General features: G+C 65.3%; 49 protein-coding genes and 1 pseudogene. 25 read left to right on the forward strand and 25 right to left on the reverse strand.

Going from position 1 to position 57,671, the window contains the following annotated elements:
- The coding region (locus tag AB0L58_RS20015) for an EamA family transporter (protein WP_364388673.1) at positions 1-965 on the reverse strand (965 nt) is incomplete at its 3' end.
- Between the two features lie 388 nt (positions 966-1,353).
- On the opposite strand from AB0L58_RS20015, the gene AB0L58_RS20020 reads away from it, so the two are divergent.
- The gene (locus AB0L58_RS20020) at positions 1,354-2,250 is read left to right on the forward strand and encodes a LysR family transcriptional regulator (RefSeq protein WP_364388860.1); all 897 of its coding nucleotides are present in this window, start codon (positions 1,354-1,356) and stop codon (positions 2,248-2,250) included.
- Between the two features lie 295 nt (positions 2,251-2,545).
- Here the strand turns inward: AB0L58_RS20020 and AB0L58_RS20025 are convergent, their stop codons facing one another.
- Together AB0L58_RS20025 and leuA are read right to left on the reverse strand one after the other, a co-directional pair.
- A complete protein-coding gene (locus tag AB0L58_RS20025) occupies positions 2,546-4,267 on the reverse strand; it encodes an AAA family ATPase (RefSeq protein WP_364388675.1) in 1,722 nt (573 codons plus the stop codon).
- An 897-nt stretch (positions 4,268-5,164) separates the two neighbouring features.
- On the reverse strand, positions 5,165-6,958 hold the full coding sequence (gene leuA, locus AB0L58_RS20030; protein ID WP_364388677.1) for a 2-isopropylmalate synthase: 1,794 nt from the start codon (positions 6,956-6,958) through the stop codon (positions 5,165-5,167).
- A gap of 230 nt (positions 6,959-7,188) precedes the next feature.
- Here leuA and AB0L58_RS20035 point away from each other — a divergent pair, with 230 nt between their 5' ends.
- The 5 genes from AB0L58_RS20035 (at position 7,189) to AB0L58_RS20055 (ending at position 12,608) form a co-directional block, all read left to right on the forward strand.
- Complete coding sequence (locus AB0L58_RS20035) at positions 7,189-7,956, forward strand: sulfite exporter TauE/SafE family protein (protein ID WP_364388679.1); 768 nt, start codon at positions 7,189-7,191, stop codon at positions 7,954-7,956.
- Positions 7,957-8,028: 72 nt separating this feature from the next.
- The gene (locus tag AB0L58_RS20040) at positions 8,029-8,211 is read left to right on the forward strand and encodes a DUF1272 domain-containing protein (protein WP_364388681.1); all 183 of its coding nucleotides are present in this window, start codon (positions 8,029-8,031) and stop codon (positions 8,209-8,211) included.
- Positions 8,212-8,339: 128 nt separating this feature from the next.
- Positions 8,340-9,914 carry an alpha/beta hydrolase gene (locus AB0L58_RS20045; RefSeq protein WP_364388683.1) on the forward strand — a complete coding sequence of 525 codons (1,575 nt, stop codon included), beginning with the start codon at positions 8,340-8,342 and terminating at the stop codon, positions 9,912-9,914.
- A gap of 206 nt (positions 9,915-10,120) precedes the next feature.
- The gene (locus AB0L58_RS20050; RefSeq protein ID WP_364388862.1) at positions 10,121-11,701 is read left to right on the forward strand and encodes a GMC oxidoreductase; all 1,581 of its coding nucleotides are present in this window, start codon (positions 10,121-10,123) and stop codon (positions 11,699-11,701) included.
- Between the two features lie 58 nt (positions 11,702-11,759).
- On the forward strand, positions 11,760-12,608 hold the full coding sequence (locus tag AB0L58_RS20055) for an ion transporter (RefSeq protein ID WP_364388685.1): 849 nt from the start codon (positions 11,760-11,762) through the stop codon (positions 12,606-12,608).
- On the opposite strand, the gene AB0L58_RS20060 is transcribed toward AB0L58_RS20055, so the two are convergent.
- The 4 genes from AB0L58_RS20060 to AB0L58_RS20075 form a co-directional block, all read right to left on the reverse strand.
- Positions 12,586-13,797 carry a low temperature requirement protein A gene (locus AB0L58_RS20060; protein WP_364388687.1) on the reverse strand — a complete coding sequence of 404 codons (1,212 nt, stop codon included), beginning with the start codon at positions 13,795-13,797 and terminating at the stop codon, positions 12,586-12,588. The genes AB0L58_RS20055 and AB0L58_RS20060 overlap by 23 nt on opposite strands.
- Before the next feature lie 37 nt (positions 13,798-13,834).
- The gene (locus AB0L58_RS20065) at positions 13,835-14,293 is read right to left on the reverse strand and encodes an SRPBCC family protein (protein WP_364388689.1); all 459 of its coding nucleotides are present in this window, start codon (positions 14,291-14,293) and stop codon (positions 13,835-13,837) included.
- A 319-nt stretch (positions 14,294-14,612) separates the two neighbouring features.
- Positions 14,613-14,801, reverse strand: a complete 189-nt coding sequence (locus tag AB0L58_RS20070) for a DUF1918 domain-containing protein (RefSeq protein ID WP_364388692.1) — start codon at positions 14,799-14,801, stop codon at positions 14,613-14,615.
- A complete protein-coding gene (locus AB0L58_RS20075; RefSeq protein ID WP_364388694.1) occupies positions 14,798-15,451 on the reverse strand; it encodes a TetR family transcriptional regulator in 654 nt (217 codons plus the stop codon). Before AB0L58_RS20075 ends, AB0L58_RS20070 begins: the two co-directional genes overlap by 4 nt.
- Positions 15,452-15,509: 58 nt before the next feature.
- Here AB0L58_RS20075 and AB0L58_RS20080 point away from each other — a divergent pair, with 58 nt between their 5' ends.
- Positions 15,510-16,085 (forward strand): dihydrofolate reductase family protein, encoded by a 576-nt coding sequence (locus AB0L58_RS20080; protein WP_364388696.1) that lies wholly within the window; start codon positions 15,510-15,512, stop codon positions 16,083-16,085.
- 36 nt (positions 16,086-16,121) lie between these two features.
- Positions 16,122-16,394: pseudogene (locus tag AB0L58_RS20085) on the forward strand (dihydrofolate reductase family protein); the annotation flags it as partial.
- On the opposite strand, the gene AB0L58_RS20090 reads toward AB0L58_RS20085, so the two are convergent.
- Together AB0L58_RS20090 and AB0L58_RS20095 are read right to left on the reverse strand one after the other, a co-directional pair.
- Positions 16,342-16,749: a secondary thiamine-phosphate synthase enzyme YjbQ gene (locus tag AB0L58_RS20090; RefSeq protein WP_364388698.1), complete on the reverse strand. Its 408-nt coding sequence runs from the start codon at positions 16,747-16,749 to the stop codon at positions 16,342-16,344. The pseudogene AB0L58_RS20085 and the gene AB0L58_RS20090 overlap by 53 nt on opposite strands.
- Positions 16,750-16,765: 16 nt before the next feature.
- Positions 16,766-17,233, reverse strand: a complete 468-nt coding sequence (locus tag AB0L58_RS20095) for a MarR family transcriptional regulator (protein ID WP_364388700.1) — start codon at positions 17,231-17,233, stop codon at positions 16,766-16,768.
- Positions 17,234-17,329: 96 nt separating this feature from the next.
- On the opposite strand from AB0L58_RS20095, the gene AB0L58_RS20100 reads away from it, so the two are divergent.
- The 3 genes from AB0L58_RS20100 to AB0L58_RS20110 all read left to right on the forward strand — a co-directional run bounded on the left by AB0L58_RS20100 (position 17,330) and on the right by AB0L58_RS20110 (position 20,178).
- Positions 17,330-17,791, forward strand: coding sequence for an SgcJ/EcaC family oxidoreductase (locus AB0L58_RS20100; protein WP_364388702.1), 462 nt, complete (start codon positions 17,330-17,332; stop codon positions 17,789-17,791).
- An 84-nt stretch (positions 17,792-17,875) separates the two neighbouring features.
- Positions 17,876-19,141 carry an aspartate kinase gene (locus AB0L58_RS20105; RefSeq protein ID WP_364388704.1) on the forward strand — a complete coding sequence of 422 codons (1,266 nt, stop codon included), beginning with the start codon at positions 17,876-17,878 and terminating at the stop codon, positions 19,139-19,141.
- A gap of 2 nt (positions 19,142-19,143) precedes the next feature.
- Positions 19,144-20,178, forward strand: a complete 1,035-nt coding sequence (locus AB0L58_RS20110) for an aspartate-semialdehyde dehydrogenase (protein ID WP_364388706.1) — start codon at positions 19,144-19,146, stop codon at positions 20,176-20,178.
- A gap of 58 nt (positions 20,179-20,236) precedes the next feature.
- On the opposite strand, the gene AB0L58_RS20115 is transcribed toward AB0L58_RS20110, so the two are convergent.
- Positions 20,237-20,977, reverse strand: coding sequence for a helix-turn-helix domain-containing protein (locus AB0L58_RS20115; protein ID WP_364388708.1), 741 nt, complete (start codon positions 20,975-20,977; stop codon positions 20,237-20,239).
- Between the two features lie 63 nt (positions 20,978-21,040).
- Between AB0L58_RS20115 and AB0L58_RS20120 the strand changes: the two genes are divergently transcribed.
- Positions 21,041-21,997: an alpha/beta hydrolase gene (locus AB0L58_RS20120; protein WP_364388710.1), complete on the forward strand. Its 957-nt coding sequence runs from the start codon at positions 21,041-21,043 to the stop codon at positions 21,995-21,997.
- A gap of 384 nt (positions 21,998-22,381) precedes the next feature.
- Here AB0L58_RS20120 and AB0L58_RS20125 read toward each other — a convergent pair whose 3' ends face one another.
- Entirely contained in the window at positions 22,382-22,945 is a 564-nt protein-coding gene (locus tag AB0L58_RS20125) for a helix-turn-helix domain-containing protein (protein WP_364388713.1), read from the reverse strand.
- A 95-nt stretch (positions 22,946-23,040) separates the two neighbouring features.
- On the opposite strand from AB0L58_RS20125, the gene AB0L58_RS20130 reads away from it, so the two are divergent.
- Both AB0L58_RS20130 and AB0L58_RS20135 read left to right on the forward strand, forming a co-directional pair.
- Positions 23,041-23,460, forward strand: coding sequence for an SgcJ/EcaC family oxidoreductase (locus AB0L58_RS20130; RefSeq protein ID WP_364388715.1), 420 nt, complete (start codon positions 23,041-23,043; stop codon positions 23,458-23,460).
- 64 nt (positions 23,461-23,524) lie between these two features.
- Positions 23,525-24,439, forward strand: a complete 915-nt coding sequence (locus AB0L58_RS20135; RefSeq protein WP_364388718.1) for an aminotransferase class IV — start codon at positions 23,525-23,527, stop codon at positions 24,437-24,439.
- Positions 24,440-24,530: 91 nt separating this feature from the next.
- Here AB0L58_RS20135 and AB0L58_RS20140 read toward each other — a convergent pair whose 3' ends face one another.
- The 5 genes from AB0L58_RS20140 to AB0L58_RS20160 form a co-directional block, all read right to left on the reverse strand.
- On the reverse strand, positions 24,531-25,880 hold the full coding sequence (locus AB0L58_RS20140) for a serine hydrolase (RefSeq protein WP_364388721.1): 1,350 nt from the start codon (positions 25,878-25,880) through the stop codon (positions 24,531-24,533).
- A gap of 490 nt (positions 25,881-26,370) precedes the next feature.
- On the reverse strand, positions 26,371-28,017 hold the full coding sequence (locus tag AB0L58_RS20145; protein WP_364388723.1) for an NAD(P)/FAD-dependent oxidoreductase: 1,647 nt from the start codon (positions 28,015-28,017) through the stop codon (positions 26,371-26,373).
- A gap of 587 nt (positions 28,018-28,604) precedes the next feature.
- The gene (locus tag AB0L58_RS20150; RefSeq protein WP_364388726.1) at positions 28,605-29,675 is read right to left on the reverse strand and encodes a cytochrome P450; all 1,071 of its coding nucleotides are present in this window, start codon (positions 29,673-29,675) and stop codon (positions 28,605-28,607) included.
- A gap of 1,535 nt (positions 29,676-31,210) precedes the next feature.
- Positions 31,211-34,480 carry a protein kinase gene (locus AB0L58_RS20155; RefSeq protein ID WP_364388728.1) on the reverse strand — a complete coding sequence of 1,090 codons (3,270 nt, stop codon included), beginning with the start codon at positions 34,478-34,480 and terminating at the stop codon, positions 31,211-31,213.
- 305 nt (positions 34,481-34,785) lie between these two features.
- Positions 34,786-35,418 (reverse strand): TetR/AcrR family transcriptional regulator, encoded by a 633-nt coding sequence (locus AB0L58_RS20160; protein WP_364388730.1) that lies wholly within the window; start codon positions 35,416-35,418, stop codon positions 34,786-34,788.
- A gap of 238 nt (positions 35,419-35,656) precedes the next feature.
- On the opposite strand from AB0L58_RS20160, the gene AB0L58_RS20165 reads away from it, so the two are divergent.
- Complete coding sequence (locus AB0L58_RS20165) at positions 35,657-37,798, forward strand: acetate--CoA ligase family protein (RefSeq protein WP_364388732.1); 2,142 nt, start codon at positions 35,657-35,659, stop codon at positions 37,796-37,798.
- A 6-nt stretch (positions 37,799-37,804) separates the two neighbouring features.
- Positions 37,805-40,174 (forward strand): acetyl-CoA acetyltransferase, encoded by a 2,370-nt coding sequence (locus tag AB0L58_RS20170; RefSeq protein ID WP_364388734.1) that lies wholly within the window; start codon positions 37,805-37,807, stop codon positions 40,172-40,174.
- Between the two features lie 414 nt (positions 40,175-40,588).
- Here AB0L58_RS20170 and AB0L58_RS20175 read toward each other — a convergent pair whose 3' ends face one another.
- Positions 40,589-41,131: a helix-turn-helix domain-containing protein gene (locus AB0L58_RS20175; protein ID WP_364388736.1), complete on the reverse strand. Its 543-nt coding sequence runs from the start codon at positions 41,129-41,131 to the stop codon at positions 40,589-40,591.
- 64 nt (positions 41,132-41,195) lie between these two features.
- Here AB0L58_RS20175 and AB0L58_RS20180 point away from each other — a divergent pair, with 64 nt between their 5' ends.
- Both AB0L58_RS20180 and AB0L58_RS20185 read left to right on the forward strand, forming a co-directional pair.
- Positions 41,196-42,026 (forward strand): alpha/beta hydrolase, encoded by an 831-nt coding sequence (locus tag AB0L58_RS20180; RefSeq protein ID WP_364388739.1) that lies wholly within the window; start codon positions 41,196-41,198, stop codon positions 42,024-42,026.
- 71 nt (positions 42,027-42,097) lie between these two features.
- Entirely contained in the window at positions 42,098-42,472 is a 375-nt protein-coding gene (locus tag AB0L58_RS20185; protein ID WP_364388741.1) for a carotenoid oxygenase family protein, read from the forward strand.
- A 358-nt stretch (positions 42,473-42,830) separates the two neighbouring features.
- Here the strand turns inward: AB0L58_RS20185 and AB0L58_RS20190 are convergent, their stop codons facing one another.
- The gene (locus AB0L58_RS20190; RefSeq protein WP_364388743.1) at positions 42,831-43,337 is read right to left on the reverse strand and encodes a translationally-controlled tumor protein; all 507 of its coding nucleotides are present in this window, start codon (positions 43,335-43,337) and stop codon (positions 42,831-42,833) included.
- 597 nt (positions 43,338-43,934) lie between these two features.
- On the opposite strand from AB0L58_RS20190, the gene AB0L58_RS20195 reads away from it, so the two are divergent.
- Positions 43,935-44,276: a radical SAM protein gene (locus AB0L58_RS20195; protein WP_364388864.1), complete on the forward strand. Its 342-nt coding sequence runs from the start codon at positions 43,935-43,937 to the stop codon at positions 44,274-44,276.
- Between the two features lie 549 nt (positions 44,277-44,825).
- Here AB0L58_RS20195 and AB0L58_RS20200 read toward each other — a convergent pair.
- The 4 genes from AB0L58_RS20200 to AB0L58_RS20215 form a co-directional block, all read right to left on the reverse strand.
- The gene (locus AB0L58_RS20200) at positions 44,826-45,437 is read right to left on the reverse strand and encodes a helix-turn-helix domain-containing protein (protein WP_364388745.1); all 612 of its coding nucleotides are present in this window, start codon (positions 45,435-45,437) and stop codon (positions 44,826-44,828) included.
- Between the two features lie 319 nt (positions 45,438-45,756).
- Positions 45,757-46,989: a cytochrome P450 gene (locus AB0L58_RS20205; RefSeq protein ID WP_364388747.1), complete on the reverse strand. Its 1,233-nt coding sequence runs from the start codon at positions 46,987-46,989 to the stop codon at positions 45,757-45,759.
- Positions 46,986-47,228, reverse strand: coding sequence for a ferredoxin (locus tag AB0L58_RS20210; protein WP_364388749.1), 243 nt, complete (start codon positions 47,226-47,228; stop codon positions 46,986-46,988). The genes AB0L58_RS20205 and AB0L58_RS20210 overlap by 4 nt, the downstream gene beginning before the upstream one ends.
- 1 nt (position 47,229) lies before the next feature.
- Positions 47,230-48,096 carry an SDR family oxidoreductase gene (locus AB0L58_RS20215; RefSeq protein ID WP_364388751.1) on the reverse strand — a complete coding sequence of 289 codons (867 nt, stop codon included), beginning with the start codon at positions 48,094-48,096 and terminating at the stop codon, positions 47,230-47,232.
- Between the two features lie 342 nt (positions 48,097-48,438).
- Between AB0L58_RS20215 and AB0L58_RS20220 the strand changes: the two genes are divergently transcribed.
- The 5 genes from AB0L58_RS20220 to AB0L58_RS20240 all read left to right on the forward strand — a co-directional run bounded on the left by AB0L58_RS20220 (position 48,439) and on the right by AB0L58_RS20240 (position 53,724).
- Positions 48,439-49,998 carry an aldehyde dehydrogenase family protein gene (locus AB0L58_RS20220; RefSeq protein WP_364388866.1) on the forward strand — a complete coding sequence of 520 codons (1,560 nt, stop codon included), beginning with the start codon at positions 48,439-48,441 and terminating at the stop codon, positions 49,996-49,998.
- A 486-nt stretch (positions 49,999-50,484) separates the two neighbouring features.
- Positions 50,485-51,249, forward strand: coding sequence for a crotonase/enoyl-CoA hydratase family protein (locus tag AB0L58_RS20225; RefSeq protein WP_364388753.1), 765 nt, complete (start codon positions 50,485-50,487; stop codon positions 51,247-51,249).
- A gap of 37 nt (positions 51,250-51,286) precedes the next feature.
- Positions 51,287-52,258 (forward strand): nitronate monooxygenase family protein, encoded by a 972-nt coding sequence (locus AB0L58_RS20230; protein WP_364388755.1) that lies wholly within the window; start codon positions 51,287-51,289, stop codon positions 52,256-52,258.
- Positions 52,259-52,278: 20 nt separating this feature from the next.
- Positions 52,279-53,040: a 3-hydroxyacyl-CoA dehydrogenase gene (locus AB0L58_RS20235; protein WP_364388758.1), complete on the forward strand. Its 762-nt coding sequence runs from the start codon at positions 52,279-52,281 to the stop codon at positions 53,038-53,040.
- 45 nt (positions 53,041-53,085) lie between these two features.
- Positions 53,086-53,724, forward strand: a complete 639-nt coding sequence (locus AB0L58_RS20240) for a TetR/AcrR family transcriptional regulator (RefSeq protein ID WP_364388760.1) — start codon at positions 53,086-53,088, stop codon at positions 53,722-53,724.
- A gap of 45 nt (positions 53,725-53,769) precedes the next feature.
- Here the strand turns inward: AB0L58_RS20240 and AB0L58_RS20245 are convergent, their stop codons facing one another.
- From AB0L58_RS20245 to AB0L58_RS20255, 3 genes are read right to left on the reverse strand one after another with little or no spacing between them, the layout of a single operon-like run.
- Positions 53,770-54,948, reverse strand: coding sequence for an acetyl-CoA C-acyltransferase (locus tag AB0L58_RS20245; RefSeq protein WP_364388762.1), 1,179 nt, complete (start codon positions 54,946-54,948; stop codon positions 53,770-53,772).
- Between the two features lie 20 nt (positions 54,949-54,968).
- A complete protein-coding gene (locus AB0L58_RS20250) occupies positions 54,969-55,124 on the reverse strand; it encodes a hypothetical protein (protein WP_364388764.1) in 156 nt (51 codons plus the stop codon).
- A complete protein-coding gene (locus AB0L58_RS20255; RefSeq protein WP_364388766.1) occupies positions 55,121-55,705 on the reverse strand; it encodes an SDR family oxidoreductase in 585 nt (194 codons plus the stop codon). The genes AB0L58_RS20250 and AB0L58_RS20255 overlap by 4 nt, the downstream gene beginning before the upstream one ends.
- A gap of 235 nt (positions 55,706-55,940) precedes the next feature.
- Between AB0L58_RS20255 and AB0L58_RS20260 the strand changes: the two genes are divergently transcribed.
- On the forward strand, positions 55,941-57,620 hold the full coding sequence (locus tag AB0L58_RS20260) for an FAD-dependent oxidoreductase (RefSeq protein WP_364388768.1): 1,680 nt from the start codon (positions 55,941-55,943) through the stop codon (positions 57,618-57,620).
- Positions 57,621-57,671 lie beyond the last annotated feature (51 nt).

Consider the following 57,671-nt stretch of genomic DNA (forward strand, 5'->3'; position numbering starts at 1 on the left):
ACCTCTACCAATCCGGGTTGCCTGCTTCGGGCTGGATCCGGCGCTGCGGGCAGGGGCGAAACCGGGCCCGCCGCTGGGGTATTCGCATCGCGGCGACCCACCTTCGTTGCCGCGAACGCACCGGCGATCACGATCGCGCCACCGAGCAGCGACAGCGGCGTCGGGTCCTCGCCGAAAGCTGCCCAGGCGGCGAGGATGCCGACCACCGGGACCAGCAGGGACATGGGGGCGACCGTGCTGGCCGGGTACCGGCTCATCAGGTAGGTCCACAGGCCGGAGCCCGCGATGGTGCCGAGCACGACGATGTAAGCGAGGCCGAGCAGTGCGTGCCAGCCGCCGGGGGAGGTGACGTCGGTCAATGCCCGCAGGCCGGTCGTCGGTCCTTCGATGAATGCGGACAGCGCGAACATCGGGATCGGCGGCACAACCGTCATCCACAGCGTCAGATGCAGTGGGTTCGGGTCGCCGGACGCCGTGGCCAAGCGCGAGCCGATATTTCCGAAGGCCCAGCCCAGACCACCCGCCAGCGTCAGCAGCACCGGCAACAGCGGCGCGTGCTGCGCGCGATCGAGCCCGATCACCACGATGCCCGCCACGGCGACGGCAATGCCGAACAACTGCGTCACCCGCAGCCGCTCTCGCAGGAACAGCGCACCCAGAACCACCGTGAACGGTGCGGACGATTGCAGCACCAGCGAAGACAACCCGGTCGGCATGCCCGCGCGCATAGCGGTGAACAGAAACGCGAATTGCAGAATCCCGAACCCGATCCCGTACAGCAGCAACCAGCGCAACGGCACCTCCGGCCGCGGTACGAACATCAGCACCGGCACCGCAATCACCGCGAACCGCAGCGCGGCGAAAAAGAACGGCGGAAAGTGGTCCAGTCCCACTCGAATCGCAATGAAATTCAGTCCCCACAGCACGACAACAGCAAGCCCGAGCAAACGATCACGATTGGTCACGCCCCTTATCGTCGGCAACGAAACCAATAAGAACAATCGAATAAATATGCACTATCCATGTAGCATCACTTAATGATCCCTCGCTCCCAGTGGTCGGTGGAAGGCCAGCGGACCCGGAGCCGCCCCAGCGTCAGCATCGACTGCGGCAACACGATTGATTGGGACAGCGCAGAGCGAAGCGGCGCAAGCCGACGTGATGTGGGGCCAAGCGGTGGATGGCGGTGCAGTGGAGGGCGAAGTGATGGAAGGTGAAGCGGCTCGAGTCGACGTGGCGCGGGGCAAAACGACGGAGACCGGAGCGGTGCCGGCTGACGCCGCGGAGAGCAAGGCGGCGCGAGGTGAAGCAGCCCGAGCCGACGCCACGGCGGACGTGCGGGTTGGGCCGCCGATGGCGGTTGAGCGGTTGCGGGTGCTGCGGGAATTCGCGGATCGGGGGACTGTCGCGGCTGTGGCCGAGGCGCTTTCGTTGACTCCTTCGGCGGTGTCGCAGCAGCTCAAGGTGCTTGCCAGGGAGGCGGGCGTCGCGCTGCTCGAGCCCGATGGGCGGCGGGTTCGGCTCACCGATGCGGGGCAGGCGCTGGTTGTGCGCGCCGATGAGGTGCTTGCCGCGATGGACCGCGCGGTGGCCGAGATGGCGCACTATCGCGGGTCCGCGCGCGGCCGCGTCCGGGTCGCGCTGTTCCCGTCCGGTGCGGCATTGCTGCTGCCACGGGTGCTGCCCGCGCTGGCCGACAGTGGTGTCGAGGTCGTCGCCCGTGACGAGGACCTGCCGCCGAGTGAAGTACCGCGCCTGCTCGCCGACTACGACATCGTCCTCACCCACCGCGACGAGCGCGCACCCGGTATCGCGGGCCCTCGCGTGCGCACCTCGGTCATCATGCGCGAACCCACCGATGTCGTTGTCGCACCGAGCCATCCGCTCGCGACTCGCACCGAGGTGGCCCCGGCCGAACTCGCCGAGGAGACCTGGCTCAGCGTGCGCGGCGGCTTCCCCGTCGACGACGTGCTGCGCTCCATCGCGACCATGACCGGCGTCCAACCCCGTATTGCCCAGCGCCTCAACGACTTCCGCGTCATCGAAACCCTCGTCGCCGCCAACTACGGCGTCGCCCTCATGCCCCGCTGGGCCGTGGCCCACCCGAACCTCGCCGTCCTCCGCCTTTCCGGCGTCCGTGCCGCCCGCCTCTACGAACTGGCCACCCGCCCCCACGCCGCAACCCGCCCCGCGATAGCCACCGTCCTCCAAGCCTTCCACACCGCCGCCGCCCAAATCACCGCCGAATAGCTCCTGCGAATGTCGTGCTCGTGCGGCGGCAGAAATCGCTGGCACAGACCGTGTAGCACCGTCGCAAAAGTTGCAATCTATGTGACAGTGTCACACGCTGTGTGCCAGCTGAATTCTCCTGATGTGGGACGCCAGGGTGACCCTGAATCGCTGGGGCAGACTTTGGGGCACAGTCAGAACGCATGTGCTGGGCCCACACGGTGTGTGCCAGCTGAATTCTCGTGATACGGCGGCAGGTCATCGGGTGGACCGTCGCTGCCCCGGGCAACTTGCCCGGGGCAGCGGGTTCGAGAGGCTAGTGGTGCCGGGGCAGCCCGGGGCGGTATTGCTGGTGGCCGATATAGCCGAAATCGTCCGCGACCATCGCGGCCAGTTCCAGCAGTGCGCGGCGGGTCGGCTTGCTCACCAGTTCCAGGTCGATTTCCGCGCCCTCGGCGAGATGGTCGTCGAAGGGCACGACCTGGACCGCGCGGGTGCGGTCGAGGAAGAGCTTGCGTAGCTGGTCCAGGTCGACGGTGGAGGCGCCGCGGCGAGATGCGTTGACCACCACCACGGTTCGCTCGACCAACTTGCCGTAGCCGTGGTGGTCCAGCCAGTCCAGGGTGGCCGAGGCGCTGCGGGCGCCGTCGATGGCGGGTGAGGTCACCAGCACCAGTGAGCTGGCCATATCGAGCACACCAGCCATGGCCGAGTGCATCAGACCGGTGCCGCAGTCGGTGAGGATGATGTTGTAGAACGACTGCAGGATGCTGATGGCCTGGCGGTAGTCGGCCTCGCTGAAGGCCTCGGAAACCGCCGGATCCTGTTCACTGGCAAGCACTTCGAGTCGGCTGGGTGCCTGGGAGGTATGCGCCCGGACGTCGGAATACCTGGTGATGTGGCGGTCCTCGAGCAGATTGCGCACAGTGGAGCGGGTCTGCCGCGGCACTCGGTGCGCCAGGGTCCCCAGGTCGGGATTGGCGTCGATCGCGATGACCCGGTCACCACGCTGCGAGGAGAACGTCGAGCCGAGCCCGACCGTGGTGGTGGTCTTGCCGACGCCGCCCTTCAGCGAGAGGATCGCGATCCGATAGTCCCCGCGCACCGGCTGATTCACCCGGTCGACGAGATCGCGGTAGACGACATCCGCCGCGGACTCACCCGGATTGATCATGCCGCCGGAGGCCTTGTGCACCGCGCGCCGCCAGCCACTGCGCGGCGCCTTGCTGGCCCGCTTGAGCAGGTTCAGGTCATTGACCGAATGTCCCGGCTGGCCGGGCTGCGGCACATGCTGCGGCTGGAACGGCTGCTGTGTATTCGGCGGGCCGCCTTGCCAACCCGGCGGCGGTCCCTGCTCGGTATATGGCATCAGGCCGGTGCCCGGTCCCTGCTCGCCGTATGGCATCACACCGGTGCCCGGTCCCTGCTCGCCGTATGGCATCACACCGGTGCCCGGTCCCTGCTCGCCGTATGGCATCACACCGGTGCCCGGTCCCTGCTCGGCGTACGGCAGCTGCCCAGTGGGCGGTTGCTGGCTCATGGGCGGCTGCTGATACATGGGCTGCTGCACCGGCGGTGGCGGCGCCCAACTGTAGATCGGCCCGCTCTGTGGCTCGGCCTGACTTTCCGTCGGCACCCGCCGAACCAGCCCGTCGGGCCCGATCTCCTGCCGGTAATCGCCATAGTTGGGCTCGGGCTGCACCGGATGGCTACCGCTCTGACCGGGATTCGGCTGATACGGCTGCGCGAGTTGACCGGTGCTGTACGGCCCCGGCGCACCGGGCGGCGCGAAAACCTCGGGCGCTCCGTACTGTTGCGGCGGCACCCCGGCTTGTGGATAGGTGACGGTCTGATCCGTTGGGCCGCCCGAGTATCCGGTGAACTGCCCCGGCTCCGACAATGCGGGCTCATCGGGCTGCTCGGCCTGGTCGGTGACCTCGTGCTCATCGGTCGCGGGCTCGGATCCCGCATCGACAGCTGCGGATTCGGCCGCTTCATCCGGCGTCGAGGAGTCGGTGGTGACCTCGGCCGTATCCACCGAATGACTCTGCAGCCAGGGCGGAGAAGTCGGGTTGTGGTCGTTAGTTGTCACAGTTCCCCCATCTGCTCGGGAATTCGAGCAGAGAGCTCGGCGCTTGAATGCGAATCAACGCTAGCACGGGGCACTTGGCCCCGCGCCGTGGTATACACGGCCGCCGCGTCGAATGACACACCGCGACCAGCCGCTGCTTGCAGCTAACTCGAAAGCACTGTCCAACAGCAAGATCGAGAGCCGGGCACCCCGGTCGGCAACAGAATTCCCACCGATGGGTGTCCGATCCCACCGTACTCCGGGGTCCGAGCGGAGGAATCCGGATCGATCGGACCGACCTCCGGGGCCGGACCAGTGCGCCCGATCGATTGTCGAACCACAGCACGCAGCGACGCCGTCGTAATGGACGGCACCCCAACCAGGGCGCCGCTTCGGCGGCCGGGTCCGGCACGCTGGCGCGGCCGGTTCCTGCGCGGTCGTCACCGATCCCGAGCAGCCCGTCTCGAAGATGCACGAGCTCGCCTACACCTCGTCGAAAGCGGCATTGAACATGATTACCGTGCGGTACGCCAAGGCCCTCCCGAAGATCCCCGGGGAGAAGTCGCCAACCACACCCGCGCCGCCAGGCTATGAACAATCACGCCGGTCAGGCGACGGTCACCGAGGGCACCGACTCGATCGTCGAACTCGCGATGATCGACGCGCACGGGCCAATCGGGATTTTCGTCGACCGCCGCGGACCTGTGGCCTGGCGACCACCTCGTAACTACGAGGCTGTCGATGCCAGGTCCATGAGGGAATTCGGTCCGAGCCTTACGACTCGAGGCCCGGACCGAATTCGGAAAGTGGTTGCGCCGCTGACATCCTCGGCGTCGCCGTCCAGCAGCGCCGTGCGATCCCGCCTCAGTGCGCCCGGTTCACCGCCGAAACAACAGCCCGCAGCGACGCGGTCGTAATGGACGTGGCGATACCCACACCCCAGACCACCTTGTCGCCGATCGCGCACTCCACATACGCCGCGGCCTGTGCGTCGTCACCCGCGGACATCGCGTGTTCGGAGTAATCCAGCACCCGCACATCGAATCCGACCGTCGCGATCGCGTCGACGAATGCGGCGAGCGGTCCATTGCCCGCGCCGGTGATCTCCTGCTCGACGCCGTCGACCTTCACCACCGCGGTGATCGCGTCCACGCCCCCGTCGGTTTCCGAGGCGGTCACCTTCTGCCGCATCCGCTCCAGCGGCTGGATCGGGCTCAGGTACTCCTCGGCGAAGACATCCCACATCTCCTTGGGCGAAACCTCGCCGCCCTCACCGTCGGTGATCTTCTGGATCGCCTGGGAGAACTCGATCTGCAGCCGGCGCGGCAGCACCAGCCCGTGATCGGTTTTCATGATGTAGGCGACGCCGCCCTTACCGGACTGCGAGTTGACCCGGATGACAGCCTCGTAGGTGCGGCCCACATCCTTCGGGTCGATCGGCAGGTACGGCACCTCCCAGACGATGTCGTCGACATCGGAGTCGGCCGCGTCGGCCGCCGCCTTCATCGCGTCCAGACCCTTGTTGATCGCGTCCTGATGCGAACCGGAGAACGCGGTGTACACCAGATCGCCGCCGTAGGGGTGGCGCTCGTGCACCGGCAGCTGGTTGCAGTATTCGACGGTCCGGCGGATCTCGTCGATATCGGAGAAGTTGATCTGCGGATCCACCCCGCGGGAGAACAGGTTCATCCCCAGCGTCACCAGGCAGACATTGCCGGTGCGCTCACCGTTGCCGAACAGGCAGCCTTCGATGCGATCCGCACCGGCCTGGTAGCCCAGCTCGGCGGCGGCCACCGCGGTGCCCCGGTCGTTATGCGGATGCAGCGACAGCACGATCGAATCGCGGCGGGCCAGATTGCGGCTCATCCACTCGATCGAGTCGGCATACACATTCGGTGTCGCCATCTCGACGGTCGCGGGCAGGTTGATGATCATCGGCTTGTCGGGAGTGGGCGCGATGATCTCGGTGACCGCGTCGCACACCTCCTTGGCGTAGGACAGCTCGGTGCCGGTGTAGGACTCCGGGCTGTACTCGTAGCGCCAGTTGGTGTCCGGATAGTTCTTCTCGATCTCCAGGCACAGCTTCGCGGCATCGGTCGCGATCTTCTTCACCGCCGCCTGGTCCGCGCGGAACACCACACGCCGCTGCAGGACCGAGGTCGAGTTGTAGAAGTGGACGATCACATTGGCCGCACCGGCACACGCCTCGAAGGTGCGCTCGATCAGTTCGGCGCGACACTGGGTCAGCACCTGGATGGTGACGTCGTCGGGAATCGCCCCGTCCTCGATGATCTCGCGGACGAAGTCGAAATCGGTCTGGCTGGCCGAGGGGAAGCCGACCTCGATCTCCTTGTAACCCATTCGCACCAGCAGGTCGAACATGCGGCGCTTGCGGGCGGGGCTCATCGGGTCGATCAGGGCCTGGTTGCCGTCGCGCAGGTCGACGGCGCACCAGCCGGGGGCGCGGTCGATGATCTTGTTCGGCCAGGTGCGGTCGGGCAGCGTGATCGACTCGACCTCCTCGGCGAAGGGCCGGTAGCGGAAGGTCGGCATGGAGGAGTTCTTCTGCCGGTTCCAGGCGGGCTGGTCGGCCGGGGCGGGCTTGCTCGGGGCCGTGATGGCGCGCGAGCCGGATACGAAGGCGTCAGCGGGGGACATGCGATTTTCTCCAGGGTGTGGTGGATCCCAGTTATCGGGTCGACCGGCACGGCAGAACCCCGCGACGGGAGGCCAGTCCGATCAGACCCCGTCGCGGCGGCCGAGAAGAAGTGCCCGCTGCATGATGTCGGCGAGTTTACCGTGCCCCGTTGCCCCGCCGAAAGCCCGGTCCCGATCGTCCGGTCATCCGACCTGACGATTAGCGTTCCGACCGGCTGGAGGTACTTCATATGACTTGGCTGGAACAACTGGCGGTCTTCGGCGCGGGCATCGCGGCGGGCGGCATCAACACCATCGTGGGATCGGGCACCCTGATCACCTTCCCGGTGCTGCTCGCTTTCGGGATTCCGCCCGTCACGGCGAATGTGTCGAACACCATCGGCCTGGTCCCCGGCGGCGTCAGCGGTGCCTACGGCTACCGGCGCGAACTCGAGGGGCAGCGGGCCAGATTGGTCCGGCTCGGCAGCGCGTCCCTGCTCGGCGGCACCACCGGCGCGATCCTGCTGCTCGTCCTGCCCGCCGCGGCGTTCAAGGCGATCGTGCCGGTGCTGATCCTCGCGGCGTTGATCCTGGTCGTGGTCCAGCCGCGGTTGGCGCGCTGGGTGAAGCAGCGCCGCGCGGCCGATACCGGTCCGGCGCCCGAACACGGTGGCCTGATCCTGTACGTCGCGATATTTCTGTGCGGCATCTACGGCGGTTACTTCGGCGCGGCCCAGGGCGTGTTGTTGATCGGGCTGCTGGGGGTGTTCGTGCACGAGGACATCCAGCGGCTCAACGGGGTCAAGAATGTGCTCGGCCTGCTGGTGAACGCGGTTTCCGCGGTGGTGTTCACGGTGATCGCCGATGTCGACTGGCGGGTCGCCGCGCTGATCGCCGTCGGTTCGATCATCGGCGGCCAACTCGGCGCGAAGATGGGCAGGCGGATGCCGCCCACCGCATTGCGTGTGGTGATCGTCGTGGTGGGCAGCATTGCCGTGGTCCGGCTGCTGATGTCTTAGGCCGGCCGGCCGGCCGCGTCGGCGCAATAGCCTGTGTGACCGGCAGTTGTCGTGGACCGATGGAGGAGGAGCATGGCGCTCGAGATGCGGACGGTATGCGAGCGCTGCGATGTGGCCATCGCGCTCGACGGCCTCGCGCATATCTGCAGCTACGAATGCACCTTCTGCGATAAGTGCACGACGGCGATGAATGCGGTCTGCCCGAACTGCGGCGGCGAGCTGACGCGTCGCCCGCGGCGAACCAGCCCGGTCTAGTGCGGGTCTCGCAAGCGCGTCGGGTGGATCCCCGACCGCCCGGCGCTGGGCGATCACGGTTGTGGCGGAGCGGGATTGGTCCCAAAGGAGGACGACGTGGACCGGGTCCGCAACGCAGGATGATCGGTATGCGCGGGTGGAAGATCGTCGGGTTGGCACTGATCGTCTTGGTGCCGTCATTGGTCGCGTGCACCCGGCAGAGCGAGGCCGTGTCGCAGATCGCCGAACTCGTCGCGCAGGCCGATGCGGCGCCGACCCCGAAGCTCGATTGGGTGCGGTGCGCCGAACCGGAGTTGAGCAAGTATGAGTGTGCAACGGCTGCGGTCCCGATCGACTACACGCAGCCGAACGGTGCGATGCTGTCGCTGGCCGTCCTCAAACAGCCTGCCGCCGATCAGGATCGGCGCATCGGCACCCTGTTCACCGCGGTCGGCGGGCCGGGCGGTTCGGGTTTCACATGGGCCGGTCACGGTGAGCTGTTCTCCGGCGAGCTGGCCCGCCGATTCGATGTGATCACTTTCGATCAGCGTGGCGTCGGCCGCAGCGGGCAGGTGCGCTGCTTCCCGAATGCCGAAGAGCAGCACCGGTTCTGGTCCGGATTCTTACTCCCGCCGACCGATGCCGAACAGGAAGGCATCGCCGCGCGGAATGCCCGTGAGCTGGCCGCCGCGTGCGCCGCGAACAGTCCGGAGCTCCTGCCGCATCTCAGCACCGTCGATGCCGCCCGTGACCTTGATCTGCTGCGTCGCGGGGTCGGCGAGGCGACGATGACCTACGAGGGCGGGTCCTACGCGAGTTATCTGGGCGCGGTCTATGGCGCGCTCTTCGGCGACCGGGTCCGCGCACTGCAGCTCGGCTCGATGATCGACCCGGACGCCTATACCAACGATACTTACGCCCAGGTCGTCGACTCCGCGGCGGGCACCGAGGAGGTGCTCACGGAATTCCTGCGGCTGTGTGCCGAAGCGGGACAGCCACGCTGCGCGTTCGCGGGCCCGGCCAAGACCGATGCCGCCGCGCTGCGCACCCGCAACGATGCCGTGCTCGACCGGCTGCGTCAGGGGCCGATCGAGGTCGGACAGGGTGAGCGCGCCCGCGCGGTGGCCCTGACCGAGATGCTGCCCGTCCACGCCACCCTGCTCTACGACCCGAAGAAGGGCTGGCCCGCGCTTGCCGAGCTGCTCACCGAACTCGAGCGCGGACCGGCGGGCAATCCCGATGTCGTACAACAGATTCTGACCGCGGGCGGTTTCACCGACGACTTCCTCGAAGCCTTCACCGCGATCAGCTGCGCGGACAACAACTTCGGTCACGAATCCGAGCAATGGCCAACGATGGCAACCGAACTCGCGAACACCGCACCGCATTACGGCGCCATGTGGCTGTATCTGCGCCAGGCCTGCGGGGCCTGGCCCGCGGCGACCGCGGGCTATCCGCAGCGCATTACCGGTCCGTGGATTCTGCGCTCGGATAAGCCAGCCTTGCTGTTCAACAACCGATTCGATCCGGTCACCCCGCTGACGGCCGCCCGCCGTGCCCAGCAGGAAATGGTCAATGCCAGACTGGTCGTCATAGATAGCGGCTATGGCCACTCGGTGGTCGGCGACTGCGCGGGCCGCCTCCAGGAGCACTATCTCGTCGACCTGCAACTCCCCGCGCCCGGTGCGACCTGTAAGCCGGATCGGGCACCTTTCGCGGACTGAACGGGCTGCGGGTTCCTCCGGTTTCGCGGTGCTCGGGCTTGCTCGACAGCCGCTGTCGCCGACCGCGAGCCCCCGTGGTCGACCAAGATCATTCCCAGCACTGTTCAGCGCACCGGAATCCCGGTAGTCTGCGCTCGGCCATGCGTGATGAGGGAGGTGGCCGGGTGCACAGACGTGCCTTTTTCAAGGCAGCAGGTACGGCCGCGATGTTGGGTGTCGCGAGTGCTGCAGTGGGTACGGGACCATCTGGTGCCGTAGATCCCATGTGGGACAACCTTTTCCGCATGTGGGTGCCGGAAATCTTTGCGCCACTTCCCGATCCGCCCGAGCATTCGCCCGCGATCGTGATCGGCTCCGGTTTCGGTGCGGCGGTCACCGCACTGCGTCTGGCGCAGGCCGGCATCGCCAATACCGTGTTGGAGCGCGGTTCGCGCTGGCCGAACGATCCGTGGCGGGAGATCTTCACCGGTGACGATCTGCCCGACGGCCGCGGCTTCTGGCATCGCACCAACTTCACGGGCGTCACCAAGGTGCCGACGCATTTCGCCAGCTTCGGCGGGGTGCTCGATTGCACCCAGTACCCGGGCATCGACGTATGGCGGGCGGCCGCGGTCGGTGGCGGCTCGGTGATCTTCTCCGGTGCGATGATCGCGCCTGAGCGCCGCTTCTTCGACCATGTCTTCGGCGGCACGGTCGACTACGGCGAAATGGAGCGTGTCTACTACCCGCGCGTGCGGGAGATGTTGCGGCTCAGCCCGATTCCGGCCGACCTCTATGCCGCGTCGCCGTTCGCGCATTCCCGGGCCTGGGACGAACAGGTGCGCAAGGCGGGCTACCAACCGGTGGCCAACGACTCGATCTTCAACTGGGATATCGTGCGCGGCGAAATCGCGGGTACCACAAGGCCTTCCGCGACGGTCGCACGCAGTAACCTGGGCAACTCCAACGGCGCGAAATTCGACCTCGGCCAGAACTATCTGCGCTATGCCGAGGACACCGGCAAGTCCGCGATCTATCCTGGCCACCGCGTCGATGCCATCGCCCAGGAATCCGGCGGCCGCTACTCGGTCACCGTCACCAAGCTCGCGCCGACCGGCGAGGTGATCGGCACCCGCACCCTCACCTGCGACCGCCTCTTCCTGGGCGCCGGATCCATCGGCACCTCGGAGCTCCTGGTCCGGGCGCAGGCCACCGGCGCACTGCCCAACCTCAACGAGCACGTCGGTGACGGCTGGGGCACCAATGGTGATGTGGTGCTCGCCCGCGGCGCGAGCGAGTTGGCCGGTTACGGTCAGGGCGTGCCGAGTGTGAGCCGGATCCTCGACGAATCCGCGGTGCCGCTCACTCTCGAAAGTTGGTATATCCCAGGCATTCCGTTCGAGACGGGCGCGCTCGCCTCACTCGGCATGGTGCTCGATCCGGCGCGCTCGCGCTTCGGCTACGACCGTGCCCGCAATGCCGTCGGACTGTCCTGGTCGACCAGGAACCGCGACGATATCGTGGCCGCCGCCCGCGACGTCGATCACCGGATCGCCGAGCGTGCCGGTGCCCTGGTCGAATACGGCGCGCTCGGCTACGACGCCAACGCCGTATTCACCGCGCACCCGCTGGGCGGTGCGGTGCTCGGCCGGGCCACCGACGGCAACGGCCGCGTCCACGGTCACCCCGGCCTCTATGTGATGGACGGTGCGGCCATTCCGGGCAGCACCGGCACGGTCAACCCCTCACTCACCATCACCGCACTGGCCGAACGCAATATCGAGGCGATCATCCGCGCTGGGAAGTAATCCGGGCCGCAGGCGTATTACCCTCGGCGGGATCGTTCGGCGTCGAAGGGATCCTTACGTGGCAACTCCAACCAGGCCGACCACGCCCGGCCTCGGCGACGGGCCGAAGCTGGATTTTCCACATAAGCCGCCTGCGCTGTGGTCGGACCTGGTGATGCTGGCGCTGGCGGTCGTCTCGGTCGTGCTGGTCACCTGGGTCAGCTTCTTCGATGTCTCCGCGCACACCTACCGCGTGATCGTGGCGCTCGATTATTCGGTCTGCGCGATATTCGCCGTCGAGTTCCTCTGGCGCTGGCGCCGCGCGGGCTGGCCGTGGACGTTCCCGTTCATCTATTGGTACGAAGTGCTCGGCATGGTCCCGGTGACCAGCCCGTTCTTCCGCGGGTTCCGGTTACTGCGGATCGTGGTGATCGCCGTGCGCGTCGGCCGGGTCGCCGATCGGGCACTCGGTGATCGGGTGACCGCGGCGGTGGTGAACCGGTTCGTGACGACCATCGTCGAGGTCATCAAGCGCCCCATGACCATCGCCATCCTGGACGAGGTCGCGCATGTGCTGCGCACCGGCCACTACACCCGCAATATCGCGGCGGCGCTGGAGGAGAACCGCGCCGAAATGGACGAGATGATCCTCGAACTCATCAAGAACGATCCGCAGGCCGGCCGGGTCCGCTACATCCCGTTCCACGACGAGATCATCCGGCTCATCGCCGACACCACATTTCGCATCGTCTTCCAGGTGCTGGCCGATCCGCGCACCGATGAACTGGTCTCGGACATGATCCGCGAGAACGTGGATCAGATCCGCGACGCGGTACACAACGGGGTGCGCGTGCCGCCGTCCAACTACGGCCCGACGCCGCACGAACAGACCGTGCGCTTCCACCTCAATCGTGTGCCGCGTGCCTGATCTCATCGCGCGGCTGCGCGTAACGCATCGTCTCCCAGAAGATCAGCAGCACGAGTACACCGCAGAGCAGCGCCAGCGCGGCCAGCGCGGGCAGCGTGCAGGCCGCCGGAATCAGCGCCAGCAGCACCACGGCGGCCACCAGCCGCGGCACCGTGACGCTTCTGGTCGCATATTGTTTGAACCCGACCAGGGCGATCAGATACAGCACCACACCGCCGTAGAGCGCGAACAGCGGTATCCCCGACAGCGCGTCGGTCAGGTTGTGCGCCGATGCGTCGCCGACGTAGTAGAGCACCTTCTTCAGTCCGAGCGAGAGTCCGATGATCCCGGCGATCATCGGGAAATGCCAGAAGGTGTAGGAGTTTCGGGCGATCTTGATCTGCCGCTCGCCCTCGGCTTGCCGTAGTTCGTGCTCCACCGCCAGTGCCGCCACATCGAAATACGCCCACCACAGCAGACCTGAAACCGCCAGTCCGAGTAGCGATCCGACGGTGATCGGCCACGAAATGGGCAGTCCGGCAACGCCGATACCGATCGATACGATCGATTCACCAAGTGCCACAATGACGATCAGCCCGTAGCGTTCGGAGAAATGGCTGGCCGAATTCACCCGCCAGTCCTCGCCTGCCAGCAGGGTCCACCCCATATCGCCACCGATCGCGGCGATCCACAGCACGATCTGCGCCGTCCCGGATGTCGTCGCGGCGATGATGAGCAGGGTGGTCCCGATGGTGATGGAACCGAGACTCCAGCGCAGCACCTGGTTGCGCAGTTGTGAATCCTCGGCGCTGGCAAGCATGAACATGCCCAGATGCACCAGGCGCACAATCAGATACGCGATCGCGAAGACCAGCGGGCCGAACCACCCGCCCGGCGCATCTTCGAATGCCTCGGGAATGGTGAGGGCCGCGAGGAAGCCGCCGCCCATCGCGACGAACATGGCAACGCGCGCGATGCCCTCGTCCGCGCGCACCACATTGCCGAGCCAGGAGTAAGCGATCCACAGCCACCACATCACGGCGAGTACCAGCAGCGCGCGCAGCATGTTCTTGGCGCTGGTGTCGTGTGCTACCAGGCCGGTGACCATGGTGAACGCGAAGACGAGCACCAGGTCGAAGAACAACTCGAGCTGAGTTACCGACGCATCTTCGGCCGTTGGCAGCAGGCGTGCCCGTTTGGAACCGATCATGGTTCACATAGTGGCATCCGAATGCGACAGGTGCGTTCTACACGGCCTGATAATTCTCGTTCTCGGTGAAGCCCTCGGCGAACTCGATGAAGTTCTGCGCCATGGTTTCGTTCAAGCGCCGCATGGTCCGGCGTACCAGCATGCCCGGGATCGGCAGCGGAATATAGATGTCCTGGTGATACCAGACATCGGTGCCGTCCTCGCCCGCGGTGACCTCGAACCAGCCACCGCCCTTGACTCCGCGCGTGCTGTCGGTGACCTCCCAGGACGACCGGATGTCGGTCCATTCGTACTCGAGCACTTGGAGATCCGAGCTGCCCATCAGCTCCGTTTTGACGAATACCCGGCGCGGGCGCAGCTCGTCATCGCGGCTGGCGACCCGAGCGTCGGTGTAGGCCGTCGACCACTGCGGCAGCATCTCGACGGCGGCTAGCGCATCCATAACCTGCTCGGGATCGGCGTCGACGACGAAACGGATATCGGTCTTTGTACGCATTCCATACCTCCGCCCCCGCCCAACTACCTCGGCAAATTGTGCCCAGCGACACATTCGCAAGTCAACCGAGCGGGTAGTGCCCGAGGCCACTCGGCCGCATATCTCAGGGTGATCACGGTCGATTATGAACGGCGAGAACAAGTTACGCTTCGGTAATCGATCGAACCGCGATATCGCCGGATCCAGTGGACTTGTCGTCGAAGATGTTGGGCGGAGTGCGGCCGTTCCATGAAATACAACAGGTTGCCGAACTCGGCCGGAGTCCGGTTGCGCAGGAGGTAGCGGGCCCGCGGCCAGCGGGCCCGCGGCTCACCTCGACTCAGTGCGGCGTTGGTTCGATGATCGCGTCCGGGCCCGGGTAGACGAGCGACTCGTGCCCGTCATCGAATCGCACCATATACGGCGGTGCGCCCTGGGGTCCGCGGACTTCGACGATTTCGCCGTGGCGATCACCCTCTCCCACCACGTGGCCGTGCACGAGGAGCCGGTCTCCAACATTCGCCATCATTGCCCCATTATCGAATGACGGTGACGCGCGTCACAAGGGTTCCCGGTACCGCTCGGCGTTTCACTCGAAGCCGACGACCGATCGACCGCGGCATCGATCAGTTCCTGACTCTGTGCCGCGGTGAAGATACCCGGCAGCGTGAGTCGGTCCACGATCAGCCAATTCAGGGCCAGGTACCGCAGAATCACCGAATTTTCGTCACCGGGTGGTTCGGCTTCCAGATGGTTGCGCACGTTGAAATCGAGATCCGCGCAGACGGCCTCGGTCATGACCGCGCGCAGCTCCGGTCGTCGCGTCGCCTCCAGGCGCAGCTCGAGCATGGCCAGGTAGCCGGTGCGGAATGCCTCGATGCGTCCGACCGTCTCCCGCATCGGTTCGGTGCTGTACGCCAGCGTCTTCGCGCACTTCGCCAGGTCGGCCATGGTTGCCGCACTCGGCGCCGAGCGTTCGTAGAACCACCCGCCCGCTTGGGTCAGCAGGTCGTCACGGTCGGCGAAGTAGTTCGACGCCGTACCCGCGGGCACACCGGCCTTCTTGTCCACCGCGCGAAAAGTGAGCCCGCGCGCTCCTTGCTGTGCCAATACCTCGATCGTGGCGTCGAGCAGCGCGTGCCGCCGCTCCGGATTCGTCCGCACTTGACACCACTCCATCCGTAGTACTATCTTCAGATTACTCCAGACAGAGTACAACGAGCATGGTGGTATAAATATGCGAAAGCTCGTCTACTACGTGGCCGTGTCGCTGGACGGCTACATCGCGGGCCCGGCGGGGGAGTTCGATTTCTATCCACTCGATGCCGAGATGGCCGCCTGGATCACGGGCCGGTACCCCGACTTCGTGCCGAGCCACATGCGGCCGCACGCCGGGATGGCGGTGGATGAACCGAGCCAGCGGTTCGACACTGTGCTGATGGGCCGCGCGAGCTATGAGCCAGCGCTGTCCGAGGGCGTCACCAGCCCGTACGCGCATCTGCGGCAGTACGTCATTTCGAGCACCCTCGGGCCGATCGATGATCCCCTGGTGGAGGTGGTCGCGGGTGACCCGGTCGGGCTGGTGCGACGGCTGAAAGCCGAAGCGGGCGGCGATATCTGGCTGTGCGGCGGCGGCAGGCTGGCCGGGACGCTGCTCGACGAAATCGACGAGATGATCGTCAAGAGCTACCCGGTCGTCGCGGGCGGCGGCATCTCCGCCTTCTCGGGTGCGTTCAACCCGACCCGGTTCACCCCGACCGAGCGCCGGGAGTTCGGCAACGGCACCCAGGTCACCTGGTTCTCCCGGGCCTGACGCTCCAGCGGCACGAAAGAGATCGATCGGATCGCTGACCCGACTGTCGAACTGGTCGACCGCGATCCAGTCGGTCAGGTGCGACGGCTGAAGCAGGAGGACGGCATGGATATCTGGCTGGCCGGTGGTGGGAACCTCGCCGCACAACCGCTCGGCGAGATCGATGAGCTCGTCATCAAGAGTTATCCGGTGGTGGCCGGGGCCGGAACCCTGGCTTTCGCCGGCGAATTCGACCCGCCCTCGTTCGCTCGGCCGACTAGCCGCGCAGAAACGACAGGCGCACTTGTCGATCCGGATTGTCGATATTGAGATCGACCAGCGCGATCGACTGCCAGGTGCCCAGGGTCAGCGCACCGCCGATGACCGGCACGGTGGCATAGGGCGGGATCAGTGCGGGCATCACGTGGGACCGGCCGTGTCCGCGGGAGCCGTGTGCATGCTGCCAGCGATCGTCGGCGGGCAGCAGATCGCGCAGTGCCGCGAGCAGATCGTCATCGCTGCGCGCCCCGAGTTCCATAATCGCGATCCCGGCCGTGGCATGCGGCACGAAGATGTGCAGCAGTCCGTCCGCACCCGCCTCGCGCGCGAACGACGCGCACTGCGGGGTGATGTCGCACACGACTTCGGATCGTCCTGTGGTCACCTCGAGCACCGTGCTCTTCATGGGCTACATCGTCCTCTCAATCGGTGTCGTCCGCCCGCAGCAGCGCCGTCACCCGCGCCGATGTCTCGTGTAGCCGGTTGAACACATCCAGCACCAACTCCAGTTGCTCGACCGAATATCCCGCCATGGCCGCCTCGAACTCGCGTGCCATCACCTCGTAGTGCGGCGCGATCTCATCGATCCGTTCCTGGACCACACTGATATTGACCCGCCGCCGGTCCTGTGCGTCATGTTCACGCCGCACATAACCCGCTTTCAGCAGCCGGTCGATCATGCGCGTGATGGCGCCGGTGGTCAGGCCGGTGCGCGTGGCCAGTTCCCCGGCGGTGGCCGGACCGCCGAGGCGGAGCAGGTTCAAGCAGCGCAGATCGGTCACATGCAGGCCGAGTCGGTCCGCGACGGCCTGATGCATCATCACGCCGTCATTGGCGCTGCGCTGGGCCGCAATGCTCAGCGCGGTCGACAGATCCACACGATTCGACACCTTGACACCCTTGTCTGACTCGGTCACTATCTTACTCAGTCAACTATTTACTCGCTCAGTTATTGAGCGAATCAAATCTTACCGGGGAGAATCACCATGACCACCGATCAGCACGCCGATGCGGCCGCCATCCGTGACTTGCTCGATCGCCAGGCCGCTGCCTGGGCCGCCGGTGATGCCGAGGCGTACGCGCAGGTCTTCACGCCGGACGCGGATTACGTCACGTGGCTCGGTACCCACTACAAGGGGCGCGCGGCCATTACCGCCTGCCATGTGCCGCTGTTCGAGAAATACCTGAAGGGCACGCGCCTGGACGGCGCGATCACCCAGCTGCAATTCCTGACGCCCGATGTCGCCGTCATCCACGGCAGAGGCGCGGTGCTCAAGGGCAGGCAGCGCCGTAACCGGCGCAACACCAAAGTGCAGACGACAGTGGTGGTTCGGCACCATGGTGAATGGTTGGTGGCCGCCTTCCAGAACACCAAACACCACTGGTTGCTGGAATCGGTTTCGGCCAAGTTCGATTCGCGCACGGCCCCTTCGATACTCGCTGGCTGAGGAGGTAGGGACAAATCCGCTGGACCTCGGCCGGTACGCTGGGGTGCTGTTAGCAGCTGATTGTCGATCTTGGAGGACCCTGTCGTGGCTCTCGTTGTTCAGAAGTACGGAGGATCCTCGGTGGCCACCGCCGAGCGTATCCGGCGCGTCGCTGAACGGATCGTCGAGACGAAGAAGCAGGGCCACGATGTGGTGGTCGTCTGCTCGGCTATGGGCGATACGACCGACGAATTACTCGATCTGGCGCAACAGGTGGCGCCCGCGCCGCCCGCTCGGGAAATGGACATGCTGCTCACCTCGGGTGAGCGCATCTCCAATGCGCTGGTCGCCATGGCCATTCATTCGCTCGGCGCCGAGGCTCGCTCGTTCACCGGCTCGCAGGCCGGTGTGATCACCACCGGATCGCACGGTAACGCCAAAATCATCGACGTCACCCCGGGCCGGGTGCGCGCCGCGCTGGACGAAGGTCTGGTCGTGCTGGTCGCCGGATTCCAGGGCGTCAGCCAGGACAGCCGTGACGTCACCACGCTGGGCCGCGGCGGTTCCGATACCACCGCGGTCGCGCTGGCCGCGGCCCTGGATGCCGACGTCTGCGAGATCTACACCGATGTGGACGGCGTGTTCACCGCCGACCCGCGGATCGTGCCCGATGCGCAGCAGCTCGAACAGGTCTCCTACGAGGAGATGCTCGAGCTCGCGGCCTGCGGCGCGAAGGTACTCATGCTGCGCTGCGTGGAATACGCGCGCCGCTACAACGTTCCGGTGCATGTGCGCTCGTCGTATACCGACAAGCCCGGCACTTACGTCTACGGATCGATGGAGGACATCCCCTTGGAGCAAGCAATCCTCACGGGCGTCGCGCACGACCGCAGCGAGGCCAAGGTGACCGTGGTCGCCCTGCCGGACGAACCTGGCTACGCCGCCAAGGTTTTCCGCGCGATCGCCGACGCGGAGATCAATATCGATATGGTCCTGCAGAACATTTCCAAGGTCGAAACCGGTAAGACCGATATCACCTTCACCCTGCCCAAGACCGAGGGCGCGCGTGCGGTGGAGATGCTGACCAAGCGTCAGGACGAGATCGGCTTCTCGCAGGTGCTCTACGACGACCACATCGGCAAGGTCTCCCTCGTCGGCGCGGGCATGAAGAGCCACCCCGGCGTCACCGCCACCTTCTGTGAGGCGCTGGCGAATGCGGGCGTGAATATCGACCTGATCTCCACCTCCGAGATCCGGATCTCGGTGCTGGTCAAGGACACCGAACTGGACGAGGCCGTGCAGGTGCTGCACAAGGCCTTCGATCTGGGCGGCGACGAGGTCGCCGTCGTCCACGCGGGAACAGGGCGATAAGCATGGGTGTACGGGTAGGAGTCGTCGGCGCGACCGGACAGGTCGGCGCCGTCATGCGAAAACTGCTGGAAGAGCGCAACTTCCCGGTCGATGAGGTGCGTTTCTTCGCCTCGGCCCGCTCGGCGGGCAAGACCCTGCCGTGGCGCGGCGGCGAAATCGTGGTCGAGGACACCGAGACCGCCGATCCCACCGGTCTGGATATCGCGCTGTTCTCCGCGGGTGCCACCATGTCGCGCGTGCAGGCCCCGCGTTTCGCGGCGGCCGGCGTCACCGTGATCGATAACTCGTCGGCCTGGCGTAAGGATCCCGAGGTCCCGCTGGTCGTCAGCGAGGTGAATCCGGAACAGACCCGCAATCTGGTCAAGGGCATCATCGCCAATCCGAACTGCACGACCATGGCCGCCATGCCGGTGCTCAAGCCGCTGCACGATGTGGCGGGATTGCGGCGCCTGGTCATTTCGAGCTATCAGGCCGTTTCCGGTAGCGGCCTGGCCGGTGTCGAGGAGCTGGTCTCCCAGGTCCGCGCCGTGGTCGACGATGCCGAAAAGCTGGTGCACGATGGCGGTGCGGTGCAGTTCCCGGCCCCGAACAAGTACGTCGCGCCGATTGCCTTCGATGTGATCCCGCTCGCCGGTGCGCTGGTCGACGACGGTTCCTTCGAAACCGACGAAGATCAGAAGCTGCGCAATGAGAGCCGCAAGATCCTCGGCCTGCCCGACCTGCTGGTCAGCGGCACCTGCGTGCGCGTCCCGGTCTTCACCGGCCACTCGCTGTCGGTGAATGCCGAATTCGCCGAACCGATTTCGGTCGAGCGCGCCAAGGAGATCCTCGCCAAGGCGCCCGGCGTCCAGCTCACCGACGTGCCGACACCGTTGGCCGCAGCGGGCAAGGACGACTCCCTCGTCGGCCGCATCCGCCAGGATCCGGGCGTTCCGGAAGGCCGCGGCCTCGCGCTGTTCATCTCCGGCGACAACCTCCGAAAAGGTGCCGCCCTCAACACCATTCAAATCGCCGAAGTCCTGCTGGCGCAGCGCTGACGTCGACCGAACGGGCCGTTGGCGATCGCGAGATCCCAACGGCCCGTTCGCTTGTCGATCATCGGATATCGAATGTCACCGACGCCCTGAGCACTTTGGTCAGCGACAGCCCGAATGTGCGCCGGAAGGTCTCGCTCAGGTGTGACGGTGAGGCGAATCCGGCATCGGCGGCGCAGCGGGTGAGATCGTGCCCGGCGGCCAGGCTCGCGAAGACCATGCGCAGCCGGGCCCATTGCCGGTACCGGCGGAATGTGGTGCCGGTGTGTGCGGCGAAGGTTCGCAGGAAATGGGTTTCCGACATGCCGGCGGCGTCGGCCGCGTATTCGGCGCGGATGTGCGCGGTCGGGTCGTCGCGAATATCGCACACGATCGCATCGATGCGAGGGTCGATGGCGGACAACGGTTTCGGTTCCGACATCAGGTGCTCGACACCGGTGACACCGGCGCGGGCGGCGGCGATGAAGACGGCCTCGTCGTCCGGGGCGAGGGCACGTGGCCCGTCGGCGCTGCGCATAGCGGCGATCACCGCGCTACCGGGTTCGGCGAACAGCAACGCGATTCGTCCCTGCGAGACGATCCGGTGCCGCACCCGGGCCGGTACGTAGATACTGCTGGTGCTGATCGTCTCGTCCCGCGTGGTGTCCACGGCGAACGGTCCGTCCAAGGCCAGACCCAGGCAGGCGATCGAGGTGGCGTGCAGTCCGACGCCCAGATCCGGGCCTATATATCCGGCATGCCGAGCCCGCATCCACAGCACGGGCGTACCAGCGCAGGTTTGTGAAAGCGCGGGCCCGGTCATGTCCGTCAGGCTAATCGGTGCCCGGCGCAGGTGCCGGTGCGAGCGTCACGACAGGGAGATGACATGGCAACCGAGGCCCCGCGACCGAGCTTCCAGACCAGAGCTGTCACCGCGCTGCTGGCGGTGGGCGGCCAGAAGAAGCTGCTCGGCAGGCCGGAACAGCTCCGAGCGGCGATGGAAAAACGCGACCGACGCGCCAAAGAGGTGCGGCCCCCGGCGTTCCTGCGCAAGGGGGCGACCGTCACCCGGGATGATCTCGACGGTTGGCCCGTATTCCGGATAACGCCGAGCGCCGGCCCCACCGACGTCACCGTGGTTTTCCTGCACGGCGGCGGATTCTTCCGCGAAATCGTGCGCCCGCACTGGAGTTTCGTCCGTGAACTCGGCGCTGCCATCCCGGCGCAGGTCGTGGTCCCGATCTATCCGCTGATCCCGCATGGCAGCGCTGCGGATATGGTGTCCACCACCGCCGCGATACTCGCCCGCACGATCGAGCAGCGCGGCTCCGGCAAGACAGTGGTGATGGGCAATTCGGCCGGTGGCTCCCTGGCACTGGCGGCGGCGCACGTGCTGCGCGATCAGGGTGGGCCGCAGCTGTCGCGGATAGTGCTGATCTCCGCATGGCTCGACGCCACCCTGTCCGACCCGGCACTGGCCGAGCTCGAACAGGTCGATCCATTGCATCAGCGGCCGGGAATGGCCGAGATCGCCCGGCTCTATGCCGGTAATCTCGACATCCACGACCCTCGTGTCAGCCCCCTGTTCGGTGCGGTCGACGGCCTGCCGCCGCTGACCGTCTTCTGTGGCACCCACGAAATGGTCCTGCCCGACGCCCGAACCCTGACCCGTCGCGCCGAAGCCGCGGGGGTGCCGGTCGACTACCACGAGGGCCCTGGCCTGCCGCACAACTACGCGCTCATGCCCACTCCCGAAGGTCGCGCGGCGCGCAAGATCATTGTCGACGCCTGCCGCGCACCGCTTTTGTCCGCCGCCACCGGCGACCGCGAATCCGGCCGGTAGCCATACGGGCAGTTCACCGTCGGGGCCGTGCACGACGAGTACGAGCACATCCGAGATGGCGACCAGGAGGTCGGCCAGGCGGCGGCGTCCTGCTCACCACGCGCCGGGCCCGTTGCCGGTCGCAACATTCGCACTCCTCGGTGTGGTGAACATTCCGCGCCAGGTTCGTGCGCCCTGACCGGACTGGTTTGTCCCTCACGGTATTTCGGATCAGGGGGTGAGGTAGCGGCGCTCGCACGGAAGGCGCGGCAAAGCGCTGGTGTCGCCCAGGTCGATCGATACGGCGTTCATCCTGAATGAATACACGCAAACTGTGAACGCGAGGTCTGGCAGAGCAAGCGCCGATGCTGTGTTGGACTACGGTGCGGTCACCACTGCGGGCGGCTAGTGGGCGCGCAGTCCGTCGAATACGATCGCGAAGGTTCGGCGGCGTTGTTCGGCAGTGGTATTGGTGCTGTTGGCGGCCAGGAAGGTGCCCTTCACGACGCGCATCAGGTCGTCGATATCGATATCACGTCGTACCGCGCCGGATTGTTGTGCGTGGGTGAGTAATTCGGCGATGGCGACCCGCAGATCGTGGGAAGGTTTGCGGTATTCGGGGGAGTCGGCGCCGACGGCTTCGGCGAGGTCGCGCTTGACCGTGCCCTCGGTGGCCATGCGGTCGAGGAAGTCGAAGAATGCTTTGCCCGGGTCGGGGGCGGTGGCCAGTTCGCGTGCGTTCGCGATCATGCGCTCGACGCGGTCCGTGATCGCGGCTTCGAAAAGCGCTTCCTTGGTGGGGAAATGACGGTAGACAGTGCCCGCGCCGACACCCGCGCGGCGGGCGATTTCATCGAGTGGGACCGAAATGCCCTCGGCGGCAAAGGCCTCTTGTGCGGCGGCGAGCACGCGGTCGCGATTACGGCGCGCATCGGCGCGCAGCGGGCGTGGTTCCGCACGATCGGTCACGGGCTGAGTTTACTGGAGGCATTGACAAGCGGGGCGATCGTTCCGGATGATAAGCGGGGTCAACGTTCCGCTTATCTGAAGTAGGTGTATTGATCGTGGAGACTTCGGTGGAAAGCCCCCGTGAGCTGGTCGAACGCATGTTCCGAGAGTTGCCGGCGCGCGATGCGGACGCATTCGTCGAACTGCTCGCCCCGGATGCGGTATTCGAGATCCCCTTCGTCATCCCGGGGATGCCGACGCGGCTGGTCGGGCGCGAGGAGATCCGGGCGCATCTCGCGCAGCGCTGGTCCGGCGGGATTACGGCTATCGAGGTGCACGGGATCTATCCGCAGGTGTATGAAACGGCCGATCCCGAGGTGGTTTTCGTGGAGAACGAGGTGGATATGACCGTGCCCGGCGCCGAGCGGGCGCGAGTTCGCACCTCCGTCAATGTCGTCCGGGTCCGCGACGGCAAGGTCACGCTGTTCCGCGACTACATGGATACGGCGCGTTTCGCCCGGCTCGCGGAGAACTGACCCGGATCCCGGGCGGTCCGAAATACTGTCGCCCCGCCCGGGTTCCGGCTGCTAGCCTGCGCCGATGGCGAATCCTTATCCACAAATATATTTCGGGGACCAGATTGTCGACGCGCGGGCGGCGTCGGTCGCCGTCGCATCATCGGCGGTGCTGTACGGGCTCAGTGTGTACACAGTGTTCCCGGTGCATGTGGATGGATCGGCACGCACCGCCTTTCGGCTCGACGACCATTTCCGGCGACTCGAGGAATCCTGCAAGATCATCGGCATCGACCGGTTCGCCGCCGAATGGGACTTCGCGCGCTTCCGCACGGCGATCATCGACCTGATCGCGGAAAATGCGCCGACCGAGGACGTATTCGTTCGCGCGACAGTGCATGTCGTCGAATCTATTCCGGGCACCCGGGTCCGGGGCTGCGCGATCCAGGTCAGCATCTTCGTCTACGACGCGGTCCCGATCGTGCCCCAAGACGGCATGCGACTGAAATCCAGCCCATGGCGACGCATTCCGGACAACGCGATTCCCTCGCGTGCGAAAGTCAATGGTGCGTACGTCAATTCGGTACTCGCCAAACAGGATGCCATCGACAGCGGCTACGACGACTGCATCTTCCTCGACGGCAACGGCCACGTCTGCGAACTCAGCGCCGCCAATATCTTCCTCGTCCGCAACGGCACCCTGATCACCCCGGATGTGTCCTGCGACATCCTCGACGGCATCAACCGCCGCACCATCCTCACCCTCGCCGCCGAAGACGGCATCCCGATCGTCGAACGCACCATCGACCTCACCGAGGTCTACATCGCCGACGAAGTCTTCGTCACCGGCACCTCCGCCGGCACCTCCCCGGTCACCGAAGTCGACGGCCGCCTGATCGCCGACGGCCACCCCGGCCCCCTCACCCAAACCCTCCGCAAACGCCACGCCGCCGCCCTCCGCACCGACACCCATCACAACTGGCTCACCCCCCTGATCTGACCTCGCGCACAAGCTGCGGGTCGAGCGGTCACGGTGCTCGTCCCGCAGTGCCTCGGCGGGTAGGCGATATTCCTTGTCTTCGGAGTGTGATTCAGCGGATGCCCGGCGTGCGCGGATCCGGACCGAGACAGACCAGAATGGCGCAGCCGGGTGCGGTATCCGCGAACGGCGGGGCCAACGAATAGTTCAGGCAGCTGAAGACATTGCAGCCCGGATAGGCCGCCGGTCCAGTGCCGAAGACCGCGAGCAGCAGATTGGTATCCACGAACCGGCGCGGATCCAGTCGCAGCGGTGGCTCGACGTATGGACCCGGATCGGGCACCGGATGGTCTTCGAAGGCCGCGAACAACCGGCGGAAGAATTCGTGGGGCAACTCCGCGGTGTTCTGCACGATTCCCGAAATACCTTCATTGCTGACATTTCCGAAGAATCCGGTCCACACCACCGTCAGATCCAGACTCGGCACGATGAAGACGTTCTGCATGCCGAGCCCCGACATCATGTATATGTCGGCGGGCAGGAAGTCGGCGGACTCGGCGCATCCCGGCCCGAGCCAGAACAGATACCCGTAGCATTTGTTCGCCGGTGACGGTTGGCGTGCCTTGTCCAGATACGTCTGTGAGACGACTTGTTGCGTGCTCCACCGCCCGTTGTTGCTCACCAGCAGTCCGAGTTTGGCGAAGTCGTTCGGCGGGATCATCAGATGGGCGTATCCGTACGTGTGCCCGGCGCGATCGCGCGCCCAGTAGTAGTCGCTGCGTTCGATGCCGAGCGGATCGAAGAGCTCGCGCTGCGCGAACTGCTGCAACGGTTCTCCGATGGCCAATTCGATGACATACGCGAGCAGATCGACATCGCGCTCGCTGTAGCTGAATGCTGCGCCGGGCGGATTGTCCAACGGCACGCCGAGCGCCTGCACGGCACTGTTCGGATCGAGCGGAATCACCCCGGTGACCCCCTCGGTGAGCACACCCACGGCCATGCCGGACGATTCGGTCAGCAGATTCTCGACGGTGATCGACCGATGTTGCGCATCACCGAGTCCGGGCGGCAGATACCGATCGATCGGCGCTTCGATGTCGAGTTTTTCTTGATCCCAAGCTATTCCGGCGAGCAGCGAGACAACGCTCTTCGTCGCACTCCAGATATTCCAGGCGACGTTTCCGGTCTCATCGTTCGTCGGCCCAGCGCCGATAAGGCAGTTGTGCCGGAACACCTGCACATTCAACCGATTACGCGCACTCGCGAACGCCACCGCGTCCGCGAGCAGCCCCGAATCGAGTCCAACCTGTTCCGGCGCCGCCCGTTCCGGCTCGCGCCCGGATGACACCGCACATGACAGCTGCTCGGCGGGAGCGGCCTGGGCACCTCCGGCGAAAACGCTCCCTGCGACCATCGATGCCGCCGCAGCCCCAGCTAGGAATCTATAGATGCGACTCATAGCTCGAGGCTATCGCGCCCGACAGTGCTAGAGCGGGCAACAGGCTGAATAGTTCAGCCGAATGCAAACCGGGCGTGCCACTCGACGTCGAATATTCCAAGATTCATGTATGCGTCGGGTGGTCCATGACTTCAACGTTCATGGGTTCGGCGCGTTGGACCCGAAATGGAGCGGGGCAGAGGCCGACGAAAACCGATCCGGCCACGCGTGACCGGATCGGTCGGGTCACGCGGTGCTGCCCCCTGGTTCTGGGCTGACCGTTCTCGATGTGGAGTCTGTCGAAACTGTGTGAAGTATTGCGCACCAACAAGATTGCCGATCTCGGCGCCCGCTTTTTTGATTTCGTCGGCGAGTGGAGTGAGCTGACCATCATCAGAATTGCTGCGCGGCAGGGCATTCCGGACACCACATGCGGGTCTCGCTTGTTCCGCAAGGAGTTCGGCTCCCCCGGGGGCGCGCGTGCCACGCCCAGGAACCAGCAGTGCCTTGGTCACTGCGTCAGAGTGAAACCGTCGTAGTCGTCGGCGGCGACCTGGTCGCATTTTTCGCGATATGCTCCGACGCCGCCGATATACGCGAACATCACCCTCGGCTTACCGGGCACATTCGATCCCATATACCAGGAGTCCGCCTTCGGATAGAGCGTCATATCGCCGACTTCGTCGACGTGCCGAGTCCATTCCTGCTCCGCGTCGACCTCGGCCTCCATGGTCGTGACGCCCCTGGACCGCATCATATCGATCGCGTCCACCACCCAGTCGATGTGCTGCTCGATGGACACCAGCATGTTCGACAGGACCGATGGGCTACCCGGGCCCGTGATCGTGAAGAGGTTCGGAAAGCCCGCCACGGCGAGACCGAGGTAGGTTACGGGCCCGCCGGCCCACTTCTCCCGCAGCGACGCACCACCCCGGCCGCGAATGTCGACCGCGTCCAGGGCACCGGTCATCGCGTCGTATCCGGTGGCGTAGATGATGTCGTCGAACTCGAAACTCTCCTGCGTCGTCGCGAGTCCGGACTCGGTGACCTCGGTGAGCGGGGTCGCGCGAACGTCGACGAGCCGGACATTGGGGCGATTGAAGGTCTCGTAATAGTCCGTCCCCAGGCACGGGCGCTTGGTGCCGAACGGGTAGCCGGTGGGCTGAAGTATCTGGGCGACAACCGGATCCGTCACGATCTCCGCGATTCGGTCGCGGACGAACTGGGCGGCGGTCTCGTTGGCGGCTTCGTCGGCGAGTATGTCCGTGAATCCGGTCAGCATGCTGACCAGTTCGCTGTCCTTGTCCGCCCATACCCTGCGGTAGAAGGCATTTCGCTCGTCTTCGCTCACCTCGAGCGCCCCCTTGGTGGCTTCGGGTTGCGCGATGCCGAACGACGATTCCCGGTTGGCCTTGCGCACATCGCGGTAGCGAGACTTGATCTCGCGCTGGAATTCGGGATCAATCGTATGGTTGCGAGCGGGAAGAACATAGTTCGCGGTCCGCTGGAACACGGTGAGCTTCTCGGCCGCTTCGGCGACGAGCGGAATAACCTGCACCCCAGAGGAACCGGTGCCGATCACCGCGACCCGCCGGCCGGTGAAGTCCACATCCTGCGCGGGCCAGTTGCCGGTGTGGAAGCTGCGGCCCCGGAACGTCTCGATGCCCGGAATTTCCACCATCTTCGCCACCGACAGACAGCCTGTCGCCATGATCGCGTACCGCGCCGAGAGGACCTCGCCCTGATTGGTCGTGATCCGCCACCGGGCGGCGGACTCGTCGTAGACCGCAGCGGTGACACGGGTCCGCAACTGCACGTCCTTACGCAGATCGAACCGATCCGCGACGTGGTTGATGTAGCGGAGCAACTCCGGCTGCGGCGGATACTTCTCCGTCCACTCCCACTCCTGCTCGAGTTCTGGGTCGAAGGAGTAGTTGTAGTACACGCTCTTCACGTCGACGCGTGCGCCCGGATAGCGGTTCCAGTACCACGTGCCGCCGAGTCCGCCACCCGCTTCGTACACCTGCACCGAGAGTCCGAGTTCGCGCATCTTGTGCAACATGTGGAGGCCGGCGAATCCGGCTCCGACGACGACTGCGTCGATCTCGCGAGCCTCCTGCCCGGTCGAGAATGCGGAGTGCTCCGAGGTCGTTGTCATCGTGGGACCTGCCTTTCAATGAGTGCCGTGGGACGCCCAGACAGCGGGTTCGGTTCGACTACGTGCCGAGCTGGCAGTTACCTGGTCGACGGAAGAGCTGGGCGTGATGTCGGTGGTCGGACGTTGTAGACGATGACGCCACAGAAGTTCTTGCCCCTCCCTCATGTCGCTGCAATTCGGTTGATGTCACGAGCTCATCGGTGCGCGGATGAACTCACCGAGCTTCGGTTTTCCGGCCCGGTACCGGTTGCAGATTAGCGGAACATCCTTGCGCGCGTTCGCGGTTCCGCGTCATGCCCATGAAACCCCTTGCCGGACATCACAAACGCGAGCAGCTCGATTGCATGTCGTTGCAGGACAGGGCCTACCGATGACGTCACCATGACTTCCCCTGCACGACAGACGAATCCGCCAACCGCATCGAGACCCCAATGCACTACGGACCGGATCCCGCTCCGCCGGATGAACTCTCGCAGCCCAACGCGCGCAGCCTCTCACGCCTCCGCCTCAGTACTGCAACGGCGCTGTGGGCAGCCATCATCGGACCACACGGTCCAAGTTCGGATCAGAAGCCTTCGCCTCGCCCATTAGGCGAGACGCATCGGCGGGCATGCCGGAAACCGAACCGGTAGCGCCGCCAATGCACGGTGGAACTGCCCCGGCCTCCATTCCAGTTGCTGCACAGGTGCTTGCGGACGGATATCCGGCAGGGCGTCGAGCAGTAGATCGATGCCCTGCGAGGCGATCGTCAGGGCGAGGGGCTGAGCCGGGCAGGCGTGCGGACCGGCCCCCCACGCCAGGTGTGACCGGTTGCCTCTGCGGTCACCGCCCACGTCGGGATCGTTATTGCACGCGGCCAAACTGATGACCACCGGTTGATCAGCCGGCAGCCACACCTCGCCGACGAGTTGCGGCTGTCTGGGATAGCTTACGCACCAGTTCGCCAGCGGCGGGTCCTCGAACAGCACGGCATCGATAGCGTCTCGGGTAGCCATGGCGCCGCTGAGGACCTCACTGCCGTATTGCTCGTCGGTCATCAACAGCAGCAACGCGTTGAGGATAAGATTGCAGGCCGGCTCCGTGCCCATCGAGAACAGCAGCGCCGCCTGATTCACCATCTCCATGAGATCGAGCCCGTCCGGATGCCTCAGCAGCTCCGAGGTCAGATCGTCGCCCGGCTCGGCCTGCTTCTGCTGGACAACTCCGATCAGAGCCTCGACGAAACGCTGCTGCCCCTCCTCGGCACCTACTCCCTCCAGCATCGCGGCCATCCCCTGGTAAGCCGCGGCCGCCGCGTTTTCGGGAAAACCCATCAGTTCACTCAGGACCCGGAAGGTCAGCGGAAACACGTAGTCCATCCGCAGGTCGGCGGTACCGCGTCCGCAGAAGCTGTTGATCAGTGCCTCGGCGGCTCGCGCGACCGCGTCGTGCACCTTGTGCAGGTCGACGGTTTCCAACGCTGCGATGATGGTGCGCCGGTACCGCTCGTGTTCCGCACCCGCGGTTCGCAGCGCATTCTGGCGATAGCCCAGCATCGGCAGCAGCGGACAGCCCGATGAAGCGTTCTTCTCCCATCGGCGGGAATCGGCGGGGAAACGGAGCTCGTCGTTGAGGATTTGCACGGCCACCTCGTAGCCGATCACGAGCGTCGCCGGCACACCCGAAGAAAGCTCGATCGGTACCAACGGGCCGTGACGTCGCATGTCTTCGTAGACACGGTGCGGATCGGCCGCGAACGAGGGGGCATCCAGCCGAACATATGAGTCCGCGGATACCGGGGACCCGTACGCGATCGGGGATTTGCCCCGCAAACCCGGATTTGTATTGCTCAACGTGTGACCCTCGTGCGCGGTGCCACGTTGTGTCCCTTTCTGCCTGCTGGGGGAGGGCCTGGCATTCGTTGTGTGGGCACGTCCGGGGACCATACCGGAAATTGTTGCAGTCCAACGTCTTTAGCGAAACCAGCACGGAACTTGTTGCTCATATATAGCTGTCGGCGAGCTCGTGCGCATCCTCCCGCGAACCGAAGAATCGAGTTCCAGCGACGACATTCGGTTGTCTGCCAGGGGCGATTCGCATTGCGATCATGAACCTGCCGACCACACGATCGGACGATCATCGGTTGGTTACTCCCCGCTGACAGACCAGGCGACCATGTGGCTACAACTGGAGCACGTCGAGAAGAGATGCCCGGGGGATACGTGTGATCGTCGACAGGCAGCCCCACAGCAGCGGCGCTTGCTTATCGGATTCGGGGAGGTTCCATTGCCGGACCAAGTCCTCCGGCGGCCTCACCAGTTGCTCCGCAAGGAGGACTTCCTCCCATGGGGTTGTACTATCGCATCCGTAGCCGGAAGCTGTGGATGGAGTTTCCAGCGTTCTGCAACTCGCTGCGGGCCCGCTGGCCAGGTGAGCAGTTATACCGCGGTACCTCGCCCTCGACGGCACCGACCACCAAGGCCGCAGCGGGCAGGACGACGCGATCGGCAGCTACATCCGCTGGTGCAACCAGCACGTTGGCCCCGATCCGCGACTTCGCCGTCGGCTCGATGATCCGGCACCCGATTACCTACTGAAGGTTGCCTGACGAGGCATTAGGAATTCCGCACCAGCAGAATATCGCCCTGCGCCGGTCACGCGCTGGTCAGGTGTTGTAACCACCAGCATCGAAGGAGGCCCGCCCTTCACGGCGGAGCCACACGGGACAAATGGGGAAATTCGGTGAGCGTCAGTTGGGACAGAGCCGAGTTCAGGGAGCGCCGTCAGTGATATGGCCCGAGAACTGTTGCCGTACTCGGGAGATCTACTGATCAGCGATGTCCACTGGGAAGGCGATGGAGTGGCCGTAGCAGCTTCCATTGCTCGATCACCCTGTCAGGCGACACTTTGGCTGCCACATGCTCTCTGCGCACGCGGGGGTGATCCGTACTTGGTCAGATAGTGTTGCGACTGAAAGCGATATGCGAGTGCGGGGACGTGTGTCCGCGGAAGTCGATCGGGCTCAGGCGGATTCGCACCTGCGGGGCAGGTTGCCCCGCCTGCGTCGTGGGCGGCAGCATCGGTCGGTGCATCTCGCTGGTCCGTCGCCGTACCGGCATGCCTGGCATCGCCCTTCGCCGAAAATGAGCCAGAGCCATTGTCGTTCCGACACTCCACACGCGCGGCGCCGGAACTCATTGCCGGTCTAAGCAAGTCAACGATTCTGCTGTTTGCCGTCTTCTGTGATCCAGGCTGCGATCTGTGCGCGCGAGGTAAATCCGAGTTTGGTGAGGATGTGCTCGACGTGGCCATCGGCGGTGCGTGGCGAGATCACCAGTTTGGCGGCGATCTGCTTGTTGGTGAGCCCCTGGGCGATGAGGTCGGCGACCTGTCGCTCACGCTTGGTCAGAGCCACATACGGACCCGACGTGAGTGTCTTGTCAGTGGGTCGCTCGCCGAGTGCGAAGGCTACGGCTTCGTCCGTACTCATCACTCGGCCGTGTCGGACGGCCGCATCGAATGCGCGTGTGCCGAGGGCGGATCGTGCCAGCCGGACACATTCGTCATGATGCTGCGGCATCGGCAAGACGCTTGACGGGGTATCGATGGACCGGTTCAACTCCTGTGCGGCTCCCATCAGAGTGGCCGCGCGTTCGGCGTCACCGTCGGCGCCGACAATCCAGGCCAGCGCTTCGAGACTCAACGCGGCGACGATTGGGTTGCGCACCCGCCGGGTGACTTGCAGCGCCTGCCTGAGCAGCTGCATAGCCCGCGACTCCTCGCCTTGCTGCCAGACAGCAATGCCTGTAACCCACAATGCCACCGACCGGAACAGTGATTCGCCACACGCTTCGGTGATGGAAAGCACTTGTCGCACATACTCGATGGCCCGTTTTTTATCACCGACCTGTTCGTGCAGGGCACCGAGCGTGGACACGGCAGCGAGGTAAAGGTATCCCCGTCGATTCGAGCTGAATACCTCCACGGCGCGTTCGAGGGGGGAGAACCCGCGAGCGGGCTCGCCGTTATAGAGTGCCAGAACGCCCTCGGCGTAGCCGATCAGCGCCTGGGTCATCGGGGTTGGATCCTGTTCGGCGAGCACCCGTCCCTCTTCCAGGAGGTCGGCTGCCGTCGGCGTATCGCCATCCAGTGACGCCAGGACACAGCCGACTTGGAGCGCTTTGACCCGGTCGGGTATGGATTGCCGGGCAGGGTGGTTCAGGACCAGGTCGATCCAGTGTCGGCCTTCGTCGTACAGACCCCGGAACAACCAGAACAGGAACAGTGCTGCGGCGATTCGTAGTCCAGCTTCGGCCGCGTCCTCGGTGTCCTCGGCCAGGCAGTATTCGAGCGCGTCGCGCAGGTTCGGTTGTTCGCGCTCGAGCCGGACGGTCCAGTAGGGCTGGCGGTCGCTGATCCATTCGGCCTCCGCGCCCAGCACCAACTGCTGGTACCAGTCGCGGTGCCGGCGCCGCATCGGTTGATCCTCACCGGACTCCCACAGCTTCTGCCGACCGTAATCGCGGACCGTCTCCAGCATCCGGAACCGCACTACGTCATTGGACTCGTTCCGGATCAGGATCGACTTGTCCACCAGGGCCGACAGCACATCGAGCGCATCCTCCGGAGCCAGATCGGCGCCGCACACCTGCTCGGCGGCGTCGAGTTCGAAGCCACCGGCGAATACCGACAGTCGGGCCCACAGCCGCTGCTCGGCCGGGGTGCACAATTCGTAACTCCAGTCGATACACCATCGCAGGGTCTGCTGCCGCATGGGCGCGGTGCGGCTGCCGCGCGTCAGCAGCCCATATCGATCGTCGAGGCGCTGCAAGATCTGCTCCGGCGACATCATGCGCGTCCGCGCCGCTGCCAGCTCGATCGCCAGCGGTAAACCATCCAACCTCGCACAAATCCGGCTGACGGCGGCCTTGTTGTCTTCGTCGACCTCGAAGCCTGGCACCGCCGCCGCGGCTCGATCGGCGAACAACGTCACTGCGTCATACCGGGGCAGTCCCCGCAGTGACGGCGTCCGGTCTGGGTCCGGCGCCGTCAGCGGCGACACCTGCAACACCGCCTCCCCGGCGATATCCAGCGGTTCGCGGCTGGTGGCCAGGATCCGCAGGTCCGGAGAAGCCCGCAACCAGGTCTCGACCAGCTCCGCCACCGCCGCGACCAACTGCTCGCAGTTGTCCAATACCAGCAACGACTCCCGCGTGGACAAAAACTCGACGACCACCTCCGGCAGCGGCCGTGCTGGATCGTCGCGCAAACCGAAGGTGGCCGCCACCACGTTGGCCAGCAGCGCCGGGTCGGAGACGTCGGCCAGCTCGACCAGCCACACCCCATCGGCGAACTCCCGGCGCGCGGCCGCCGCTGCCCTCAGCGCCAACCGGGTCTTGCCGACCCCGCCGGTCCCGCTCAGCGTAACCAGCCGGGCCGCCGACAGCAGATTGTTGACCTCCGCCAGCTCGGTGCGGCGGTCGATGAAGCTGGTCAACTCAAGCGGCAACGTGCCGGCACTCCGGGACGTCGCCGACGCCGATGGGCCCCACCCCCGTGTGGCGGGGCGGCGCTCATGGGCCGGTTCGATGTGTAACGCCATCTCCTCGACCGCGTACCCGTGGTGGTGCTGGGCCTGTTGGATCGCCTCACCCAGGGCCGCCGCCGATGGCCGTGCCCCCGGGGCGCGGCTCATCGCCGCCGCGATCACCGCTGACACGTCCTCGGCGATGCCGTGCTCGCGCAGATCTGGCACCGGTTGGGTGGTGATCCGCAGGAATTGGGTCACCACGTTCTCCCCGCTGCGTCGTTCGAACGCCGCATGCCCGGTCAACGCGCAGAACAAGGTGGCACCGAGTCCGTAGACATCTGCGGCCGCGGTCGGAGCCCCGCCCTCGAGTACCTCCGGGGCCGTGAACGCCGGCGACCCGGTCACCGTGCCCGTATCTGTCTCGAACCCTCCGGCGATGCGTGCGATACCGAAGTCCGTCAGCGCGGGCTCGCCATAATCGGTCAACAGAACGTTTCCCGGTTTCACGTCCCGATGCACGATGCCGAGCCGATGCGCGCTCTCCAGCGCCCCGGCGATCTTTACTCCGATCCACAACACCGTCTCCGCCGATAGCGGACCCTGTCCGCGGATCCGCGCATCCAGCGAGCCCAACGGGTGAAAAGGCATCACCAGATAAGGCCGTCCACTCGCCGTGGCACCCGCCTGCAGCATCGTGACAATGTTCGGATGGCCCGTCAGCCGCCCCATCGCGCGCTGCTCCCGGAAGAACCGCTCCAGATTCTCCGTGTCCAGTTCGGCGGTCAAGATCTTCACCGCCACCGTCCGGTCCAGCTCCGCCTGTGTGCAGCGATACACCACATCGAAACCGCCCCGACCGATCTCCTCCGCATCCTCGAACCCAGCCGCCGCCAACTGCTCCGTGACCGGGTCGAACACGTCACGGACTGTCCGGAACGAATCATCCTTGCTCATCGGCTGTGTACCATCCGCCAGCGTGTCCCCGGCACTGGAGGGGCGCTCGCGTCAACTCTTCGCTAATTGACAGCGTATCCGAGCGAACAGCCGCGACCGAGCTCCCGTCGCAGCTGATCTTGCGGAGTGGGCCGGTGACAATTTCGCCCGAGTAAGCCGCGTGGACACGCGCCATCGGCCGCGGCGAGCTGCCGGCGAATACCTGGGTGACGTTGCTGCTGGACACGCTCAGCGGGGCGGTGATGGTGCACGCGCAGGCTGTTCCGCTAGTAGGTCATACCATGTCGTCCATTTGGGCGGACCGCCTATCGGTCCGCCTTTGCCGCCGGCGGTGCCAAAGCCGCCAGTCGCCCACGGAAGGCGTCGAGCAGGAAGTCCACGACTTCGCGGATGTAATCGGAAGAGGTCTCGGCGGACTTCTCGAGCAGGTAGTCCGGTGCCGCCTGTAGATGCATGGTGGTTGCGCCCAGCAGGAGGTCCAGTAGCAGGGTCACCGATGTGCCTGCGGGCAACTGACCGCAGTCGATGGCACGCCGGACCAGCGCACGTGCTGCCGAAACCTGCGAGTCCCGGGCCGCCTTCCAATGCTGCTCGATGGCGGGGACCTGATGGGCCTCGACGGCCAGCCGCGTCGCCGCGCGGCCGGTGGGGCCGAGGTGGGAGTCGCGGACCTGCTCGGCGAGGCGCAGCAGATCCGTACGCACGTCACCGGTGTCGATGTCCTCGATGCGGCCGAGTTGCCCGAGCGCCTCGGTTAGCAGGGCCTCACCGCTGGGCCAGCGAAGGTAGACCGAGGCCTTGCCGGCGCCGGCCTGCTTGGCGACCGTCTCGACCCGGAACCCACCCCACCCGTCGCGGCCGTAGACTTCGAGCGCGGCGTCGAGGATGCGGCGATCCACGTCCGGGTCGCGTGGCCGGCCGGATCTATTGGTCGTCATCGCCACCCACTCGTCGCACTGCATAGTCCTATCGCCGCTGCCGGGGTCGTCACCGCCGCGCACCTCCGATAATACGAAACGGTCAAGTTCGGCATCCCGGACGGTTGCCGACTATTGCCGAACTATCCCGTTCAGTATAGCCTGGGCCGGTAATATCTGAACGGCTTAGTTCGTGAACTGTTGTGACCGGGTTCATGCGGCCGGAAATCTTCTGATCACGCAAGGAGCGTGCCCAACGATGAGCACCGAGATCACCCCCGACCGTCTGCGGAGCCTGTTCCGTCCACGCACGGTGGCGCTGGTCGGGGCGTCGGACAAGTCGATGTTCTCCACCATCGCCTACCGGAATCTGGTCGACTTCGGCTTTGCCGATCGCACCTTCCTGGTGAACCGTCGCGGTGTCACCGTGCACGGCAGCCCGTCGGTACCGACCTGCTCCGACATCGGCGAGCCTGTGGATGTCGCGTTTCTGCAGGTACCGCAGGCGGGCACGCTGGAGGCGCTCAGCGACGCGGCCGCGGCCGGCATCCGGAACGCGGTCGTGCTGTCGTCGGGGTACGGCGAGGCCGGCGCGGAGGGTAAACGCGCGGAGCGAGACCTGGTCGAGCATGCCCGGTCGCTGGACATGCTGGTGCTGGGCCCGAACCATCTGGGGTTCGCCAATTTCGTCGATCAGGTGCCGGTCACCGCCGTGCCGGGGCTGCCACGCACAGCCGGATCGGTTGCGCTGTTGTCGCAGTCCGGTGCCAGTTCGTCGGCGATGGTGGATTTCGCGACGATGGCTGGCGCGGACCTGTCCTACATGGTCACTCTGGGCAACGAGGCCATGATCACCGCCGGGCACGTGCTGGACTTCCTGGTCGACGACGAGGCAACCCGCGCCATCGCGATCTTTATGGAGACCATCCGTGAGCCACGGGTGTTCGCCGCGGCCGCGCGGCGGGCCGCGGCGGCGGGTAAGGCGATCGTCGTGCTGAAGGCGGGTAGTAGCGCATTGTCGGCGCGCACGGCCGCGGCACACACCGGCGCTCTCGTCGGCGACGACCGGACCGTGGACATGGTGTTCAACGAATTGGGTGTGATCCGGGTCGATTCGATCGAGGACATGATGATCACCGCCGGCGCGGCCGCGGGGCTGGGCAGGTTGGATACTCCGGGTATCGGGTGGGTGTCGATCTCCGGCGGTGCCTGCGATATCGTCGCCGACCGCGCCGAGGACCTCGGTGCGCAGCTGCCCGAGTTCGCGCCGGAAACCCAGCAGCGGCTGCGCGAAGTCATGCCGGGCTACGGGACGGTGCAGAACCCGCTGGACATCACCGGCGCCGCCGTCATCGACCCGACGTTGTTCACCAAAGCGATCGAGGCGGTCGCCGCCGATCCGGCCGTTGGTGTGGTCGCCGTGATCTCCGGAGCCCCGTGGGAATCCACCGATGGGCTCAACGGTAGTCAGCCCCTGCTCAATGCCATCGGCGCCGCGTCGGCTTCGACGCCGTTCACCGTAGTCAGCCAGGTGATCCAACCGATCACCAGGTACACGAAAGAGGTTCTGGCCGAGGCGAAGATCGGTCACCTCATTCCCGGTCTGCGGCAGTCGGTGGTAGCACTGCGTAATCTCGCCTGGTGGTCGGACACCATCGGCACCGTCACCGGACAACCGCCCGCAGTCCGGACGATCACGGTGGATGTCGACGCGCCGCGACAGGGCGCCTGGTCGGAATCGACCGCACGGAATGTGTTGTCCCAGGCCGGGATTCCCGTGATTCCGAGCGAGCTGGCGACCAGCGCGGAGCAAGCGGTCGCGGCGGCAACCGGGCTCGGCGGGCCGGTGGCGTTGAAGATCGCGTCACCGGACATCCTGCACAAGAGCGATATCGGTGGTGTCGCGCTGGGCGTGCTCGGAGACGATGCGGTGGCCGACGCCTACCGGCGGGTCACGGCCGCGGCCGTGGTGCACGCCCCGGACGCCCGCGTCGAAGGCGCGCTGGTGTCGCCGATGCGCAGCGGTGGGGTGGAGTTGCTCGTCGGTGTCGTGCGTGACCCCCAGTGGGGGCCGGTGCTCGCGGTCGCCATCGGCGGCATCTTCGTCGAGGTGCTCGGCGACTCCGCGCTGGCCACGCTGCCGGTCACGCCCGACCGGGCCCGCGAACTGCTGGACCGGTTGCGCGGCAAGGCGCTGCTGCAGGGCGTGCGCGGCACCGCCGCCGCCGACCTGGACGCAGTCGCCGCAGTGATCGCTCGGATCGGTGATCTCGCGCTGGCCCTCGGCGACGACCTGGAATCGCTGGAAATCAACCCGTTGCGCGTGGACGGCTCGACCGTCGAAGCCCTCGACGCCGTCATCACCTGGGCACCCGCCGAGGGCGCCACGGAAGGGAAGTGAACTTTCATGAGCCTGCTGGAGGATCTGGATCCGAACACCCCGGTGCTGGTCGGCGTCGGTCAGGTCGCCGAAAGCGTCGACGACCCGGATTATCGTGGCCTGTCCCCCGTTCAGCTGGCCGCCGCGGCCGCCCGCGCGGCGCTGGCCGACGCCGGCGCCGATCCGGCCACGGTCGCCGCCCGCATCGACACTGTCGCCGGTGTGCGGCAGTTCGAAATCTCCACCCCGGGCGCCCCGGCGCCGCTGGGAAAGTCCGACAACTACCCGCGCTCGGTCGCCGACCGGATCGGCGCCGATCCCACCCGCGCGATCCTCGAGGTCAGTGGCGGGCAGTCCCCGCAGCATCTGGTCACCGAGCTCGCCCGCAACATTGCCGCTGGAAACTCCGACGCTGCACTGGTTTTCGGTTCCGAAGCCATCTCCACCGCCCGACACCTGGCCGCCTCCGAGACACGTCCGGACTTCACCGAAACCCGCGGCGGGCAGCTCGACGACCGCGGGTACGGACTGTCCGGGCTGGTCAGCCGGTACGCGGCCGAGCACGGGCTCACCGACGCGCCGAGCCAGTACGCGTTGTTCGAGAACGCCCGCCGCGCCCGGTCCGGCCTGTCCCGAGGGCGGTACAGCCAGAACATGGGCGAGTTGTTCGCACCGTTCACCCAGGTCGCGGCGAAAAACCCCTATTCGGCCGCACCTCTGGAGCGCAGCGCCGACGAACTGGTCACCGTCACCGACCGCAATCGCATGATCGCCGACCCGTATCCGCGGTTCCTGGTCGCCCGCGACCAGGTCAACCAGGGTGCAGCGGTGCTGCTGACCTCGATCTCGGTCGCCCGGGAACTCGGCGTGCCGCAGGACAGGTGGGTGTTCCTGCACGGACATGCCGACCTGTGGGAGAAGAACCTGCTCGAACGACCCGACCTCGCCGCCGCACCGGCGCTGGCCCGCGCCGCACAGCACGCACTCGACGTCGCCGGCCTCAGCGCCGGCGAACTGGCGACGATCGATCTGTACAGCTGCTTCCCGGTCGCGGTGTCGGTGGTCGCCGACGGACTGGGCCTGCGCACCGACGATCCACGCGGGCTCACCGTGACCGGTGGCCTGCCGTTTTTCGGCGGCGCAGGCAACAACTACTCGATGCACGCGATCGCCGAAACCGTTGCCCGCCTGCGTGCGACACCCGGCAGCTACGGCTTCGTGGGCGCCAACGGCGGCACGCTGAGCAAATACTCCGCCGCCGTCTACTCCACCGTCCCTGCACCCTGGCGCGCCGACGACAGCCACCGGTTGCAGGCCGAACTCGATGCTGTGCCCTCGGTGCCGGTGGCCGTGCGGGCCGACGGGCCGGCCACCATCGAGACCTACACCGTGAAGTACGGCCGCAAGGGGCAGACCGGCATCGTCGTGGGCAGACTTGGCGACGGTCGCCGTTTCCTGGCCACCGTCGCGGAGAACGACACGGAACTACTGGAAGATCTCGCCACCGGTGATCCGGTCGGCCGACAGGTGTATGTCCGATCCTTCGGTCAAGGCAACCGGGTCACCGGCAACCGGGAGCGGATGGATGAACTGTTTCCGGGGCGCGTCCCCGCGCTGCGGGAAAGCTACGAATTCGTGCAGGTCCATCGCCGCGGCCACCTACTCGAGGTCACCATCAACCGCCCGGAGGCCCGCAACTCGCTCACCCCGCAGGCCAATGAAGAACTCGACGAGATCTTCGACGGCTATTTCGCCGACGCGGACCTGTGGGTCGCGATCCTCACCGGTGCCGGCGACAAATCCTTCTGCGCCGGAAACGATCTCCGCTATTCGGCCAGCGGTAAATCGATGTGGGTGCCCAAGAACGGCTTCGCCGGACTCACCAGCCGCCGGAACATGACCAAACCCGTCATCGCGGCGGTCAACGGATTCGCCATGGGCGGCGGCTGCGAAATCGCACTCGCGTGCCACCTTGTGGTCGCCGACGAGACCGCTCAATTCGCCCTCAGCGAGGTCCAGGTCGGACTCGTCGCCGGCGCAGGCGGCCTGGTTCGGTTGCCGCGTGCCGTCCCGCCGAAACTGGCCACCGAGATGATCCTCACCGGCAAGAAGATTCCCGCCACCGAGGCACACCGGCTCGGACTGGTCAACCACGTCGTACCGGCTGGAACAGCACTCGACGGCGCCCGCGCGCTGGCCGCCGAAATCCTGACCGGCTCACCGACATCCGTACGATCCTCGCTGCAGATCATGAACGAGACCGCCGCGATCACGGATGTCGTCGACGCCGTCGATCATCCGTCCCAGGCGCTCGACGATCTGATGGTCAGCGAGGACATGCTCGAGGGCCTGCTCGCCTTCGGCGCCAAACGCGCTCCGCAATGGAAGAACCGGTAGCCGCAGCACCGGAATCTTCTCCGGGTCCAGCACACTTTTGTCGCTCACAACCTCGGATTCGAATAGCGTCGAATGGTGAAAGTCACCGAGTTGTCGGCGATCATCGGAAACCACCGCGCACCCCAGGCGTCGGCCAGGGTCGTTCGCGCGGCATGCGGCTATGAGCGGATGTCCAGTGGGCGTCCTTCCTTGCCCGATTTCCCGCACTGAGAGCTCGCTGACCTTCTTGCCGAGCCTCGACTCAGGCCGGCGCAGCGAGCTTGCGAGCTGGGCCGGGACCCAAGATCTGCAAACGTCGTGGGTGACAGCAGCGAATCGCTTGCACGAATCGAAGTTTCAGTCCGTGGCGATACCCAGGGCCCCGGAGTCCTGAAGCTGTCGGCGTGCCGTTACGGCGAACGTGCGGTAGCGCTGTCAGCTCGGCGATGCTGGTTTCTCGCCTGGGAAAAAGATCGGGCTGATCAAGTACGGCCTGCGGCCCGGACCGGGCTGGTTCGCCGCGAGAGGTGCGACGAGGTCGCGGAAGCCGGTGAGCATGGTGTCGAGTTCCTCGGGACTGAGCCAGAGCGTGGCTTGGCGGTAGCCGACCGAGTCGGCGACGGGGTCGGCGTCGGCTTGATCGAGGTAGGCGTTGAACTCGGCGATCAGGACGGCCATGGCGACCGCGAACCCTTGGCGGTGATCGTGCGGGGTCATCGCGCTGCTCGCCTCGGGGGAGACGGTCGGGCGGTCGGGTCGCAATCGGTAGGAGCGTTCCACCGCGCCGCGCACGCGTCGCTCGTCACCGATCTCTAGCATTCCACCCTCGGTGAGCAGGCCGAGCTGCCGGTAGACGCTGGTCCGAGGCACGTCGGGCATGCGGTCGCACAACTCTCCGGCGGTGCGCAGTCGGCCGCCGGACAGTGCGTGGATGATGCGCAATCGCACCGGGTGGAGCAGCAACTCGGTCGGGTCCATTCCGCAACTATCCCATATATGGTATCGTTCCCAAAGTTGGGATTAAACGGAAGGGGGGACCGCGATGCGGGATGTTCCTGGGCGTCGAATGATGGTGAACGGCACCGAGATCTACTTCGAAGAGTCCGGCACCGGGGACACCTGGGTGGTGTTCGAATCCGGTGCGGGCGCCGGGCGGACGCTCTGGGATCGGGTGGTGCCGTTACTGGCGGACATCGCGCATACCGTCGCCTACGACAGGGCCGGTCGCGGCCGCAGTGGCAGCGCCGCGCAACCGCAGACCATCGACGACATGTCGGCCACCCTGGTGGCGTTGGTCCAGGCCCTCACGTCCGGGCGGGTGATCCTGGTGGGCCATAGCATGGGTGGGCTGATCGTCCGTCGCGCCGCCGAAACGCTGTCGCCGGCTGGGCTGGTCCTCATCGACCCGACACCGGAAGCCGCTCCGAACTACGACAATTGGGCGCCGATCGCCAAGAAGACCGACCGCATCCTCGCCGCGCAGCAGGCACTGAGCCAGTTCCCACCGCTCATGCGGATGCTGACCCGCTCCTATGGGCGCAAGTTCCCCGCCGACAGCTACGCGACCATGCTGGCCGAGGACTTCACCCCCGCCGGGCTCGCCACAACCCGCCATGAAATAGCGGCCGTCGCGGGGGCGATCGACGAATTCCGCCGCCGCCCACCAGAACCACCGAAATCCGGCGTCATGGTGATCTCGGCGACCCACGCCGCCCGCTACCAGGCCCGCAATCTCGACCTCATCCGCGAATACCAGCACAGATACGCCGAACAGGTCGGCGGGCAATACCAGGATGCCGTCTCCGAGCACATCATCCCCGCCGAGCGACCCGAGCAAGTCGCTGCCGCGGTTCGCCGACTGGTGAACGCTTAGAGCATCGCCGGAGCAATTATGGAGCGATCCGGCAAAGCCGAGGACCCACGACACCGATCACCCGGAGCTGGATGGACGGTACTTTTCGCAACGGGCCGAATCCGCTGCCGGGCGAGATAAGCCCCCACTGGTTCGTCGGTGACGACATGCTGCACGGCGTGCGGCTACGCAATGGACGGGCGCAGTGGTACCGCAACCGGTGGGTGCGCACGCTGAAGTTCGACGGAGGTTCGCCACTGCGCGAGGACGGCAGTCTCAATCGGGCCTACAGCACGGCCGACACGTCGAACATCCGCCACGCCGGACGACTGTTCGCTTTGGTGGAAGGCAGTTTTTCGATCGAAGTCACGCCAGCTCTGGGCGCCGTCGGCGCGTGCGACTTCGCGGGCGGATTGGCCACCGCCATAGCGGCGCATCCGAGTCTTCCACGTCGGCAACGCCTGTGAAGTCGGCTCGGGCCGCGTCATTCTGGATGCGATTCGATGCGACGCGAGGGCGTGGAACTCCACCTGGCACGTGGTCGACCGCAAAACCATCGTCAAGTATTGATCGGTCTCCGATAACGGGACCACCCAGTGTTCGAGTCCGGGTTGTTTCGTTCAGACTCAGTTGATACCGCAGGCCATCGGATGGTGGGTGTGGCTGCAGCGGGCCGGCGTACTCGGCCGGGGTGAGATAGCCCAGCGCCGAATGCCGATGCCGGTGATCGTGTTCCCCCCTCCGCGGCCGCAAATCCGTTGCGAGGGCTTGTCAGTAATGTCAGTATCTCGCGGTGTGCGGTCTGCGATCTATGGCAGGGACCCCTCAAACTTTGATTTCGCTGAGGCCATCTTTCCAGAGCAGGAAGTACGGCGTTACACCATCGGCCTCATAGTTGAGGAGAGCGACCGCGCCATGGGGATTCTTGGACTCTCCTACGTAGAACTCGTAATCCTGGAAGTGCGCCATGATTTCCTTCACGGCAGCCGGCGCGTCTATCTCGAATGCTTTCGCTCGGGATGGGTTCGACTCCTCGAGCTTTTCCTTCACGGCCTGCAGGTAGCCCTTGAGGTGGGTGAGGTAGGTCTTCTTGTCGAACGATACTGCTCGCAGCCGGAACGAGTAGATGATGTCGTTGACGGTAATCATTCCGTCTTCGAGGGTCTCCCCGACTTCTTCGGCGGAGGCGTTGGTCCCGATGTCTATGTCCGTGTTCTGCCTCACGGTGATCATTTCCGCCTCCACCCGGTAGAACAGGTCCACCTCCACCCGAAAGTCGTAGGCATCCGAGAACAATTCGTCGCCGGTGAAGATGTCCTGGAATATGATCATGTCGAGCTCCCACAAAGGATCGGTGACCCCCCAATGCTAGTGCTCGGGGCCCGAAGCTGTTGGCACAAAGACGATTCCGCCACAACCCTGCCGGGGCACACCGACAGGCCGAGCTACCGGCCCTACAGTCGCGAGACAGTTCTAGGGGCTGCTCGTCTCGCCCGACCGCCGAACCGGCACCACGCTTGTTGGCGCGAGATGTGGTGGGCACCGACCACAATGCCGGATATTACCGCCACCGAACCAGCGCGGCACCATTCGTCCACACCTGTTCCCGGTCTGCGGTCGCAGATCCGTTGCGAGGGCTTGTCAGTAATGTCAGCATCTCGCGGTGCGCGGTCTGCGATCTATGACATCGCGTCTTGTGGTAATCCGTTGACCTGTTGTGGTTTTCGTGCAGACCATGACAGCTGTGGATGTCAGCAATAGCCGTGCCGGAGCGCCTCGCTTGCCGCAGTTCCGGGTCACGTTGAACGCGCGATGCGGCCGAGCCTGCTTCTTCTGCCGCCCTTCCGGTGAAGCCGTCGCCACAGCGGCGGGAAGCGAGCTGTCGGTCGATGACCTTGTCGCGGTGGCCAAGCAGGTCCGCGCGCTGGAATCGACAGCATCAAACTGACCGGGGGTGATGCGGCGCTGTATGAGCCGCTTGAACTGGCGGTGCATCGGTTGCGGTGTGAGGCTGGGTTTTCCGAGATCGAGATCATTTCGCGGCACCCGCGTATCGGTGAGCGCGCCGAGCATCTTGCGGCCCTGGGGGTGACGCAGTTCAACATGAGCATCGATACCCTCGATCCACGGTTGCATGCCGAGCTGTGTGGGGTCGATGACTTGCCTCAGGTGGTCCATGCTCTGCAGCGTTGTGTCTCGACCGGCGTTCCGGTGAAGGTGAATACGGTTGTGATGGGCGGCATCAACGATCAGGAGGTGCCCGCAAGTTGATCGACGCGCTCGGCGACATCCGCGCCGTGCTGACCGCAGGCGACCCCGCCGACAAGGTCCGACTGTATCGGGCACTGGACCTAGAAGTCCGCTACCGGCACCAACAACAACTCGCAATCGTTGGTGCCACCCTCCGTGGGGTTAGCACTGGTGTCCGGAGGGGGAGCTGACCCATATCCCCAACCTAGTGTATGCCGCTGACCTGCAACTTCTTTGACGCCGATAGCGCTGTTGGGCTCGACCGGATTGGCCGCCCCGGTGTGAGCAGCTCGCGTTCAGGGATCGCCCCTCAGTGCTACGTCGAGTGGTTCGGCAGTGCGGTCGCGAACGACTCACTTCACCTCCGCGGACATCGAGTACGCCGCCTGTACCTGGCCTTAGTTGGCGTTCGAACGCGCGATGCGCGAGGAAACGAGCGAACCCGCCGACGTCGAGGCTTACCTGGATCACCGGAGAAGGAATGAATACCCGCTCAGCAGCCTCCCGGTTTTTCTGGATCTGCTGCCGGATCTCGTCGTGAGACTTCGGATCGGGCCGGCTATCGGTGGGTCAGGCTGGGGCCGGTACGAAGGCGGGCAGCACGAATGTCTCCAGCAGCTGTCGATGCGAGGGATCGTCTGGATCGTCGAAGTCGAAGCGACCGACCAGGATGAGCTGGACGAGGGCGAGCCACTCACAGGCCTTCTCGTTACTGACGTCATCTCGTAGTTCGCCGCGCTCTCTGGCGCGGTCGAGAATGGGGGCCCACATTTCGAGGGTCAGGTTGCTGGCCAGTTGTGACGTGCCGATGACCGCGGCGGCCAGATCCATATGTTCTGGGCTGACGATCAGTCGAATCAGCGGGTCTTTTCTGCCGTGATCGACCAGGAAGATGAGACCCTCGACCAGTTGGTCGCGGAACTTTTCGCGCTCCAACACGAATTTCGTGCCGCGCACGAAAAGTTTGCGTGCGCGCAGACGAATCAATTCGGCAATCAAGGTGTCTCGGTCGCGAAAGTAGCGATAGATGGTCGGCCTGGATACTCCGGAGGCTTTCGCGATGTCGTCCATCGTGGTCTTGGCGACGCCGAAATGCAGAAAAGTCTTCTGGGCGGCTTCCAGAATTTGCCCGCGCGCTTCCTCCACGTCCCCGCTGAGGACATTGCTGTTACGTCGAGCCATTCCCTATCCTGCCCTCCGTGGGATCTGCGCGGACACTGCGACACCACTGACGATACTCGTAATACGTTGTTGGTTCGATGTTCGCACACTCGATGTATGTCCCGGCGCGGCGCATCGGGGTCGAGAACCGCTGTCGGTGTCGGCTTCTCGACTCGGCACCTGCGTGGACGTGCGTGGACTGTGCTGTCGATCAGGGTTACTTCGGTGAGCACTGTCACAGTTGGTGCCCGGTATGGGCTGTGTCGGTTTTATCGTCGTCGGGTCCAGTCGCCGAAGGCCGCGGCGCCTCCTGGCGCCGCGGCCCTCCGTGTGTTTGTGCTCAGCTTTCGGGCGTGAAAGTGATCGGTAGCCGCGCGCACCCGCGAACCTGACTGGAATGCATCACCGCGGGGTCGGAGTCCACGAGGGCGTAGTCGGGGATACGCCGATGAATCTCCTCCAGCGCCAGCTTGAGTTCGATTCGTGCGAGGTGGGATCCGATGCATCGATGTGCGCCGGCACCGAACGAGAGATGGCGGTTGGGCTGTCTGTCGACCTGTAGCCGTGTCGGATCGTCGAATTCCCTGGCGTCGCGATTGGCCGAACAGAGCATGAGGATCAATTGGTCGCCTGCAGCGATCGATACGCCTCCCAGTTCGGTCGCTCGCGTTGCCCGGCGGCCGGGAACGACCGCGGCCTCGATGCGCAGGATTTCCTCGACGGCGGTCGGGATCACGCTTTCGTCGTCGATCATCTGTTGCCGCTGATCGGGATTGTGGACGAGGTGGATGATGCTCCAGGCCAGTGATCCTTGCACTGTGTGGAGTCCGGCGATGAGCAGCAGGAAGAACATCCGGTTGAGTTCTTCATCGGTCAGCAGACGTTTGCCGCCTTCGAGTTCGAACTCGGTGTGGATGATCTGGGAGGTGACATCCTGTCCGGGGTCGGCTCGGCGCTGGTTGATGACCGTCTGAAAATAACCGAGCATCTTGAACGCCGCCTCGGCGCGGGCCTGATTCGACTCCTCCTCGCTGGCTCCGGGCACGCCGGTGAGAATGATGTCGGTCGCGTCGGTGAACAGCGCGGCATCGTCGATCGGCCAGTCCATCAGTGCGAGGAATACGCGTGTGGGCAGCTCGTGCGCGAATTCGGAAATAAATTCGGCCTCCCCCTTGCCGGCGAATCCATCGATGAGCTCATTGATGACATCGCGGATATCGTCTTCGAGTGCCTTCATTCGGTTCGGGCTGAACAACGGCTGCAATGCGAGCCGGTAGCCGGTGTGCTCGGGTGGATCGAGTTCGATGGGAATGAATTTGCCGAATCCGGCCGTGGTCGTGACCAAGTTGTTCGGGTAGCTGGAGAATGTCTCCGGATCACGCAGGACGTCGTGGATTTCTTTGTACCGGGTCACGATCCAGTGGCCGCCGTGGGCGGTCGAGTAGACCACCGGGCCTTTTTGTGCGAGCTCGGCGACGCGGTCTTGGACGGTGTCGACCGGAAAGGCCAGCGATTGATCATAGATATCGAAATCGACGACGAGGTCGCCTGGGACTTCTGCGGTAGTGGTCATTCGGGGTTTACCTCGGAATCGGGGGAAAGATGAGCACGCGACAGGGTCAGCGCACGCTCGGGGCATACGGATACCGCGGTGTCGGCGTCGGCGAGGCGTGATTCGGGGATCGGATCGAGCAGTATCACCGGATCGCCCTGGTCGTCGGAGTCGAGGAGGTTCGGCGCTGTCGCGTAACACATTCCGTGCCCCGCGCAGGCGCTGCGATCCACGACGAGATGAGCTGGAGCGGCGGTCATGTCAGAGGTCTCCGGGCGAGCCTTTGTCCTCGGCAAACCACATGCCCACTCGGGAGAGGGTGCCGCCATCGGTCGAGGCGAGCGTGAGACCGGAGATGTATGCCGAGTCGTCGGAGACGAGGAACAGGGCGACCTTGGCATTGTCGAGCAGTGATGGTGGCCGGTTGAGCTTGAGCGGGATCGGCGAGATCGACGGATCCCATGGCCCCGCCACCTCCTCATAGGACTGGCCGACGACAGGCGACCCGGGCGGCATCAGGAAGTTCGGCGACATGCCGTGGGTCGGGCAGATCGCGTTCACCCGGATCCCGTACTGGCCCAGATCCAGGCTCAGCCCGCGCACCAGTCCGTTGACGCCCGCTTTGGTCGCCGAGTACAGGGCGATGTTGTGATAGGCGACCAGTGATGCCGCCGAGGAGGTGGCGAGAATGGTGCCACCACCGTTGGCGCGCATCGCCGGGACGGCGGCCTTCGCGGAGTAGAACACGCCACTGAGGTTGACGCCGAGAACGTGCTGCCAGTCGGCGTCGGTCAAGTCCTGGAAGTCGACCGGCTCCCCACCGGCGACCGACGGAACACCACCGCGGGACACGATGCCCGCGTTCGCGAACATGATGTCGAGCTTGCCGAACTCCTCGAGCGTCTTGGCGACGCCGGCCTGCACCTGGCTCTCATCGCTGACATCGGCGGTAATCGCTACGGCGGTTCCGCCTTGCTGTTCGACCAGTTTGACCGTCTGCGCGGCGCGTTCGGGATCGATGTCGACGACAGCGATCTTGGCGCCTTCGGACGCGAAAAGCTGCGAACACTGACGACCGAACCCGGAACCGGCTCCGGTGATGATGGCAACTTTGCCTTCGAGCTTCATGTTGGTACTCCGCTGTCAAAAGGGATTGATGCGGCCGCTCCGGGCGGGATCGGCGCTGTGCAGGCTCGGCGGACCGGACAGGGAATGGCGCCCGGACTGTGGGTGTGATCCATCCGCGAGTTGATGGCGGTAGTGCCGTGCCTCACACTTGAACGTACGTCACGATACGAGTGACGTCAATCGTAATTTGTCAGCAGTAGCTGCCACGGTAAGACGATTGACGAAATACGTTATCTGTATCTAGTCTTTAATCCAGCGTCGAGCAGAGTTGCTCCGTCCCTGTCGGGATCGTGAATTTCCGCAGGTAACCGCGCCACGGAGGCGATTCACGTGAGTACAGCCATGCAGCATCCCGGGGTCGATCAGGACGATGCGGGATCAGTTCCCTTGATCACCATCCGCTGTCCGGCCGATGGTCGGCTGGTCGGCACGGTTCCAGACCTCGGCCGTGATGGTGTGGTCGCTGCGGCGGCTGCGCTGCGCGCGGCGCAGCCGGAGTGGGAGGCAATGGGGCCGAAGCGGCGGTCCCGGTATCTGCTGCGGTGGTTGGACTGGATCCTGGACAACGAAGAGCGACTGCTGAGCTCGGTGCAGCAGGAGGCCGGCAAATCGTGGGCGGATGCGGCTGTCGAGCTGGCTGTCGTAGTCGATGTCATCAACTACTTCGTGGCCAATGGCGAGAAGTTCCTGGCGGACCGGAAGGTGAAGCCCGCGGGCGTTGCCAACGCGGCGCGGCGGTTGCGTGTACAGGTTCGACCGCACCAGTTGGTCGGCTTGATCACGCCGTGGAACGGACCATTGGCCGGGCCGATGATGGATGTTGTCGGTGCGCTGATCGCCGGGGCGGCAGTGCTGTCGAAACCGTCGGAGGTGACACCGTTAACGTGGACCGAAGCGGTTCGCGGCTGGCGGGAGGAGATCGGTGCGCCGTTGGTACTGGACTGTGTGAACGGTAGCGGCGAGACGGGTGCGGCGGTCGTCGACGAAGTGGATATGGTGATGTTCACCGGCTCGGTCCGCACCGGGCGTCGGATTGCCGCGCGCGCGGGGGAGCGGCTCATTCCGTGCAGTCTCGAGCTCGGTGGCAAGGACGCGATGATCGTATTGTCCGATGCCGATCTCGAACGGGCTGCGGGTGCGGCGGTGTGGGGATCGATGATGAACGTCGGGCAGGCGTGCGTATCGGTGGAGCGGGTGTATGTCGAAGCGTCGGTATACGACGAATTCGTCGCCACCGTGACCGAGAAGGTCCGCACCATCCGGGTCGGCATGGACTCGGCGGGTAGCTACCAGACCGAGATCGGTGCCATGGTGACTGCTGGTCAGGTCGATATCGTCGAGCGTCATGTCGCCGATGCCGTCGCGAAAGGGGCGCGGATCCTGGTCGGGGGCAAACGCGGTAGTGCCGAGGGAAACTTCTTCGAGCCGACTGTTCTCGTCGATGTGGATCACTCGATGGCGTGCATGCGTGAGGAGACATTCGGCCCCACCTTGCCGATCATGAAAGTGGCCGATGAGGCCGAGGCGCTGATGCTGGCCAACGATTCGGAGTACGGCCTCAGCTCGAGCTTGTGGACTCGAAATCGGCGTCGCGCCGATCGTCTGTCGCGCCGAATCGAAGCCGGGTCGGTTTCGATCAACAACGCGGTAGTCGCGACTTTCCAACTGCCCGTGCCGATGGGGGGTTGGAAGCAGTCCGGGGTCGGCACACGTTTCGGTGGCGCGCACGGCGTGCTGAAGTACTGTCGCCAGCAATCGGTGGTCGCTGAGCGGATCGAGCTGCGATCGGAACCGAACTGGTATCCGGTACGAACCGATCGCAGCATGCTGATGGCGAAAGTGGTGCGGTTACTCGGTGCGCACGACTGGCGTCGGCGGCTGGGCCGGGCACCCAAATCGTGACAAAGCCGAACTCGACTATGTGATGGTTCCGGCACGTCGCCGGAACCATCACTTCATCGTTCTGCTCGACTGCTGAGCCAGTGCGATATCGCCGGCACGCTCTCCTTGACGGCGGCCCGGCCGTACAGGAGTCCGACATGACCGACCGGAAATTCCAGTTCGGTGCGTTCGGCACTGCGAAGCACGTCTGTCAGTGGTCGGCTGGCGGCGGGTATGGGGCTTCCTTGGAAGTTGTTGACGGGATCCGTCGCCGTGAGGGCACTTCCCCGGACAGCTCGGCGATGAGGAGGGGGCGATATCTAAAGAGTATAGATTTGAGGGCGCGGTCACGCGTGATTCGCGGGATCGGATGTGTCACACCTACCGACGTCGGCCGGGCTATTTACTTATCGCTCGCTCAGTGGCTAGTCTGTCGCTGGACGCCGGGTCTGCAGCGGCGCGATTCCCGGCGCGCCCGTGGAGATACCCGGCACAAGGAGGCGACGAATGAGCGACACAGTCCTGACGGAGTTCGGTGAAGGGGTCGTGGTGATCACGATCAACCGTCCCGACGCACGCAACGCTATCGACCGCGTGACCGCCGAAGGCATCGCTGCGGCAATCGACGAGCTCGAGGCTCGGCCGGATCTGTCGATCGGCATCCTCACCGGTGCCGGCGGCACGTTCTGTGCCGGAATGGACCTCAAGGCATTCGTGCGCGGTGAGAATCCCGTGGTGCGGGGGCGCGGTTTCGGCGGCGTGACCGAGCGACCGCCGACCAAGCCGTTGATCGCCGCGGTGGAGGGCTGGGCACTGGCCGGCGGCTTCGAGCTGGCGCTGAGCGCGGATCTGGTGGTGGCGTCCCGGGCGGCGAAGTTCGGTATTCCGGAGGTCAAGCGCGGACTCGTGGCGGCGGCGGGCGGGCTGCTCCGGCTGCCGAAGACGCTGCCGTATCAGTTGGCGATGGAGGTCGCTCTCACGGGCGACCCACTGACAGCCGAGCTTGCCCATCGCCACGGTGTGGTCAATGTCCTCACCGAGCCGGGCGCGGCACTCGAGGGCGCGCGTGAACTGGCGGCGCGAATCGCGGCCAATGCGCCACTGGCGATACGTGCGACCAAGCAGATCATCGCAGCAGCCGTGGGATGGTCGGACGCGGATGGTTTCGCCGCCCAGGCAGCCCACGTCGGACCCGTTTTGACCTCGCATGACGCGAAAGAAGGCGCACGGGCTTTCGCCGAGAAGCGTGCGCCGGTCTGGCAGGGCCGATGAGCGAGTCACGCTGGGCGCGGAACACGGAGTTGAGCCGATGATTCGGACACGGTTCTGCGACGTGTTCGACGTCGAATATCCGATCGTCCAGGGCGGGATGCAATGGGTTGGGCGAGCAGAGCTGGTCGCCGCGGTCGCCAACGCCGGTGGCCTCGGATTTCTGACCGCGCTGACTCAGCCCACTCCGGAAGATCTCTCGCGTGAGATCGCGCGGTGCCGCGAACTGACCGACCGCCCCTTCGGTGTGAACCTGACCATTCTGCCCTCGATCAACCCTCCGCCGTACGCGGAATATCGCGACGCCGTCATCGATTCCGGTGTGCGGATCGTGGAGACGGCGGGCTTCAATCCCGCCGAACATCTGGCGGCGTTTCGAGCCGGCGGGGTCAAGGTCCTGCATAAATGCACCAGCGTTCGGCATGCGGTGAAGGCCCAGCAACTCGGTGTCGACGGGATCTCGATCGACGGCTTCGAGTGTGCGGGCCATCCCGGTGAGGACGATATCCCTGGGCTGGTGCTGATCCCGGCCGCGGCCGAAAAGATCACCATCCCGATGGTCGCCTCCGGTGGTTTCGCCGATGCGCGAGGACTGGTCGCCGCGCTGGCGCTGGGAGCGGACGGGATCAATATGGGAACGCGATTCCTGGCCACGGTCGAGGCACCAGTACACCAGAACGTGAAGCAGCGGTTGGTCGAGGCCAGTGAGCGCGACACCGACTTGATCTTCCGGTCGTTGCGCAATACGGCCCGCGTGGCCCGCAACTCGGTCAGCCAGGAGGTGGTGTCGGTGCTGCGGGCCGGGGGTGATTTCGACTCGGTGCGCGAACTGGTCGCGGGTATGCGCGGCCGCAAGGTGTTCGAGGTCGGCGACCTCGAACTCGGCATCTGGACCGCGGGCATGGTTCAGGGACTCATCCACGACATCCCGACGGTCGCGGAGCTGATCGGCCGGATTGTCACCGACGCAGCAGAACTCATCGGCGGACGCCTCGCGTCGGTCATTCGATAACGGAGAAAGGCAAAGATTCCATGGAGATCGAAAACGCGGTCGCAGCGGTAACCGGGGGTGCGTCGGGGCTCGGCCTGGCGACGGTACGTGAACTGCACGGCCAGGGCACGAAGGTGGTGATCATCGACCTGCCTTCCTCCTCGGGTGAGACCGTGGCCAAGGAATTGGGCGATGGGGTCGTCTTCGCCGCCGCCGATGTCACCGACGAAAACCAGGTAGCGGCCGCACTCGACGCCGCCGACGAGCTCGGGGCACTTCGGATCGCGGTGAACTGTGCGGGTATCGGCAATGCGATCAAGACCGTCGGCAAGAACGGCGCCTTTCCGCTGGCGGACTTCAGCAAAGTGATCAACGTCAACCTCGTCGGTACATTCAATGTCATTCGCCTTGCAGCGGAACGGATTTCGAGGACCGACCCGATCGGTGAAGAACGCGGCGTGATCATCAACACCGCTTCGGTCGCGGCATTCGACGGCCAGATCGGACAGGCCGCCTACTCGGCGTCGAAGGGCGGCATCGTCGGCATGACATTGCCGATCGCCCGCGACCTGGCAGCACTGAAAATCCGCGTTGTCACCATCGCACCGGGCCTGTTCCGTACACCGCTGTTCGCCACCGTGTCCGACGAGGCGATCGCCTCCCTCGGTGCGCAGGTACCGCACCCATCCCGGCTCGGCGATCCCGCCGAGTACGGGGCGCTCGCACGCCACATCGTGGAGAACCCGATGCTCAACGGCGAGACCATTCGGCTCGACGGCGCCATCCGAATGGCGCCACGCTGAGACGGTATCGTCGCGCTGTCCGGCAAATAGTTCGATAGGCGGGGTATGGGACCAGGCAGTAGTGACACCGTCGACGCAGAGTGGCGGCACTTCGAAACACTCGAGCTCACTCCCATCCTGGAGGCCGCGCTGGAAGTGTTCTACGAGCACGGCTTCCATGGCACAACGGTGCGCGAATTGGCCCGCAGAGTCGGATTGACGGTGCCGGCCTTGTACTACCACTACGAGAACAAGGAAGGCATTCTTGTTGCTCTGCTCGAGATGAGCACGGGTGACCTGAGTTGGCGGGTGCGGGCGGCAGCGGAAGCGGCAGGCGCCTCGCCCGAGGCGCGGCTGGCCAATGTCATCGAGGCCATTGCCTTGCACATGACCTTGCGCAGTCGGTTGGCTGCGCTGGATTCCGAAACCAGGCACTTGTCGGCGGACAACCGCAAGCGCTATGCCATGCGTCGCAAAGAGATCGAGAACTTGATGTTCGAGATCGTCGAAAGCGGTGCGTACGCAGGAACATTCGTCGCGCCCGAGCCGGTGGAGACGGCTCGGGCGCTGCTCGGCATGTGCCAGTCGATCGCGCGGTGGTACCACCCCGGAGGTGCGCTCAGCCCCCATGAAGTCGCCGAGCGCTATGTCGATATAGCGCTGCGGACGGTCGGGTCGCGCAAAGCCTCCCGGACAAAACGATGAGAGGGTGGAGGTAGACCTCCACCCTCTCTCGTCGGTACCGGCGCGCTACAACCGTTCGATGAGGGTTGCGTTGGCCATACCGCCGCCTTCACACATGGTCTGCAGACCGTAGCGACCACCTGTGGATTCGAGATGGTTGACCAAGGTGGTCAGCAGCCGGGTGCCGGAGCCGCCGAGCGGGTGCCCCAGTGCGATCGCCCCACCGCGGGGGTTGAGGCGATCGGGGTCGGCGCCGAGTTCCTGCTGCCAGACCAGCGGCACGGGCGCGAATGCTTCGTTGACTTCATAGGAATCGATGTCATCGATCGACAGACCGGACTTGCCGAGGATCTTCTGTGTGGCCGCGACGACGCCGGTGAGCATGAGCAGCGGGTCGCTGCCGGTGACCGCGAAGCTGTGGAATCGGGCACGGGGGCGCAGCCCGAGTGCCGTCGCCTTCTGTTCGCTCATGATGAGTACTGCCGACGCCCCATCGGTCAGGGGGGAGGAGTTGCCCGGGGTGATCTTCCAGTCGATCTCGGGGAGCCGCCGGGCCATTTCCTCGTCGTAGAACGACGGTTTCAGCCCAGCGAGGCCTTCCGCGGTAGTACTCGCTCGGACGGTCTCGTCAGCTATGACGTGGCGGGGTCCGTCGGGACCATCGACAGTGACCGGCATGATCTCGCTGGTGAAATCGCTGGCCGCGGCGCGAGCGTGGGAGCGTGCGGAGAATTCGTCGAGTGTCGTGCGATCGAGCTTCCATCGGGCGGAGATCAGCTCAGCGGAGATGCCCTGATTGACCAGACCTTCGGGGTATCGGGCCCGCACAGCGGGACCGAATGCGTCCTGGCCCATCGGTGCGGTGCCCATCGGTATTCTGCTCATCGACTCCACACCGCAGGCGATCACGATGTCGTAGGCGCCGGAGATCACGCCCTGCGCGGCGAAATGGGCGGCCTGCTGGCTCGAGCCGCACTGCCGATCAATGGTGGTGGCCGGAATCGCTTCCGGAAACCCGGCGCCGAGCACCGCGCTGCGGGTGATGTTGAGGGCCTGTTCGCCCGCTTGACCGACGCATCCACCGATCACATCGTCGAGCTGAGCGGGGTCCAGGCCGGTGCGTTCGACGAGGCCGGACAGCACCTGCGACAGCAGCGCTGCCGGGTGGATGCCGGAGAGTTGGCCGCCGGGCTTGCCCTTGCCGGATGGGGTGCGTATCGCATCCACGATCACTGCGGTTGTCATTTGTTGGTTTTCCTCTCTGATCAGGCACGCCAGATCTGGTCGCCGGCGCGCGAGAGCACGATGTTGGGAACGACCGCATGTGCGGACAATCGGGTGATCGCGAGCTCCAGCTCGGCGACGTCGCCGGTGGTGAGCATGGCTTCGCGGTCGAGGGTGTCGCGTTTCCCGGCCGTCATGTCGGTGTCGACATACCCCGGTGAAATCGCCGTGGCCGTGACGCCGTGGGCGGATTCTTCGAGGGTGATGGTCTCGCACAGCGAAACAGCGCGGCTTTGCTGGCGCCGTAGGCCGCGAGCATCGGCTCGGCCGCGATACCGGTGATGGAGGCCAGCGCGACGATCTTGGCTCCGCGGCTCGCGGACGCGGCGCGGCGCAACAGCGGCAGCGTTTGCTGGACGAGCAGGAACTGAGCACGCAAATTGATCGTCAACGTGCGGTCATACGTCTTTACCGGAAGGTCGGCGACAGATCCCGCCGCACCGAAGCCCGCGTTCAGGACCAGCAGATCCAGGCCACCGGCGAGCTGAGCGTGTGCGGTCGCCAGTGCCCGCACATCATCCTCCTCGACAAGATCGGCCGCGACCGACTGCACGGCCTTCTTCGCGGCGTCCTGGAGTTCGTGGCGGACGGCATCGGGTAGGGCATGGGCGTTCCCGCCGTACTGCCGCTCCACCGGGAGCACGATCTTGCGGACGAGCGTCTCGGTTCGTCGGACTGCCTCGGTGACACGGGGATCGATGTCGAATTGGATCGGCACGAAGCCTCCTCGGAGCAGATTATCTAGCGATCGCTAAGTAGCGAACCGGAGTCACGCCCCAGCTGTCAAGGACCCGCCTGTCGAGAGGTGTAGGGGTTCCGGGTGTGACGTGCTCGTTTAGCTGATGCTTGCGTGATGTGGCTCACGGAGCGTATAACAAATTACGTAAAACGTTTCATGTAACAGTGTTCTCCTCGGCGGAGTCGAGTTGAGTGGCTGTGGATCCGGAGGAGAGATGGCGCACGTCATCACACAGTCCTGCTGCAACGACGCCAGCTGTGTGGCGGTTTGCCCGGTCGACTGCATCCACCCCAGGCCGGACGAGCCAGGGTTCGGACGTGCCGAGCTACTGCACATCGATCCTGCGAACTGCATCGACTGCGGTGCGTGTATCGACGAGTGCCCGGTCGATGCGATCGTGTCGGAGGGTGATCTGACCGTTGCGACGGAGCCGTATTCGGAGATCAATGCGGCGTATTACCTCGACCATCCGGTCGCGCGCCCGGTGACACCCGGTATCGGCCCGGATATTGCGCCGGGGGACGGGGTGTTGCGCGTCGCGATCGTCGGCTCGGGGCCTGCGGCCTGTTATGCCGCCGGGGAACTGCTGGCCCGCCGCGATATCGATGTCGAGGTTACCCTGTTCGAGCGGATGCCGACGCCGCTGGGGCTGGTTCGCTTCGGTGTCGCGCCCGACCATCAGAGCACCAAGGGGGTGGCCCAACTCCTGCAGCGCACCCTGGGCAACAAGAACCTGGCGCTCGAACTGAACGTCGAAGTCGGTACCCACGTCGGGTCCGGTGAACTGCTCGACTACCACCATGCGGTTATCTACGCGGTCGGCGCATCGCAGGGGCGCAGGCTGGGCATACCGGGGGAGGGGCTGGCTGGTGTGCACTCGGCGACGGATTTCGTCGCCTGGTACAACGGCCATCCCGAGTACGCAGACCGCCATTTCGACTTCTCCGCCGAGCGTGCGGTGGTGATCGGTAACGGGAATGTCGCCTTGGATGTGGCCCGGATCCTGGTGTCCGACGTGGCGACGCTCGCGCGCACCGATATCGCCGATCATGCCCTGGAAGCGCTGGCCGCCAGCCGGATACGGGAGGTCGTCGTTGTCGGACGCCGCGGTCCGGCGCAGGCCGCCTACACCACACCCGAGCTGATCGGTCTCGGCCAACTCCGCAACGTCGATGTCCATGCCGAACTCGACGGCGTCGGTACCCGCGGCCAGCTGGACGCCGCGACCCAACTCAAGACGCGTCTGACCGCGGAACTGGCTACCCGGCCCGTCGATGCGGCCAATCGTCGGATCCGGCTGCGGTTCTTCCGTTCGCCGGTAGCGATTCTCGGCGAGAAGGCTGTCACCGCCGTCGAACTTGCCCACAACGAACCGTTCGAAGACGACAACGGCATTGCTGGGATACGGGCCACCGGGGGGCTCGACACGCTCGACTGCGGTCTGGTGCTGACATCGGTCGGATATCGGGCGGCCCCGGTGCCGGGTCTGCCGTATCGCGAGTCCAACGGCACCATTCCCAACGAGCACGGGCGAGTGATCGATCCGGTCAGCGGCGAATTGGCCCGCGGCGTGTACGTGGCCGGATGGGTCAAGCGTGGGCCTTCCGGGGTGATCGGCACCAACAAGTACTGCTCGATCGAAACCGTGCGCGGCCTGTTGGAAGACTTCGCCGCCGGATCGATTGTGCGACCGGTGAAATCGCGCGAAGAACTCGACGCGCTACTCACCGAGCGGCAGCCACTGCGTATCGGCAAGCAGGGCTGGAAAGCGATAGACGCCGCCGAACGCAAGAACGGGCGGGCCTCGGGTCGCCCGCGGGCGAAGTTCGTCGAGATCGGTGCCATGTTGCGGGTTGCCGGGGTGGCCACGCCCGACCCGGCATCGTCCTGTTAACCTAAAGATATTAGATAATTGGGGCGGAACCGTAGAGGTGATCGACATGAA

Source organism: Nocardia sp. NPDC052112 (assembly GCF_040680135.1).
Taxonomy (GTDB): domain Bacteria; phylum Actinomycetota; class Actinomycetes; order Mycobacteriales; family Mycobacteriaceae; genus Nocardia.

Excerpts from the sequence above, each read along its gene's own strand:
- AB0L58_RS20020 (WP_364388860.1), top strand. The coding sequence starts at position 1,354 with ATGGCGGTTGAGCGGTTGCGGGTGCTGCGGGAATTCGCGGATCGGGGG.
- leuA (WP_364388677.1), bottom strand. The coding sequence starts at position 6,958 with ATGTCCCCCGCTGACGCCTTCGTATCCGGCTCGCGCGCCATCACGGCC.
- AB0L58_RS20035 (WP_364388679.1), top strand. The coding sequence starts at position 7,189 with ATGACTTGGCTGGAACAACTGGCGGTCTTCGGCGCGGGCATCGCGGCG.
- AB0L58_RS20040 (WP_364388681.1), top strand. The coding sequence starts at position 8,029 with ATGGCGCTCGAGATGCGGACGGTATGCGAGCGCTGCGATGTGGCCATC.
- AB0L58_RS20045 (WP_364388683.1), top strand. The coding sequence starts at position 8,340 with ATGCGCGGGTGGAAGATCGTCGGGTTGGCACTGATCGTCTTGGTGCCG.
- AB0L58_RS20050 (WP_364388862.1), top strand. The coding sequence starts at position 10,121 with ATGTTGGGTGTCGCGAGTGCTGCAGTGGGTACGGGACCATCTGGTGCC.
- AB0L58_RS20060 (WP_364388687.1), bottom strand. The coding sequence starts at position 13,797 with ATGATCGGTTCCAAACGGGCACGCCTGCTGCCAACGGCCGAAGATGCG.
- AB0L58_RS20065 (WP_364388689.1), bottom strand. The coding sequence starts at position 14,293 with ATGCGTACAAAGACCGATATCCGTTTCGTCGTCGACGCCGATCCCGAG.
- AB0L58_RS20070 (WP_364388692.1), bottom strand. The coding sequence starts at position 14,801 with ATGATGGCGAATGTTGGAGACCGGCTCCTCGTGCACGGCCACGTGGTG.
- AB0L58_RS20075 (WP_364388694.1), bottom strand. The coding sequence starts at position 15,451 with ATGGAGTGGTGTCAAGTGCGGACGAATCCGGAGCGGCGGCACGCGCTG.
- AB0L58_RS20080 (WP_364388696.1), top strand. The coding sequence starts at position 15,510 with ATGCGAAAGCTCGTCTACTACGTGGCCGTGTCGCTGGACGGCTACATC.
- AB0L58_RS20090 (WP_364388698.1), bottom strand. The coding sequence starts at position 16,749 with ATGAAGAGCACGGTGCTCGAGGTGACCACAGGACGATCCGAAGTCGTG.
- AB0L58_RS20100 (WP_364388702.1), top strand. The coding sequence starts at position 17,330 with ATGACCACCGATCAGCACGCCGATGCGGCCGCCATCCGTGACTTGCTC.
- AB0L58_RS20110 (WP_364388706.1), top strand. The coding sequence starts at position 19,144 with ATGGGTGTACGGGTAGGAGTCGTCGGCGCGACCGGACAGGTCGGCGCC.
- AB0L58_RS20115 (WP_364388708.1), bottom strand. The coding sequence starts at position 20,977 with ATGACCGGGCCCGCGCTTTCACAAACCTGCGCTGGTACGCCCGTGCTG.
- AB0L58_RS20120 (WP_364388710.1), top strand. The coding sequence starts at position 21,041 with ATGGCAACCGAGGCCCCGCGACCGAGCTTCCAGACCAGAGCTGTCACC.
- AB0L58_RS20135 (WP_364388718.1), top strand. The coding sequence starts at position 23,525 with ATGGCGAATCCTTATCCACAAATATATTTCGGGGACCAGATTGTCGAC.
- AB0L58_RS20140 (WP_364388721.1), bottom strand. The coding sequence starts at position 25,880 with ATGAGTCGCATCTATAGATTCCTAGCTGGGGCTGCGGCGGCATCGATG.
- AB0L58_RS20145 (WP_364388723.1), bottom strand. The coding sequence starts at position 28,017 with ATGACAACGACCTCGGAGCACTCCGCATTCTCGACCGGGCAGGAGGCT.
- AB0L58_RS20155 (WP_364388728.1), bottom strand. The coding sequence starts at position 34,480 with ATGAGCAAGGATGATTCGTTCCGGACAGTCCGTGACGTGTTCGACCCG.
- AB0L58_RS20160 (WP_364388730.1), bottom strand. The coding sequence starts at position 35,418 with ATGACGACCAATAGATCCGGCCGGCCACGCGACCCGGACGTGGATCGC.
- AB0L58_RS20165 (WP_364388732.1), top strand. The coding sequence starts at position 35,657 with ATGAGCACCGAGATCACCCCCGACCGTCTGCGGAGCCTGTTCCGTCCA.
- AB0L58_RS20170 (WP_364388734.1), top strand. The coding sequence starts at position 37,805 with ATGAGCCTGCTGGAGGATCTGGATCCGAACACCCCGGTGCTGGTCGGC.
- AB0L58_RS20175 (WP_364388736.1), bottom strand. The coding sequence starts at position 41,131 with ATGGACCCGACCGAGTTGCTGCTCCACCCGGTGCGATTGCGCATCATC.
- AB0L58_RS20180 (WP_364388739.1), top strand. The coding sequence starts at position 41,196 with ATGCGGGATGTTCCTGGGCGTCGAATGATGGTGAACGGCACCGAGATC.
- AB0L58_RS20185 (WP_364388741.1), top strand. The coding sequence starts at position 42,098 with ATGGACGGTACTTTTCGCAACGGGCCGAATCCGCTGCCGGGCGAGATA.
- AB0L58_RS20190 (WP_364388743.1), bottom strand. The coding sequence starts at position 43,337 with ATGATCATATTCCAGGACATCTTCACCGGCGACGAATTGTTCTCGGAT.
- AB0L58_RS20200 (WP_364388745.1), bottom strand. The coding sequence starts at position 45,437 with ATGGCTCGACGTAACAGCAATGTCCTCAGCGGGGACGTGGAGGAAGCG.
- AB0L58_RS20205 (WP_364388747.1), bottom strand. The coding sequence starts at position 46,989 with ATGACCACTACCGCAGAAGTCCCAGGCGACCTCGTCGTCGATTTCGAT.
- AB0L58_RS20210 (WP_364388749.1), bottom strand. The coding sequence starts at position 47,228 with ATGACCGCCGCTCCAGCTCATCTCGTCGTGGATCGCAGCGCCTGCGCG.
- AB0L58_RS20215 (WP_364388751.1), bottom strand. The coding sequence starts at position 48,096 with ATGAAGCTCGAAGGCAAAGTTGCCATCATCACCGGAGCCGGTTCCGGG.
- AB0L58_RS20220 (WP_364388866.1), top strand. The coding sequence starts at position 48,439 with ATGCAGCATCCCGGGGTCGATCAGGACGATGCGGGATCAGTTCCCTTG.
- AB0L58_RS20225 (WP_364388753.1), top strand. The coding sequence starts at position 50,485 with ATGAGCGACACAGTCCTGACGGAGTTCGGTGAAGGGGTCGTGGTGATC.
- AB0L58_RS20230 (WP_364388755.1), top strand. The coding sequence starts at position 51,287 with ATGATTCGGACACGGTTCTGCGACGTGTTCGACGTCGAATATCCGATC.
- AB0L58_RS20235 (WP_364388758.1), top strand. The coding sequence starts at position 52,279 with ATGGAGATCGAAAACGCGGTCGCAGCGGTAACCGGGGGTGCGTCGGGG.
- AB0L58_RS20240 (WP_364388760.1), top strand. The coding sequence starts at position 53,086 with ATGGGACCAGGCAGTAGTGACACCGTCGACGCAGAGTGGCGGCACTTC.
- AB0L58_RS20245 (WP_364388762.1), bottom strand. The coding sequence starts at position 54,948 with ATGACAACCGCAGTGATCGTGGATGCGATACGCACCCCATCCGGCAAG.
- AB0L58_RS20250 (WP_364388764.1), bottom strand. The coding sequence starts at position 55,124 with ATGACGGCCGGGAAACGCGACACCCTCGACCGCGAAGCCATGCTCACC.
- AB0L58_RS20260 (WP_364388768.1), top strand. The coding sequence starts at position 55,941 with ATGGCGCACGTCATCACACAGTCCTGCTGCAACGACGCCAGCTGTGTG.